The sequence below is a fragment of the Rickettsia endosymbiont of Hedychridium roseum genome, from assembly GCF_964028255.1.
Classification (GTDB): domain Bacteria; phylum Pseudomonadota; class Alphaproteobacteria; order Rickettsiales; family Rickettsiaceae; genus Rickettsia; species Rickettsia asembonensis.
In genome coordinates this window covers 1,383,039-1,440,709 of the sequence record NZ_OZ034753.1, presented here as the reverse complement: position 1 = coordinate 1,440,709, position 57,671 = coordinate 1,383,039, and the positions used below count along the sequence as shown (strand labels likewise).

Here is a 57,671-nt window from a genome sequence, read left to right as displayed (position 1 = left end):
TTTAAACAGAGTTATCAACAAAATTTTCATTAAAATTTTCTTAAAAATATAGGTATTTTTAATTATAATTCACATAAGTTTATAATGAATTTATACAAGTGGATAATTAAGTGTAAAATTCGTTTATAGCTTAGAAAAGACTATTTTTTCAAAGGAAAATGAGATTTATTCACAATTTTATCCACAAACTATTTATTTAAAAGAAAATACACTAGATTTACTTGATTTAATAAGGATTTGAGGAAATTTTTAATAGATTTTAATAGGAAAAATAATAAGTTATTAAAAAATTTATCCACAATTACATGTGTAAAGTATGACAAAGCTAATTATTCACTTGGTTTCAGACTCTTCCGTGCAAACTGCAAAATATGCAGCAAATTCTTCTCTTGCACAATTTACTTCCGTAAAACCAAAATTATATCATTGGCCAATGATTAGAAATTTGGAATTGCTAAATGAAGTATTAAGTAAAATAGAATCTAAACACGGGATAGTATTATACACGATTGCTGATCAAGAACTCCGAAAAGCTTTAACGAAATTTTGCTATGAATTAAAAATTCCATGTATTTCTGTAATAGGTAAGATTATTAAAGAAATGTCTGTTTTTTCAGGTATTGAAATAGAAAAAGAACAAAATTACAATTATAAATTCGATAAAACTTATTTTGATACGCTCAATGCTATAGATTACGCCATAAGACATGATGACGGACAAATGCTTAATGAGTTGTCGGAGGCCGATATAATATTAATAGGTCCTTCTAGAACTTCTAAGACACCGACTTCCGTATTTTTAGCGTATAACGGTCTAAAAGCTGCCAATATTTCTTATGTTTATAATTGTCCCTTTCCTGATTTTATAGAAAAAGACATAGATCAATTAGTAGTAGGACTCGTTATTAATCCAAATAGATTAATAGAGATAAGAGAAGCTAGGTTAAATTTATTGCAAATTAACGAAAATAAAAGCTATACAGATTTTAATATAGTACAAAAAGAATGCTTAGAGGTTAGAAAAATTTGTGATCAAAGAAATTGGCCGGTAATTGACGTGTCGACTAGATCAATAGAGGAAACAGCAGCTTTAATAATGCGGATATATTATAATAGAAAAAATAAATATAATAAATAAAAAGATTTTCATTATTTACAAGTAGAGGTGAGTAATTTATAATTTTATTTATACTTTTTCGTCATTGCGAGGAAAAATTGAAAATTTTGACGAAGCAAAATGTACTCTAGGTCATACCGTGGCTTGACCACGGTATCCAAAAAATAATTTATAGTATTAATTATTTTAAGATTTTTATTGGATCCCGCGATCAAGTCGCGGGATGACAACAGAAAAGCAGCATCACGCAACACATAGAGGATAAATATGGCAGATAAAGTAACGGATAGCTCTTTTAAAAAGGAAGTATTAGAATCGGATTTACCGGTACTGGTTGATTTTTGGGCAGAATGGTGTGGACCATGCAAAATGTTAACACCGATAATAGATGAAATCAGTAAAGAATTAAAAGGCAAAGTAAAAGTACTTAAAATGAATATTGATGAAAATCCTAACATTCCTTCAGAATACGGTATTCGTAGTATTCCAACGATAATGTTATTTAAAAACGGTGAACAAAAAGATACTAAAATAGGTTTACAGCAAAAAAACTCTCTTTTAGATTGGATTAATAAATCTATTTAATAGTTATGTCACTTAGCCATTCAAAAGTATTTATAGAAATAACAAATGGTTATGTAGAAGGTATAGATACTCATAAAAGAGCTCAAGGTTTAAAGCATTTTTTCTTGAAAAAAGGGGTTTCTTTTTCTCCAAATATACCTATATTAAACGATATTAACTTTTCTTGCCAAGAAGGAGAAAAAATAGCTTTTATAGGAAGTAACGGTTCCGGAAAAAGCTCTCTTTTGAAGCTAATCGCCGGAATATATCCGTTAAAATCCGGTACGGTTAAAGTTCATGGTGATATTGCTGCAATTATAGATATGGGAGTCGGTTTTGAGCCGGAACAAACCGGTCGTGAAAATATAAAAATGTTGATGCTATATAATAATATGTTAGATAAATATAGCAGGAAAATTGAAAAGGAGATTATAGATTTTTCGGAACTAGGTAATAAAATCGACTTACCGATAAAAAATTATAGTTCAGGAATGTTATCACGACTTGCTTTTTCTGTATCAATATTTCAAAATCCCCAAATTCTATTACTTGATGAAGTTTTTGCGGCAGGAGATAGCCGTTTTATAGAAAAATCTCTTAATTTAATGAAAAGTAAATTTAAAAATACCCCTATTTCGATAATAGTAAGTCATCAAGAAGAAATTATAAAAGATAATTGCGACAGATGTATTTTATTAAAAGACGGCAATATTATAGGTGATGGAACACCATCAGAAATGTTTAAAATTTATAATAGACTTCTTGGATAACCTACTTCTAAAGGTAATTTGTACGTCAATCCGGTACTCGAATCCTCACGTACGCTTTTGTACGTTGCGGTTCTGTGTTCCGTGTTTCCTTCAAATTCCTCTTTATAAGATAGGTTATCCAAGAAGTCTAATGGAGAAACTCATAAATGATAAAGTATTTTTTTTCTAAAAAATACTGGCGGGCAATAGCATTACTAGTTAAAGCTTCTATAATTAGGCAAAATAAGGATTCTTTTTTAGGTTCTTTATGGGGCTTAATTCAGCCTTTTATTCACATAATGGTAATTTCATATTTTTTCGGTTTTTTATTAAGACAACCGAGAGAATTTATGGTAATGAACTTAGTCGGCGGTATTCCTTTATGGAGTTTTATAGTAAGCAGCCTAACGATTTGTTCAAGTTCTTTAGTTACACGTGATCAAATAATAAAAAAAGTTAGAATTTCTAAGACTTTTTTTCCTGTTGCGGATAGTTTAGGGCAATTATATACTTTAATTTGCTCGTTTTCGGCAATGTATTTTGCTTTTATTTTATTATTTCCAGAAAAATTTTTTTGGCAAATAATATTTATGCCGATATTAATTTTGCCCTTAATAATATGTGTGATTAGCGGTTCTATCGCAGTAGCATTTTTAACTCCGTATATTCGAGATATACCACAAATGTTGAGTGTTATTCTTGGAGTTATTTATTGGAGTATACCGATAGTTTATCCTTATTCACTAATTCCGGAATCTAAAAAAATATATTTTGAATTTAATCCGTTCTTTTTAGTTATAAGACCCGTACAAGCATTGGTGATTGACGGAACACTACCGGATATGATGCTGATAGTTAAGTCTATTATAGTTGCATTTATTACTGTTTGTATCAGTTATTTAATTTATAGACAATTTTCTAAAAGAGTTATTTATTACTTATGAAACTTGGTTTTAATCTAGATTTTAATGAATTAGATTTAACCGGACTTAAAAAATTAGATCAAATATTTTTAGATTATCTCTTTAAAGCCGATAAATCTCTGCATAAAGATTTAATGTTATTTAGATCGACTCCTCTCTCCATTATTCCACAAGATTATTCCGAATTTTTATTAAAAATCTCTCCTCATTTAGACGATTTTTTAGCAGAGTTATTTTGTATTTCAAAAGAAGTAACGATATCAAGGTTAAAACATAAAGATTTTGATATTATTTATGAATGTAAAAGAAAGTTTGTTCAGCGTGTTGCCGTAAAAAAATACCCACCGGAAAAAATAAAAGATATTGATTTTGAAGATGTGTATTTAAAGCTAACTGATTTAATAGGTACGAATTTTACCTCTAAAGAATTTGCCAAACAAATAATTATATGGCAACAGGACGAAGAGAATTTTGCCACAGAATTAGATGTAGCCGCTAAGTATGCAGCATGCAGGATTTATTCGTGTGAGGGTGTCATTCCGCGGCTTGACCGCGGAATCCAGAAAGAATTTAAAAAAGACTGGATCCCGTGGTCAAGCCACGGGATGACAGTGGCAGATAACATCCTATTCAACCTCCCTCAAAAACTAGATAAAGAAAATCTAATAGATAATAAAAAAATATCTAAATATCAAAAGAATCAGCGATTAGATTTTGACTATACAGATTCTTTTTTAAATTTAGATGAAGCTTTAAACGATTCTCATTATTGTATTTATTGCCATAAGCAGGATAAGGATAGCTGTTCCAAAGGGATAAGTGTCATCCCGCGACTTGATCGCGGGATCCAAGAAAAAATTAAAAAAGACTGGATCCCGCGATCAAGTCGCGGGATGACAACCGGCTGCCCTTTAAAGCAAAAAATTTCTGAGATGAACTATGTTAAGGCACAAGGCTTTAACTTAAGTGCTCTTGCTATTATTGTTATTGATAATCCGATGGTTGCAGCAACAGGTCATAGGATTTGTAATGATTGCTCTAAAGCTTGTATTTACCAAAAGCAAGATCCGGTAAATATCCCGTTAATAGAATCAAATATTTTAGAAGAAATGCTTAAATTACCTTACGGTTTAGAGATATATCTACTTCTTACCCGCTGGAATCCGCTTAATATTTATGCTCCGCTTCCGAAAGAAGCTACTAATTATAATATTTTAGTTACCGGTCTTGGTCCTGCAGGTTTTAGTCTTAGCTATTATTTATTACGGTCAGGTCACAATGTCACGGCTATTGACGGCTTAAAAATTACCCCTTTACCTTTTAACGTTCATAAACCTATAAAATTTTGGCATGAATATAAAAATTTGTTATCGGAAAGAATACCGAGAGGATTTGGAGGGGTAGCGGAATATGGGATTACCGTTCGGTGGGATAAAAACAATCTTGATATATTGCGGCTGATACTCGAGAGAAATAACAATTTCAAATATTATGACGGAGTAGCTTTAGATTTTAATATAACGCAAGAACAAGCTTTCGATTTGGGTTTTGACCATATAGCTTTTTGCATTGGAGCAGGTCAGCCGAAAATTTTAGATATAGAAAATTTTGAAGCTAAGGGCGTAAAAACAGCTTCCGATTTCTTAATGACTTTGCAAAGCGGAGGAGCATTTTTGAAAAATTCTAATACTAATATGGTAATTAGAATGCCGATTGCGGTAATAGGCGGCGGCCTTACTTCCTTAGATGCAGCAACGGAAAGTGTATATTACTATAAAAAGCAAGTAGAGGAATTTGCCGAAAATTATATAGAAAAAGATTTAACGGATGAAGATAAAGAAATAGCTGAAGAATTTATTGCTCATGCAAGATTATTTAAAGAAGCTAAGAGTAATGAAGAATTAAGAAAGGTTTTTAATAAGCTTGGAGGAGCTACTGTTTATTATCGTGGAAGATTGCAAGATTCGCCGGCATATAAATTAAATCACGAAGAGCTAATATATACATTAGCACTCGGTGTTGATTTTAAAGAAAATATGCAACCTTTAAGGATTAATACAGATAAATACGGTCATGTGGAATCTGTGGAATTCAGTGTCATCCCGTGGTCAAGCCACGGGATCCAGAAAAAATATCAGAATAATGTTATAGATCCCGTGGTCAAGCCACGGGATGACACTATGGTAATCAAAGCCAAAACCGTGATTATGGCAATCGGTATAGAAAATAACACTCAATTTGATGAGAATAAATATAGTTATTTCGGTGATTGTAATCCTAAATATTCGGGAAGTGTAGTGAAAGCTCTTGCTAGTAGCAAAGAAGGGTACGAGGCTATTAATAAAAGACTTATAAATAATGCCCATAGCTTTAAAAATAGTTATAAAGATTTTTGTACACAGCTTGATTATTTGCTAACTTCTAGGGTTAATAAAATAAATATTTTAGATGATAAAACTTTTGAGTTGATAATTCATTCGCCGCTTGCTGCTAAAAATTTTAAGTTCGGACAGTTCTTTCGCTTACAAAATTATTCTGAAGATGCTTCTAAGTTAATAGAGCCGGTAGCCTTAAGCCCTACAGATATTGATGTAGAAAAAGATTTAATTAGCTTCATAGTTTTTGAAGTCGGTAAATCAACTAGCTTATGTAAAACATTATCTGAAAATGAGAAAGTAGTTTTAATGGGACCGACAGGCTCGCCGCTAGAAATACCTCAAAATAAAAAAATAGTTATTGTTGATTCCGAAGTAGGTAATATAGGCTTATTAAAAGTTCTAAAAGAAAATAATAATGAAGTTATATTTTTTACTTATCCTAATATAAAAAACCATAAATTAACTTCTGTAGATATAGTAATAATTAATGCTTCTCCTGACATAATAGAAGAATTACAAAGCCTAAAAAATGAAATATTCGGTGAAAATACGGAGCTAATAGTTAGCGTTAATTCATCGATGCAATGTATGATGAAAGGGATTTGCGGACAATGTATTCAAAAAGTTAAAAGAGAGCAGAAATATATTTTTGCATGTATTTGTCAAAATCAAAAAGCAGAAATAGTTGATTTTAAGAGCTTAAAAACTCGTTTACGTCAAAATTCTTTGCAAGAAAAAATGCTCCGTCATTGCGAGCGACTATAGGCGTTGTTGTATGGCTCTTATGTCGTTCCTAGCTAAAAGCAGCCAGCATAAAGCGAGATAAATCGAGCTTTTAATTTCAAAAATTACTGTATTTATAATTTTTTTCTGGATTCCTGCTTTCGCAGGAATGACATTGGTACGTTCGTACACTACTTATAAATTTACTTCTCAAAACGACAAAATGCTCTACTACTATCTTGATTAAGAAAATCGATAATTTGCATTACTATAGAATTATTTTTATATTTCTCGGCAACTTGTTTAATACGTTCAGTAAAATTACCTTCACCTGAGAAGATTTCTTCGATAGCCTTTAAGGCACTTAAAGAGTCTGCTTTATCAAACCCTTTTCTATTCATTCCGATTAGGTTTAAGCCTTCAAGCACCGCACGTTTACTACTTACAAGCCCGAACGGTATTACGTCTGCCCCGACCGGTGATAGCCCGCCAATCATCGAATATTCACCGATTCTAGCATATTGATGTACGGCAGATAGCCCGCCGATTATTGCGTAATCACCTACCTCAATATGACCTGCTAGGCTTACGTAATTAGCAAATACTACATTATTGCCGATTTTACAATCATGACCGATATGAACGCCGACCATAAATAAATTATTATTTCCTACTCTTGTCACCATTCCGCCGCCTTGGCTTCCTGCTTGTACCGTAACATATTCTCTAATAGTATTATTAGAGCCGATTATCGTGTTTGATCGCTCATTAGCATATTTTAAGATTTGCGGAGGTTGACCGATTGATGCAAAAGGGTAGATTACAGTGTTTTCACCGATTTCAGTAATCCCTTCAATTACTACATGAGATTTTAGCTCGACATTGTCATGAAGCACAACTTCAGGACCTATAATACAATACGGTCCAATTTTTACGTTTTTACCGAGCTTTGCCCCTTCTGCGATTAAACTAGTCGGATGTATATTAGAATTTGACACTATATCCCTTACGATTTATCTTTAATCATTGCGGTAAATTTACTTTCTGCAGCCATTTCACCTTCAACCGTAACCGTACTTGAAAATTTCCATACGTTAGCTCTTTGCTGCTCAATAACAGCGTGGATATGCATAGTATCACCGGGCTGAACGATTCTCCGAAATTTTGCATTTTCGATAGCCATTAAAAACACTTCTTTATTCTTAGTAGAGCCTAACGATTTAGCAACTAATATAGCAGCAAGTTGTGCCATAGCCTCAACCATTAGAACGCCCGGCATAACAGGTCTTGCCGGAAAATGTCCTGTAAATTGCGGTTCGTTAACGGTAACGTTTTTAATACCTTTTATTGATTTGTTAAGATCAATTTCAAGTACCCTATCTACTAATAAAAATGGATAGCGATGAGGTATTAAATCCATGATTTCGGTAATATCTATGATCATTTATTTAGGTCTCTTTATTTAGTATTTTATTTATTACATAGAGTCTGATGTCATTCCCGCGAAAGCGGGAATCCAGTACTTTAAAGCTTGTAAAAAGCTCTATTTATCTAGCTTTGTGATGGATTCCCGCTTTCGCAGGATGACATTGTGGTTCATACAATAAAACCATTTTCAATAGCAAACTACTTTTTTAATTTGCTATTAGAGGTCTTTACTAATTGTTTCATAATAATAGATTGTCTATGCCAATCCATGATAGGAACTGCAGGGCTACCGCCGACAATTTTACCTGCCTCTATATTTTGTGCTACACCGCCTTGTGCCGCTACCTGTGTCCCGTCGCCTATATTTAGGTGTCCGGCGATTCCTACTTGTCCTCCAAGAGCACAATATTTCCCTATTGTGCTACTTCCTGCTATACCTGCTTGTGCTACGATAATAGAGCCTTTGCCTATTTTTACACCATGCCCTATTTGTACTAAATTATCTATGCGGCATAAATCTTCTATAATAGTATCTTGAAGCGAACCTCTATCAATAGTAGTGTTGCTACCGATTTCAACATTATTGCCGATTTTAACTATACCTATATGGAATATTTTATGATGTACGCCTTTTTCGGTAGAAAACCCAAACCCGTCCTGTCCGATTTTTGCACCTGCAAGTATTACTACCTCATCACCTATAATTGTATAATTTATTGAAACATGTTGTTCTATTCTAGCGTTTCTGCCGATATTTACGCCTCTACCTATAAAACTTCCGGCTTCTATAATACTATTATCACCTATAATAACATCGTCTTCAATAACTACATTGTGACCGATATAACAATTTTTTCCGATAGTCGCCGAATCTGCAATAATAGCGGATTTCATTATTTTAGCAGGGTATGATTTAATAGGAGTATAGAAAAAATCTATTAATTTGCCGTAAGCAAAATATGAATTCTCGGCATGTATTAAAACAGTATTTGAATTTGCTTCTCCTGTAAAATTTTTCGGTACTATACAAGCGGCAGCTTTGGTAGTTTTTAAAAATTCGGAGTATTTAGGATTGCTTAAAAAGCTAATATCATTTGGTGATGCTTCCTGCAGAATTTTAATATCATGAATAGCTATATCTTCATGAATCTTAGGAGGTTCTATAATATCGTGTAAAAAATCTATAATTGCCGTTAGTTTTCGTGGTCCTAAATTTTTATAAAAATTACTACTTACCATATGAAACTTTAAGCAAATTAATCATTAGCGACAGTATATAAGTGATAGTTTTATTATGCAACAAAATTTATAAGACTAATTATCCCCGTAATGACCCCACATACGCAAAATTTTTATTTCTTTGGTTTCTTCATATACTTGATAAAATAATCTATGTTGTATGTTAATTCTTCTTGAATAAGCCCCATTATAAGCACCTACTAATTTTTTATAAGGAGGCGGATTTTGAAAGGGGTTATTTTGAATAATATGTAATAGATTTTGAATTTTATCGTTATAAATGGATTTACTTACTAATTTATAATCTTTGCGTGCAGCTTCAGTAAGGTATAAACTGTACATATTTACTTTAATTTTAAGATACTACATTTTTTAATAGGAGTATTTAGTCCCTTAATAATTGAGTCACTTAATTCTTTATTAGAAGCAATAAATATTGTTTCTTGTATATCTTCCCAATCATCAGCCGAAATTAAAACTGCAGCATTTCGCTTACCCTTTATTAACGTAGGTTCATGACTTATAGCTAATTCATCAATTAACTTATATAAACTTTTTCTAGCTTCACTGGCAATTAAATATGTCATAAATTTATTTAATTAAGTATTAATAAGAATAGTACCACATGAAGTACCAATAGTCAACACTCGATGTCATTCTTGCGGAAGTGAGAAAGCGTTGTTGTGTGTATTGATAAAACCCACTGTATCACCCAGTGGCTTGACCACGGGGTCCAGAAAAAAAATTAAAATACTAAAATTTTAGTATTTATAAGCTGGATCCCGCGATCAAGTCGCGGGATGACACTGGAAAAACTGATCCACGCAGCCAATACCCCGCACGAATGACGTAAAATGAGTCATGCGGCAATACCAATTTTTAAAATCAATAATCATATTGACTTGTTTAGAGTTTTGCTTAGATCATCTTGGAACAGCTAAGGTTGTTCTGGAGTGTAGAAACCTCCATCAACAGGCGGTAAAACCACCGTTAAATTGGTTTATTCCTCGATATTTTACGGTCGGGGAGGTAGTAGTCATGTTCAGGGCTTAGAGTATAACTTTAAGCCTAAAAACTACTCAGCTGTTCTTGTTGACGGTGTTTCTAACTCCCTGATCACCAATCGGGCTTTGAATTGGCTTCTTGGTGATCAAACTTGAATCATTTAAGTTTAATCAGGAGGACAAGCCGTTATGAACACTAAAACAGCAGAAGAAAAAATAGATATTATTGAACCGTATCTAGATTTTATCATTAAAGATAAAGATTTATTACATGAAATTTATCCGAATGGAATGGGTATGGTAAATATAGAACTTATTTTAGCTAAGAAACCCTATAACACATATGCTTACTATAAGTTAATCCGTACTTTATTCAAATTGCCATGCCGAAAAATTGTACTTATAATTGATAAACAACTTCTAAAAGCATCGCTTAGTTTATTTCGTTCAATTATTCTCGGCACTTTATCATATCTCAACTTAGTTAAAATTTTTATCTATGATGAGAGTGATTTTGTATTGAATATACGAGCTTTAAAAAGTAACGAAAATTACTTTTTGTTATATAAAATTAATTACTTTAAAAAACTTATTAATTGGGAGTAATTGAAAACACGTTCGATGTCATTCCCGCAAAAGCGGGAATCCAAAAAATAACTTCCATAATTTATATAGAAGCTACATATTTATTCCAAAGGCACACCCTCTACACCTCCTAATATTTTAGAAGTGTCATCTTGGGTCTTTTGATTATCAACTAAGCAATTAACATAGTTATCTAAATCAATTAGTTTTTTACTAATGATATTATTATTTGCAATATTTCCTATTTGTTTATCGAGTTTTAGTAAAGCAGCTTTATCATCTCCTAGCTTTTGTATCTTCTCAAATAAAACATCCAATGTTTTTTTGTTAGTATTAAAAACACTTTCTAGGTCTTTTAGAGAGTTTTCAATATCTTGTTTTGCTATGGTTATTGTTTTTAAAAACTCCTCTTGTTTTTCTTGCAATAAATCAAATACTTCTTTAAAGTTTTCTGTATCTATGCTTGCAGCTGCGACGCTTGCAGCCGTATCTCCAGCATTGTTAATGTGATTAATAAGCTCAAGAGGCATTCTAGAAATAAGCATTTTACAAACTGTTTTCATACCTTTTTTAGCTGCTGTAATTAACAATGTATTTTCGGAATACTTATCAATAACATAAATATTATCGTTAGACGTTCCAGGAATAAGCATTTGAGCAACCTCATCCATATCGTTTCTTATAGCCTTTTTTAGTGCAGAATCCTTGTGTTTATTATCAATAATAAATAATATTAATTGCGTCATTAGACATTCTTGGAATAAGCATTTCGCAAGCTTTTCCAAAACCTTTAGAGGCAAGTAAGGTTAAATATGTTTCACCTTTTTGCTCACCGGATAAAATATATTCTTCAATAATATTGATAGCTTCATTAGACATTTTTGAAATGAGTACCCCACTAACTTCTTCTAAACCTTGTTCAATAGCAGAATGTAGAAGAGTATTATGAGAAGCATTAGCCTTGTTGAATAACTCAGTATTTTGTATCTTTTCAATTAATTTTTTGGCTTCTATTGTATTTTTTTCTTTTATTGCTTTTGTTAATTTATCATATAATACTTCATCAGATTCTATTTCAAAAAATTCTTTTATACCTGCAAACATAATTTATCCTTATTAAACTTTATTATCTTATTAACTTAAAGTTAATTAACATTATAAAAATAAGTTTAGAAATGCAATAGATATTTAATCGAAGATATAAAAAAGTGGGATTTAAATAAGAAGTGGTGGCCACGGTTGGAATTGAACCAACGACACAAGGATTTTCAGTCCTTTGCTCTACCGACTGAGCTACGTGGCCTTAATAATTAAATGTCATTCCCGCGTAGGCGGGAATGACATTTTACTCAAGTAAAGAAATATAACTTAAGCTTATAATAGATTAATCGGCTTTTGTCTATTCTTAATTAGTAATATTAGACAAAAATATAGAATTATGATATTATGAGCGTTTATTTTTATAACGGTTTTTTATGATCAAAATCGGCGATATAGAACTTTCTTCAAATGTAATTCTTGCTCCAATGTCTGATATTACGGACTTAGAATTTAGAAAATTGGTAAAAAGATTCGGTGCAGGGCTTGTAGTTTCTGAGATGATAGCAAGTCGGGCAATGGTTGTGAAATCTAGGCAGTCAATGCAAAAATGTGCTATCATGCATGACGATCCGACAAGTGCATGCGTACAGCTAGCCGGCTGTGAGCCGAATGTAATAGCTGAAGCTGCTAAAATGAACGAGGATATGGGGGCAAAGATTATCGATCTTAATTTTGGTTGTCCGGCGAAAAAAGTAGTAGGCGGTTATGCAGGTTCGGCTCTAATGAGGGATGAACAGCTGGCAGCTAAGATTTTTGAAGCGACGGTTAAAGCGGTGAAGATTCCGATAACGGTTAAAATGCGTATGGGCTGGGATGATAATACGAAAAACGCTCCGACTTTGGCTAAAATTGCCGAAAATTCAGGGATTCAAATGGTCACCGTTCACGGTAGAACGAGATGTCAGTTTTATTCCGGTAATGCCGATTGGGATTTTATACGATCAGTTAAAGAAGCCGTAAAAGTTCCGATTATTGCTAACGGTGACATCACTAATTTTGCTAAAGCAAAAGAAGCCCTGCAAAAATCCGGTGCAGACGGTATTATGGTCGGTAGAGGAGCATACGGCAAACCTTGGCTTATTTCACAAATTGCACATTACCTTAAAACAGGTGAAGAAAAACCTGCTCCCTCTATAGCAGAGCAGCTAGATATCGTAACCGAGCATTATAACGCAATACTTGATTATTACGGCGAATCCGTGGGCGTACCTATTGCTCGTAAGCATATTGGTTGGTATAGTAGCGGCTTACCAAGTTCAGCAGAGTTTAGAGGTGCTGTTAATTTGATGAACGACCCCGCAGAGGTAAAAGAGAAAATTGTAGAATTTTATACGAGCGTTATGGATCATAGTACCGGATAATTTTCGCTTTATGTCATTCCCGCGGAAGCGGGAATCCAGCATAAAGCGAGATAAATCGAGCTTTTAATTTCAAAAATTTGCTGTATTTATACTTTTTTTCTGGATTCCCGCCTCCGCGGGAATGACATCGAGTAGGTTTTACAGGTCCACGCAATAATCCCTCGCGGGATGACAGCGAGGACTTTTTAAAAAATGTCCAGTACTATAGTTATGGAGACGAATAAATGAAAAGAATTTTAAGTTTTATTTTTATAATATTGTTTTTTAATTTAAGTTATGCAGACGAAAAAGCAGCAATTATAACTGATTATAAACCGGTATTTTTGCCTGTAATTGCTGAGAATAAAAAAATAAAAATCGCTATTCGTTCTTATTTAAATAATGAAAAATCATATTTCGTTTTAGTAGAACCGAATTCTTTTAAAACTGAGTTAGTCCTACAAGAATCGGTAATTTTACCTACGAATAAAACAGAAAAAGAAAATCTTCTAAAAAAATTAAATAAAACTCCGTATATTAAAGCTTTAAATAAATATAACTCTATATACTCCTACGAAATGAAGAGTGGTTATACGAAGATCAACTTGGAAAAGAGCAAGGAGTCTGTAAGCCGAGGAGCGGAGCGTATAATAATACGTGAGCATCCGAGGACTTACAAAGACGACGTAGCCAATTTTTCAAGTTCATCGAGTATACAGCAAAATTACGGTGCTACGAGTAGCATGTATAAAGTAAAAGGGCAGTTCTTGACAATTGATATGTGTCCTTCTTCCAAAAGCTTTGAAGAAGATTTTTTTAAAAAGCTCGTAGAATTATCGAGCAAACTAAATAAACCTATTCCGATTGCTATATGTGTTTCAGGCTTATGGATTAATAAGCATACAGAAGAGTTCTTATGGTTATTAAAGCAACAAGAAAACGGTTATTTACAAATAACATGGGTTAATCATTCATTTAGCCATCCTTACTTTAAAGATAAACCTCTTGAAGATAATTTCCTTCTTTCCAATAAACAGGACTTTGAAAATGAAGTATTAGAAGCAGGAAAAATATTAGTAAGTTATAATATTGCTCCGTCACCTTTCTTTCGTTTTCCTGGATTAGTTTCTGATCAAACATTAATAGAAAAGCTAAAAGATTTAGGATTTATTCCGCTTGGTAGTAATGCTTGGCTTGCTAAAGGCGAAAAAGTTCAAGACGGCTCTTTTATATTAGTACACGGTAATAGTAACGAAAAAGCCGGAATAGATTTAATTATGCCGATGTTACCGGAATTAAAGTTACTTCCTATTGAAAAAGCGTTTTTATTATATGACAATTGATTGGTTAAATATTAATAATTGGAGAGTTAATGAATCAAGTAGTAAAATCGCCGGTAATTATAAATAAATACGGTAAACCAACAGTGGTGCTTATATCACATGAAGAATATGAGAAATTTAATCAGCTTGAAGATATGTATTGGGCAATGCAAGCAAAAAACACAAGTAAAAGCGGTTTTTTATCAGAGAAAGAGAGTAAAGATTTTTTAAATAATATATTAAAGGAATAGATATGACTATAACTTAACTTTTCTAGTAGGGCTTTTATCTCTTTGAATATCAAGTTTTGTACCGAATAGTGGAGAATCTTGTAGAAAATCAATAAGGGAAGATTCTGACGAGTTTGCTATAATACTACACAAACGTTTATTTTCGTCTAATACTTCTAGATTTATCTCGATTAAAGGCGGGGTAAGTAAATGCTTAATAATTTCAGACCATTCTATTAAAACCAAATTACCGTTTAATGCTTCTTCAAATCCAAGTTCATAAATTTCTTCAGGTGATTTAAGACGATATAAGTCATAGTGATAGATAGTGAAGTTAGATGCTTTATATGTTTGCAGTAAGTTAAAAGTCGGGCTTATAATACTTGTATTTTCACCACAAAAATGTTTAATAATTTCACGACAAAAAAATGTTTTACCGGATCCTAGGTCACCGTTAAGTAAAACTATATCATTTGGTTTTAAGCTTTGTGCTAAAAGCTTTGCAAGTTTTTTTGTCTCTTCTTCGTTATTTAGCGTATGCATTTTTTAACTTGATTAATCATTTGTAAATATTGGTTCTGAAAAGTGTTTGAATCGACGTTTTTCACATTCCAGTTTTCGCTATTTAATATTATTATTTTAGCGTTTAATTTATCGTATAATCGTGAATTTTGTTCGTTACTTAACACAAGACATTTATTATTAGACTCTTTAATTAAATCTTCTAGCTTGCGTATATATCGTAGACTTTTTTGACTTTCGCTATATAATTTTGCAGTTTTAATATTAGTATTAACAAAAAAATACTCGCTACTATCACTTAATAAAATTACGTCTTTTATCGTTACAAATTCATTATTTTTAATTTCTTGTAGCTTGTTTAATTCTTTAAGTGCTGCTGAAAGGTTATTATTAATATCTTCTTGTAGCTCAGGAAATTTTTCGCTAAATATTCGTGCAAATTCTTGTAGTAAAATTCTTACATTATCAAGATCAAGCCAAATATGCCAATTATCTTTTATAGTGGTTAAAGATTTTATATCACTGATTTTAATAATGTTTTTGCTATGATTATCAATTAATTTCTCGGCAAAGCCGTCGAATTGTTCATTAATATAAATAGCTATATCGGCATTTTTGACTTTAGCAAGATCGCTTGGTTTTATATTATAATGATGAGGACAGTCGCTATTAATAGCTAGGCTCTCGATATCCGCTTTATCCTTAACAAGTATCGAAACAATACTAGCAATTGGCATAATACTTACAACTATCTTAGGCTTAGCGTAGCTAGTAAGGCTGAAGAATGTAAGGAATAGTAAAGTTAGAATCTTTCCGGTGTCATACCGTGGCTTGACCACGGTATCCATTTTTTTGGATCCCGCGATCAAGTCGCGGGATGACATTAGAAGTATATTATAAATCTTAAGCTTCATAACTTTTCCAACAACTCCAATTTACTAGGCTTGAAATCCTGCTCTATCCAAAAATTTTTTAGATATTCTAATTTTTCCCCTATCTCTTTTTTTTCTATATTCATATTTAATAAGTCATTACCGTTTACTTGGAATTTCGGGCGTAATAATGTATCATATTTATAAATAAATTCTTTTACTTGTGAATGGTCTAGTTTACCGATTATACAGGCTGCTAATAAATATTCCTTGTAGTTCTTTTTTTCAAACCAAATTTTTTTTATGTTAGCTTCAGAATCATTCAGAAAGTTCGTTATAGATAATATTTGCATTGCTTCCTGTCTTGAGAATTTCCAATCGAGAAGAAGCTTTGAATTTATATTTTTTAAATTATGTAGTAATAAAGCATAATTAGTTGCTAATTCTAATTCTTTAGATTGCTCAAAAAATTTTATTTTATAATTTTGGATAGAGAATATTAGTTCTAATATTCCTATTTCAAACATAGCTTCTAAAATTTGTGCCGCTCTTTTTGAAACGATAATTTTATCCATTTCACTTTTAATTCGCTCTCGTGATAAAGTTTTTAAGCCGTCTTTTAAAGCTTTACATGCTTTGAAGCTGCCATCATCAAGTTGATTCGCATAATAGCTAGAAAACCGAAAAAAGCGTAGGATTCGTAAGTAATCTTCTTTAATTCTATCTAGAGCTTCCCCTATAAATACAACCTTTTCCTGCTGCAAATCCTTAAATCCTTCAAAATAATCATATATCTCGTTCTTAAAGGGACAATAGCTTAAAGCATTAATAGTAAAATCTCGTCTTGCGGCATCTTCGGCAAAATCGTTTGTGAATATTACTTTGGCATGTCTGCCGTTACATTCGATATCTTTTCTGAGAGTTGTAATCTCAAATTTTTCCTCGTTTAAAATAGCCGTAATCGTACCGAATTTTAAGCCGGTCGGGATGGTTTTTATATTATAGTCAAATGATTTGAATTCACTGAACGAGTCGCTCGTCGCTCCCCTATTATCTATAGGCTTCGCTCCTCGCTCCTTGTAATTAAATCCAACTGATTTGACTATAGCTTTCGATAAAATATTTATTACTTCATCCGGTGTTAAATTAGTAGCTATATCGATATCGTAGCTATCTTTCTCTAGTAACGCATCTCGTACGCAGCCGCCGATAAGTCTTGATTGACCTTTTTCATTTAAAAGGCTCAAGATTTTTTTATATCCTTTTGAAGGAATTTTTAAAGTTTTATGTATAACTTGCATTATTTGATTATACCTATAGTATATAGTAGTTTTTAAAAAGACCTTGATGTCATCCAGTTAAAAGCTGGACCTTGTTGCGTGGATCGGTAAAACCCACTGTGTCACCCCGTGGCTTGACCACGGGGTCCTTAAAAACAATAAAAAATACTAATAATTTTAGTATTTTTAACTGGATCCCGCGATCAAGTCGCGGGATGACATAAGTGAAATCGATCCACGCAACAATGCTACGCGGGGATGACATCGAGTAGATTTTACCGTACATTCCTTTTTATTGCAAAAGATAAGTATAACAGGGCTTTTTTTTAAAAAATCGTGATTAATCGTTATTAAGCTCCCGTGGCATTTAGCTTTGTAATTGAGATTGATATGAATTTCGGCTTTTTCACAATGATTATTGTTATTAATGACAATTTTCTGTCCGTGATTAGTTATGAAAATATTATCTTTTAAAGGTAACACCATACTATCTTTTTGTCCGAACCAATTAGCCCAATAAGTTCTATTAAATGTAGGCATTTTATCGGCATAAATTATAAGCTTGTCGTCTTTGTCTTTAATGCCTACTGCCATATTGCCATATGATTTGTGTCAAATATTAATTCCGGCTTTGGAGAGTAGAACATAAATATAAAAGATATTATCATAATTACAAGACCAAGCAAACGCCACGAAGTTTTCCATATACAAATCCAAAAAAACCGAATAAAAAAAGTAATATGCTGAAATTGGTAATATAACCGAAATACCATACAGCTCCCGTTAAGCTATTAAAATAGGCGGCTGATTTTATTATTATGTCAATAAAAAATCCCATGATCATTAATATATAGCTATCAAACCCAATCATAGTAAAAGGCAGAGATAGCAAAGCAAGCGGCATAAGAAAAAATGATGTTATCGGAACAACAATGAGGTTAGCCGGCACTGAATAAGTGGAAAATATGAAGAATTGATTAATTACTACCGGAGCGGTTATAATACTTGCTAAGAAGCTTGAATAAATATTTGAAGCCATATAAAATTTTACTGCTCCAAAAATGCCTTTATTTTCCCCAATTAACCACGAATTTTTTAAGTAAAACTCGAAACCTGCAACAAGCGATAATACGGCGATAAAGGATAATTGGAAACTTGGATGAAAAATATATTCGGGATTTAACGATAATATTATAAAAGCCGCAATTGCAAGTGAACGAAGAGGAAAGCAAGAGCGTCTGATAATAATACCGTAAATAAAGATTGCAGCAGTAATAAAGGCTCTAGTTGCTGCTATTTGCATACCGCTTAGCTCTAAATAACCAAAGCTTCCTATTAGCGAACAATAAGCAGAGATTAATTTTATATTGAAATTATATGCCAAATAATTTGAGAGATTTAATAAAAATCTTGTAGTAAGGAAAATAATCATCACAACTAAAGATAAATGCAAACCTGAAACGCAGAGCACGTGTGATATACCGCTTTGCCTTATATCCTGCATTATTTGCCTGTTTAAACCTTTCGTCTCACCGAGTAATATCGCAGCTGCAAAATTTCCTTTATCATTTCCTAGCTTTTCTATTAAATTATTATAAATATAAGAACGTACTCTATAAATAAAGCTATCAAAATTTGTCTCGTTACGTTCTATAATTTGTGGCTGCGACATGGCATAGCCGTTTGCCCCTATATCCGATAGATAAGCGTAAAAACCAAAATCATATCCCCCGGGGAGTATAGCATTTTGCGGCTTATAGAGTTTAGCAAGCAAAGTAATTCTGTCATTTACCCTAATTTCTTGTATATATTTCTTCGGTATACTAATTTTAACTTTTTGTAAATTACGATTAATTTTTTCAATCTTAATGTTGTTTAATACTATTTGTCCTCCTATAATAGTCGGTTTTATCGATTCTATATTGCCGCTAATTTTTGTTATTATTGGTTTATGAAGTGTTTCGCCGTGTAAATTTGTCACACGATATTTAGAGATAAATACGCCAAAAATAAAAGCAATAATCATCCAGTAAGTAAACTGTAAAAATATATTAGAATTTCTAGTAAAGGTTAATATTAGGCAAGCACAAAAAATGAAAAAAATTGTTGTAAATGAAAGCTCAAAATCAAGCGAAAAATAAACAATAATACCGTAAATAAAACTAACAAAATACCAAATATTTAAATTATTATACTCTGCTTCCAAAGTTATTTTAAAATATTGTAGCAATTTTCAATTGAAAGCTAAAAATGTATTATACGTTATATCTATTATATTTTCAATAATTAGAATAAAATTCTCTCGTAATTATAAGTTAAGATAAATTAACTTATATATTGCTTTTTATTAACTTATTTATTATAATGCCCAACGTTTATGTATATAAAATTTTAATTTAATTATGTATATAAATTTTTAATTTAAATTGAGATATTTGTAATGAATAAGTTAACAGAACAAAATTTACTAAAAAAATCAAGGTTTTTAAAATATTCTCTGCTTGCCTCTATTTCAGTAGGAGCAATAATCGCAATACCTTTTGAGGGTATGGCGAGCAGCGATAAAAAAGCATTATTTCGTGACGCACTCGAAAAGAAATTATCGCTCAGATTGTCACAATCAAACGGAAATAGAGATACGACAAATACACCGCAGCAGATAGGAACAGTGATGGTACCGGAACCAGAAAGAAACACATATACTTCATCTGAAATAAGAGAAATGGAAATATCTAAGCAATCTAAAGCATTTAAGCCATCTAATCCATTAAAAGATATTCCTATAGAGGATCATTATAAAAAGGTAGCACGTAGTAAGTCTGATGTCGGAAAAGCGAGAAAAGTACGACCACCTACTAGAAGAAAAACATTTGTAGGTGCTGAAAAAGTAGAGCAAAATCAAAATAATTATACTCCTGAACCGACAGAGCAAACGCCTCAAAAACCAGAAATTATAATAACAGCGTCTTCGCCTACTGTTAGCCCAGCTTCAAATGGCTTTGTCACTGCACCTAATACACCAAATACTACTCTGACATCACCGGAACATTATACTACGGCACCTGGTACTACATCAACACTGGCGACTTCGTATCAGCCTACTCCAGATTCTAAACCAAATGATAATTTGGGAGCTAAGACACCACCAAACACAAACTCAAAGGCAGTACGAATATTATCGTTTAGTAGCGAGCCACAACAGACAGTACAACCTAGCACACAGGCTAAACCTCCGGTTCCTCCAAAATCTCTATTGTTGAGCAGTGCTGAAGTTGCAGCGAAGATGGTAAGTAATATATTACGAGTTAATGAGACGTTAGGAATCAAGTTAGCTGAAGTAGAATCGACAATTAAAAATACCCAAGGCAAAAAAAATAAAAAACCATTACAACAGCTACAAAAACAGATAGTTTCATCACAGAAAAAAACAAAAGTACTAAAGTTAGAAGCTGCAAAGATAGGAATAAAAATAAAAGAATTAGATGAAGAAAATAGGAGTCTGGCCAGTTGTAACAAAAAGACAGGAGGAGTAAAAAATAAGCATGAATTGGATAAAGATAGTGCAAAATTAAAAGAAAATAATAAAAAAATAGATGAACTTCAACAAAAGTTAACAAATAAAAATGAGGAAGCAAATAGTTTATCTAGAGAAATAGATGTTTCAGTAGGTGGGATAGTTTTAACAAAACCCCAAAGAAAAGCTCCGGTTACGGAGATGCCGCTGGTTGGGTTATTCTTAAATCAGCAGCAACAACTAGAGGTGCTTACTCAACGGCAGAAAGTCAATGCTGCTAGACAAGCTGTAGTCGATAAAAGGAGAGCGGAAACAAATGAAGTAAAAAGAAATAGTGCAGAATACAAAGATCTAATAAGTGAAAGAGAGGAAGTTCAATTAGAACAAAATCAACGACATATTGCTGTAGAAAAAGCAAGAGATATAGTAGGAATCAGGGAAGATATTGCAAAAAAAATGCAGCAAATATCAAATGCTAATACAACATCGAACAGGTTGCAAGAATTAGAATTAAAAGTAGGAGCTATAGAGGATAAAAAGCAAAGACAAGAAGCACAAAAACAATTATCGAAAATAAAGAAGCAAGAAAAAGCTATAAAAGCGGCGGCAGATGAAGCTCAAAAAATATTGAATGATGCAAAAAAGGAAGCAAGTAGAACAAAGCTAAAAAAACTGCAAGAGCAAATGGACAATCATGTTGCAATGGTAACAAATGATAAGATTGAAGAAAATATAAAAAAACTAGAGGGACTAGCTCTTACTCCGTCAACAACTTCTTCTGCTGCTACTATTTCTAAGCAGTCGCTAACAGCAAAGTCAACCATGCAATTAAGTCATGAGCTTCAGAGAACTTTGCCGGAGGATGAAGATGGGTACTTAGAGCCAATAAAAGTTCAGCAGCAACCTTATACAGTAATGTTGTCGAATCAAGAAGTGGCAGACCCTAAAAGTATGGATTCAGGCTTGGGAAGCTTACCAAGCGGTATTTCAGGTAAAGAAACAGATGAAGATACCGAATTTAATCTAGGTTGGGGAAATGTGCCGCATATGCAAACTGCTAATGTGAATAGTTCGCTAGAAAGTAATCCGATGTTAGCTATACTGCAGCAGCAAATACAAGAAAATCGTTCAAAAGCATATGGACAGCTTCCAAGCCATACAAAAGATATTTACGAGGCTAAGGTTTCACAATACATTAATTATTTGAATAGCATACAGTCAAATCAAGCTCAAATAGATGGTGTAATAGATAGTTTAGCGACAGAAATGAGAAAGTTAAGTGTGGATCAATTTAATCAAAAATTAGATGAGATTGCACATCTTGTCGGTATAAAGGCATATGAAGGTTTGGTCTCGAAAGTATATGAAATTCAGCAAGCTAACTTATTACAAACAACGACTACAGATGAAAGCTCGAGATCTAACAAAAATTGGAAAAATCCTGCACTATATTCTTTAAGTTCAGAGCTTGACAAAAAAGGATTAGAATATTTAGATTTAGCTGGCGACGCATTTGCTCAGAAATCAAAGCAACCTGATACGTTAACTATAGAAACTCTTGGTTTAATAACGCAAACACAAAATCCAACGGTCGCTAAAAGTGACTCATTGAAGAAAAGTAATGTAAGTGGAAGTATTCCGGAGATGCAACAACCGCAATCAGAAAAAATGCGTACTGAAACTTTAGATGTGCAGAATGATCTAGGGCTAGATTTACATTCACAAGAAGAACAGCTTAAAAGTATGGATTCAGGCTTTAAGAGTTTGGAAGGTCAAAATTTGTCATCAGCCTATGATTTCGAGCAACTATCAGCGAGTTGGGATGCAGCGTATAACCAAAGAATGAATACAAAGGCTGAAAATGTACCTCAAGAAACTTTAACTGAAGAAAGTACTTATTCAGTTTCTAGTAAGAAAAAACAAGGTAATATAATAAAGAGAGCTGTATCAAAAGTAGGGTCAATTTTACAAACAAATGATGCAGAGAACAGAAAAAGGAAAAGAGATGGAGAAACCTCAAAGCAAAGAACAGTAGATAAAGAGGGAGGATTTGGTCAAGGTTCGGGAAATGGGCATCATAAGGAGGCTATTTTAAGTGTAGATAGTAAATTAGTAGAAAAGGCAGCTCAACTTATAAGTGACTTAGATGTAAAAAGAAGTGAAATACTGCAAACAACTAGTCCTTCACAACAAAAATCACTTAATTTAGCTTTACGGGGAATAGAAAATGATTACCAAGAAGCAATTGAAGTCTATCAAGGATTACAACAGGCATTAATACGCAAACCGGAAGATATAAAAGCACATAATGCAAAAGCAGAAAAAAAATTGTACGCTATTAAAAGCAGAGCGGATAAACACTTTAATAATATAGAAACAGATGCAGATGTTGGATTTAATCCAAATTGGGGGAATGGTCATTCTATGCCAATTGCTAATATGAATAGCTTACCGAAAAATTTAGCTGTAGCCCCACCTATAAATGTAGGGTCACTATATAACTCTCCGCAAGCTCAACAGTTTCGAGAAGATCATAAAACTATTATAATAAATGCTATAAACCTAAGCTCTTCAGGAGTACCTAAGGAATCAATAGATTCGACAATAATCAAATCTTTACCTTATTTAGATAATGATCAATATCAAGAAGTAGTATTAAGAGTTGATAGAGTTCATGATATAAATACACGGAGTTATTTATTAAGCAAACTTAAACAACTAGGAGAATTAGAAGTAAGAGAACTTACAGATGGATATGCTTCACTATATAATACTGCTCCCCCTGAAGTACTAAGAGAAGCTGAAGCTTTACTTAATAGATCACAAGGTAGGCTAAATTTAGTTGATAGTACTATTAAAGGTACACAGCCATTATCTAATTTATCTACTATATATGAGCCGGTTAGTTATGAGAATTTAGCATCAGAAACAATATATAATAGAGAGCAACCTAAACCATCTATAAGTTGTAGGAATACTGGTAAACGAAAATTAGTTAGAACACCATTATTCAGTGCTGAGCTTGATAAGAAATTAGATTATTTAGATTTAGAAGATAAACTACTAAAAGTAGAGGAAGATAGAAGAGTTAAGGAAAAGCAAGCTATTGCCATATTGAATCAATATCAAGATCCAGAAAACCTAGAATTTAAGCGGTTAGCTATAGAAGCTCTAGACTTATCTTCAAAAGAATCACAATTAAAAGAAAAAAGGAAAGCCATAGAAGCAGCATTTCCTCTAAATGAAGGGTATTCAAGCACAGATGTATCATCATCAAGTTATTCAGTTGGCGACATAAGCGATTTACTTAGCGATACAGAATTAAATCTATCCCGTTCACCTTCAATTAACGGCTTAGAGGATTTAAGCGGTTCTAATGTTATGAAATTAGGGAAATTAAAATCTGAACATGAAAAAATAGCCAATGATTATAAGCCTAAGGTAACTGAAAGTAAGCCGGTATTTTCACGTTCATCTTCAGCTAGTAGCTTAAACATATTTGGTAGTAATGAAGATTTATCATGGGATAATACAGGAGATATAGGAGTAGGTCATAGATATGGAGCTGAGGATAGCTGTCCAACTTCGGGCCAGTTAAGCTCAAAGATAGCCAATAGTAGTGATAAAAATTCAAGTGAAACTAAATTAGCTCTTCTACGGACATATCAAATGGCAGTAATAGTTAAAAGGCAAGAACTGGAACAATTGCCAAGTACAGGCTCAGAAGCTGCTCAAATCGTTCAGCAGATTGAAGTGCTGAGAGAAGAAGAAGAACTTGTAAATAAGGTTTTGAGTAGAGCTGAAAAAGACCTGTTAGCATGTGATCAAGCTTTTTCTTTTGAAGAAATAAATAAGGAGATTAAGAAATACGATGCAGAAATCCCTGTATCCTTGGATCCACAATATAATTCAGACGAAGATATTGCGATTTTAGTCAGTAGTTTAGATGAGGAGGTTGAAAAATTCAATCGTAAAATGGATAAAATGTCAGCGTCGGATGGTAAATCAGAATCTACCTTACCTGCAGGCAATGAAGAACAAGAAGACACAGAAGTAACAGAATCCGGTATTCAAAAAGCAGGAGATAAAGGGTTACTTGCACTACCTGTATCAAGTAATGAGTGTGCATTAGCATTAAGTGATGGTAGAGAAAAGGAATGTTTAGCATTAGGCGATGGTAGCGAAGATGAAGAAAGTTATGATTCAGGATTTGAAGAGGAAGAAGAAATAATAGAGCAATTATCCGATTCCGATGGGGATAACCTTAAAATAACGGAAGTTGATACAGCTATTCCTCTTGAACAGAAAGCAAAAAAAGAAATGCAAACGCAAATTTCAGAAAATGCTCCTACTTTAAATCAAGCGAAAGTTGCTAATACTATTGTAAATAATATGATTCGTAACAGATTAGATGCATCTATGAATATGTCTAATAATATGGTAGCGGTAGGAGCTGGTGATGAAGAAGAATCTCGTATAAAAAGAGGTTTGTGGATGCGTGGTATGTACGGCACTAATAATCATGGACGCGTAGAAAATATGACCGGTTATAGAGGTACTAACAAAGGTGCTATTATTGGGTTTGACGTTGAAATCGACAATAATATTCTAGGTATAGCTTACAGTAATGTTTATTCAGTATTTAAATTTAAAAATAGTAAAAATAATGACAAAGAACTTATTGATAGTCATGTGGTTTCTATTTACGGACAAAAAGAATTACCGAGGAATTTTGCACTACAAGCTTTAGTATCTGCTTCTAAAAACTTTATTAAAGATAAGACAACTTATTCATATGGTGATACTAAAATTAGAAGTAATGTAAAACATCGCAATCATAGTTATAATGCGGAAGCATTACTGAATTATAATTATCTTTTGCAAAACAAGCTTGTTATTACTCATATCGGCTTAAGATACGGGAAGTCACGAGACGGGGTGTATAATGAAACCGGTATTAACGTACAAGAAATAGCTCTTACAATGAAAGAGAATAATATATTGTCCGGAATTGTCGGTACTAAAGTCAAAGTACCTTTAAAAGATGCTCTAAAATTTAATAATTTAGGTCTAACATTCCAAGGAGCGGTAGAACATAATTTAAAAGAGAAAACCCAAAAAATAAATAGAGTTGTTAAAATATTTGATAATACATTCAAACAGGATTATCTAATACCGAAGCAACCGAAAACATCCTATAATTTAGGAACGGGTATTATAGGTAGTATCAAGAATACTACTATTTCTTTGGATTATAATTATTATCTTAATAAACATTATAGAAGCCATCAAGGTAGTGTTAAGCTTAAGGTAAACCTATAATTTTATACTTGCAATATTGGCAAAGTTGTTGTATAAAACTTCTAACTTACTGTCATGCCGTGGTCATAGCCACGGTATGACTAATATATCTATTTGCCTACTTTAAAGTGAAGGCCCCTTCGTCTAGCGGTTAGGACACCACCCTTTCACGGTGGGAACACGGGTTCGAGTCCCGTAGGGGTCACCATTCTATATTTTCCTATAAACTCATTATCTCAAATAATCTAATTTTAAATTCAGAATAAAAATAATAATTGAAAATAATAACTTTTAATTTATAATATTTCAAAAAGTTTGGTTGAAAAAGCAAAGTTCAGTTCAATTAGAGCTAAGTATATTTATGAAAGCAGATGTGTTTTCTTCAAAAAATCCGGTTAATACAAGTGATTATCAAACAATTATAGCGTGTCTAGAACAGAACGTCCCTTCATTTGTTCATCTAGATTTTAGCAAGCTATCTTTAACGTTTCCGCAGTTAGAGGAAATAGCCGCTAAAATCCAAAATAATAATTTTATCGGTAATGTAAGCTGGGGCAAGATGCCTAATGCTTCTAGTGATATTGTACAAAAAATCGAAAGTAAAATTATCTTAAATAATCAAAACTATAAGCACCACCCTACCGACTTTCTACATGGTTTATTTAGTTTACATGCTGCTTATATAGATTCTACGGAAAATGATATTGTAAAATTTGCTGTAGAAAAGGAAAATAATGAAAAGGTAAAAATCCGAAATGAACAATTAAAAGACTGGAAACTATTTAAAATATTTAACAAGCCTAAAATAGGCAGATATTACGCAAGTAGCATATATAAATGAAAATACAAAACAAATAGTGCTTGCTTATCGAGCTACTACATTTGAAAAATTGGATTTACTCAAAACTAATTCACCTCTTAATGCTCATTTTAAAAGTATTTTAGGTGGGCAGATAGTAGCACAGCAAGCGGCAGCATATGAAGCTACAAAGGAAATTACCAAATATGCTAATGAGAATAATTATAATTTATCTTTTACCGGTTATTCTTTAGGTGCATGGCTTGCAGAACTTAGCTTATATTTTGCTCATAGAGATTTTCATTATTCAAAAGCAAAGGCAATCACGTTTGATAGCCCTGGTTTAAATACAAAAAATCTTCCCTCTCATATCCATAGTCATAAAACTACCTTTGACGCAAGAAATTTGGACATAACAACTTATTTATCAGCCCCGAATTTTGTAAATGTCTGTAATCCGCATATCAATAAAGCATATAGATTATTTCCTAAAATTACTCCAAAGCATACAGGCAAGATAATAAATATATTAAATAAAACACCGCTAATTAAAAACTATACTCCCTTGCTAGAAGGCATATTATCATTATCCGGTTGTTTACTTGAGCCAATGCTAGATGCTTTTGACCCAAAAACCGATAAACCTATAAGGTATGAGGAAGTACTAGATTGGCCTCGCATAGGATATCAGCCCAAAGGATAATACGCTAATAAATAAGGCACTTGATTTTATACCTTTAGCAAGCAATATAATATATAAAAATGCTACTGCAACGACATTTGGAAGCTTCTTAGAGGTAATCGATCAGCTTATAAGCGATAATATTGCAACCGGACAATTTTTAGAGGTTTATAAGCATTTAGAAAATAATGCCGCACAAGGATACCCATCAAAAGAGATTATAACCTCTGAGGGCAAATTTGAACTTTTTTACAAAGGACATTATCGTACAGAAAAAGTAAACTTATCTGTAGATATAGCAAATACAAATAATAAGGGCAGTAGTGATTGGTATCTAGCACAGTTGAGCAAATTGAGTATAGATAAAAAAGAAATACCGAATTTAATAAAACAACAGTTAAAAGCAATAAAAGAAATATATGAAATAAAACCTCAAAACAGCGAATATTATATATTCACAAACTCACCTAATATTAAAGTAAATGATTTAAGAGAGCAAATTTTAAGGTTAATTGAAGTAAGTAGGGAAGCAAAAAATGTATTGGAAAATAGCAATGCTTATACTTCTAATGAATCAATTAAAGTTACAGAAAATATAATTAGTAACTTACCGCCTTTATCAACTTATAATTTGATTGTCCGTAATGAAATATTACAAAAAATAGAAGAAACTTTAAACAAAAAACGATTTGTAACAGTTAGTGCTTATGCCGGAACAGGTAAAACTACTATAGCTATAGAATATGGTCGTAAACAAAGAGATAAAGCAAAGAAAATAGTACGTTTTATTAATGCAGATTCCTCAAGCAAAATTAACGGAGCATATAGACAACTTGCTGAGGAGCTTGGTATTAACGTAAGAGAAGAAAAAGAAGAAGAGATTATAATAAGATTAGTCTGTAATAAAATTGCTAATTTAAATTCAAATATGTTATTTATTTTTGATAATGTGGAAGAATATAAAGATATTACACCTTATCTTAATGGAATAAAAAACATATATAAAGATAAAACACAAGTAATAATTACTACTAAAAATAATAAATTAAGCGAAGATATAGAAAATATTATATTAGAACCTTTTAGCAAAAACGAAGCAATTTTATATTTAGTTGAATCTTTAAAAGATAGGTTGAATGAACAAGATATTAGTAATTTATTAGCAGAACTTAGCAGTGAAGATGGTTTTATATTACCGTATAGCTTATCTAAAGCAGTAGCATATTTAAAAGAAAATAAACTACTTAAAGTAAATGATTATATTAACTATTTGCAAGATAGTGAAGATGATCATCCAGGAACGGTTTTATTATTGCAATCATTAGAAAAATCGCCGGTAGCTTGGCAGATATTACAATATTCGGCATATTTAGATCCTGATTTTATTAGCATCGATATTTTCAAAGAATTATTTCTGATAGATGAAGAAAAGCTACAAGAACCTATAAAAAGGTTAGAAGAATTATCATTAATGAATTTAACATATCAAAATGGACAAACCGGCTTACAATTACATAGGTTAGTGCAGTCTACAGTAAAAAGATATGTAGATAAACATAAAGAACATGCAATAGACAAACAAAAAATTTATACAAGCCTAGCTGAAGCTGTAGACAGTTTATTTCCTTATTTAACAGATGTTCCAAACGAAGACTGGGAAAATGCTAAATTACTTTATCCACATATAATAAAAATATAAAACGATGATATTAAAATCTATAAGCTTATAAAAGCAAACTTATCTCAAAAAATAGGAAAATATAACGAATGTGTACTATGTAAGTTTATGGATTCATTAAAATATTACAAAAAAGCTTTAGAAATAGTGCAATCGTTATATCAAAACAATCATATCTATATTGCTAGCTACTTTAATAATGTCGGAGTAGTATATGATAAATTAGGTAATACTAAAAAAGCACTAAAATATTATGAAGAAGCATTAAATATGTTTGAAGGATTACACCAAGGTAATCATCCTAATATTGCTGAATCTCTTATTAAGGTTGGAACAGCTTATAAAAGCTTAGGAAATATTTCTAAAGGACTGAAATATAAAGAAGCATCTCTAAAGATGTATAAAGCAATATATCGAGGCAATCACTCTAGTACTGCAGACTCTCTTACTAATGTTGGGGTTACTTATGATAAATTAGGTAATACTACGAAAGCACTAGAATATTTTGAGTTAGCTTTAAAAATGTACCAAGCATTATATAAAAACGATCGTCCTTGTATTGCAGGATCTCTTAATAATGTTGGATTAGCTTATGATAAATTAGGTCATATCTCTAAGGGATTAAAATATAAAGAAGAAGCACTAAAGATATATCAAAGATTATATCGAGGTAATTATCCTTGTATTGCTAGTTCTTTTAGTTCAATTGCATTATCTTATAAAAAATCAGAAGATATAAACAAAGCCATAGAACTTTGTAAACAAGCTTATTTAATGTATGGACAAACTTTAGGCTTAGAACATCCTAATACTAAATTTATAAGAAGTTATCTTAAAACAGTTACCCAGAATTTATAAAAAATAACGAAACTAGGGAGTTTATATTACAAAGAGGTGATTTTGAGGAAGTTATATTAGAAATTAAACAAAAAATACAAAAAAGAGTCTTAAATAAAATATATATTAATGCTGCTAAATATAAATGGAGTAGCAAGTTCTCAATCTTAGGAAATTGAGGGGTAAAAGGCTTTTAGGCGATAGATATTTAGCAAAACAACTAAGAGCTTTAGCAAATGTTAAAAATATAGAAATAGCTAAAACGTTATGCTTTGAAGCAATTTGTTTAGGAGCGATTAACAGCCTTAGCAAAAACTTCGCTTGTGTAAAAGAATTCGCTAGAGCCTATCCTGAATTAACAAACAAGATAACAAACGAACATCCGAGTCAGTCATATAATTTGTGTAAGTTAAAAAAAAGCAGATAAAGAATTACTGTAAGAAATAACGACTTAACCAAAGGAAAATATGGCTAAAAAATTAGAACAAGAGACAGCAAAAACAAATATAAATAATGAACTAGTAGAAGAGCTATTATCGCAAGCTAATCCTTCTGAGCTATTTGGTAAAGATGGACTGTTTCAGCAACTAAAGAAGCGTCTAGTAGAAAGAATATTGGAAAGTGAACTAAATCATGAATTAGGATATTCTAGGCATAGCAAAGTAGCGAAGATAGATAGCAATCGTAGGAATGGTACAACAGAAAAAACAATAATAGACGAGAGCGGTCAAAAAATAGTAATTGATGTACCACGTGATAGAGATAGTGAGTTTGAACCGCAACTAATCCCTAAAGGAGTTAGAAGATTTTCCGGATTTGATGATACGGTTATTTCCCTCTACGCTCGAGGTATGACTATGAGCGAGATACAATCACATTTAGAAGAAATCTACCATACAGAAGTTTCCAAGGAACTTATCTCTACCATTACCGATGGAGTAATGGAAGATGTAATAAGATGGCAGAACAGAGCTTTAGATAGGATATATCCGATTGTTTATTTAGACTGTATAATGGTAAAAGCAAGAGATAATAATATGGTTATAAATAAAGCTGTTTACCTTGCTATTGCAGTTAATACAGAAGGTAAGAAAGAGTTGCTTGGTATTTGGATTAGCAAAAATGAAGGTGCAAAATTTTGGATGCAAGTTGTAACCGAGCTAAAAAATCGAGGTATAGAACAAATTTATGTAGCATGTATTGATGGGCTTAAAGGCTTTAGAGATGCTATAAACAGTATCTTTCCAAATACTATAGTACAACTTTGTATCGTGCATATGGTTCGTAATTCTGTAAAATATGTTTCTTATAAAGATCTTAAAGAAGTAACGGCTGACTTAAAACAAATCTATACAGCAAATAATGAGAGCATGGCAAATTTAGCATTAGAAGAGTTTGCTAAAAAATGGGATAGCAAATATCCGGTTATTTCTGATATATGGAAACGTAATTGAACTGGAATAGTGCCTTTTTTTGCCTTTCCAGAAGAAATTAGAAGGGTCATCTATACTACTAATACGATTGAATCGGTAAATCGTCAAATCCGTAAAATTATCAAAAATAAGGGAGTTTTTCCAGATGATAAATCTATTACAAAAATCGTCTTTCTGGCTCTAAAAAATGCTGCAAAAAAAATGGACCATGCCCATTAGAGAATGGTCCCTTGCTTTAAATCAATTTGAGATACTTTGCGGAGATTTTAAATATGAATTATTAGAAAATGAATTTTAGATACTTACACAAAATTTATGATTGACTCAATTTTATCAAAAAGTGAGCCATGGCCTCTCCCCAATTTTGGATAGGCATATTCCATTTTCGCGTAATATAGTCAATTGTCAAGTACAAAGTCTTAAATACAGAGTCGTCGTTAGGAAAACCCCTTTTGTTATTAGTAACCTTGCGTAATTGACTATTTAAACCTTCGATTGCATTGGTTGTATAAATGATACGCCTAATCACTTCTGGGTATTGTAAAAAAATTATCAAATTCTGCCAATTATTTTGCCATGATTTTGCAATATGTGGGTACTGTTTGCCCCATTTCATATCAAAATCAGATAAGGCAGTAAGTGCTTCATCCTCAGTGATAGAGCTGTATACTAGCTTCAAATCTGCTGCAAGTTCTTTACGATCTTTATAGCTTACATATGACAAACTATTTCTGATTTGATGTACAATGCACAGCTGATGCTCAGTTTGTGGATATACTGCAGATATCGCCTCACTCATGCCCGTTAGATTATCGCTACAAGCAATTAAGATATCTTTTAATCCCCTGTCTTTCATTTCAGTAAAATTATTTAACCAAATTTAGCTCCCTCATTCTCGCTAATACACAAGCCTAAAATATCTTTCCTTCCGGTTAAATCTACACCTAAAGCTACATATACTGCCTTATTGATAATTCTCTTATCTTGACGTACTTTAACTATAAGTGCATCAAAATATACTATAGCATATATGGCTTCCAGAGGCCTATTCTGCCAACTCCTGACCTCATCCATAACATTATCGGTAACCCGACTAATAAGGCTTTCACTGTTCTCTGCACCATATAGCTTATGAATCTGAATCTTAATGTCAGAGAGGCTCATCCCTTTAGCATATAAGGATAATATCTTCTGATCTAATCCATCTAATCCTAGTCTGACGCTTTGGCACTAGTACAGGAGAAAATTCAGCATTTCTATCACGTGGTACTTCAAGTTCCAATACTCCACCTTCAGTAATTAGGCTTTTTTTGCATACACCATTTCTACTATTGTCAGTCTCTATCCTGCCATATTTGTTATAGACAAGATGCTCATCCATCTCAGCTTTTAAGGCTCTTTCAAATATATTTTTAGTTAACTGCTTTAATATCCCGTCTTTGGCAAAAAAACTCGTTAAATCAGTATCTTTATCTATTAGCAAATCTACTGCTTGTTTTATCTTCTCTTGGTTACTGTTACTCATGTTATTCCTGATAAATTATATTATTGTTAATATAACCTATCCTAGAAATTTACACACTTAGTGAGACAGCACCGATAAAACTTGTTTTTTATCTGTTTATTTTATCAAAATATGTAACTTCTATATCAATATTGAAGTTATTTTTCTAGATTTCTGCTTTTGCAGAAATGACATTAAAAAAAATTGTTCGATACCATAGTTTTATACACCAAGCAATTGTTGTAGAATACGTAAAATACGATTTACTTCATAAGAAGTAGCCTGTGCTAATCTTGGATAGATAATTCTTGTTATGCTTATTGACCTGCAATGTTCTATTAGTGCATAACTTTTTACCTCTAAATTATCTCGTACATCTAGTTCAAAATGAAGATTACTAAATTCCGGTTGTGATTGGCTGCTAAGAGGACAAATAAAAATTATAGGAGGAATAGAATCTAATATTGTTTGTGAATTTAATATTATTACGGACGTATTTTTCCAACTTCATTTATTTTAGCAGGATCAAGCCTAGCCAAATAAATACCGCCCCGTGTTAATATTTCTTTTTGCTCCACCATTTTTCCTTTTCTTCTAGTAATTCTGAATTTAAGTTTTCAGTGATTTCTGTCATTTCTTCTAGATATTTTTTAGATTTGTTCATTGCATTAAAGCTTTTTATAATATCGTCTTGTTCAAATTGAGACTGAAGATTATTGAGTTCATGTATAATGGCTTGACGAATAAATGCTGTTCTAGATAATCCTAGCTTTTTAGCAATTTCATTACTAGCTTTAGCTATATTATCGGGTAGAGTAATAGATAAGCTTGTCATATCATTTTTTATATATAATTTTATATTAAATATAATACTAAATTCTTAAAAAAGCAATATATACTAGGTCAACTTCAAAAATTGGCTATGTCATTCTACAAGAGCTGCGGTACTCACGTATTAAGTATACGCTCCGCTCCTCGCCTTGTGAATTCCTTGCTCTTTTTGAAATTGACCTTCTTATACTACTTTTCATTTCACATCAGTATACTTACAATTCTCTAACTGGTTTTAATACTAGCTTCTTATTCCTGAAGATATTGATTCTAGAAAAGAAGCCGTTTTTTGGTTTTTTAAAATCACGTTTATAATTTTCACCGGTGACAGCATTATAGCTAGTAATTAAAGAAGGTATAACCTCGTTATAATATATTTTATAAAGGTCATGCATAGTTTCTTTGGTAGTTAAATATCCCCATTTTACGGCTTGTTGCGGTACTCTAGCGAGTGCCTCAATGCAGGCTACAGCTTCTTCAATTTCAGGGTTTTTATTTTTATACACTTCAGCGTTTGGCGATAAATTAGCTTGCATATCTTTAAACATAGCCTCAATCATTAATGCCATATATTTATCGGTTTTAAATTTTTTTACAAATATTAGGTTATTCCTACTGCTATAATTTAAAAGCCGAAATTTATATATAAAAATCATAAATTTTATAGCATAAACTTTTAAGCCGCTAACTTTATTTGCATTATAAAATTTAAGCTTTGTTTCATAATCTAATTGCTTTTTCATGCCTGCTTTAAGGAGCTTACCCAGCAAATTATGACAATGTATTATATCATTTTTTCTAGCAATTCGTACTTTATCGGTAGCTTTAGTACCGGAAAAATTAGCCGAATGGCGAGTTATTTGCCTGCCGTTATCATCTCTTTTTATATCGGCAAAATGCCCAAGCTCTTGGGCTGCGATAATCTGAAGCCTAGCAACGGCAGGCCAGCCATTACCGTACATAGGATAGTCTTTATTGTTTTCAGCAAAAGGATTACCGCCGCATGAAACAAAAATAGCTACGTCCTTGCCGTTAGTGCTTTGCATACCGCTATTACCGCCTACTCGTTGCCAGCTAACCATATCCATCATATCGCCGATATTATGCGAATAGGTAAGGAATACTTCCGTCTTATTAAGAAGAAGCCACCTTATTACGATCGGATGAGCCGACTGAACAAAAAGACGTGCCAACATTTCGGTTACTTCTTTCTTAACCGGTTGTAGCTTTTGTATTTGTTTTTTTAAGTTATCAAAGATTGATTTTATTTTCTGATCTGAAGCAGAGTTTCTATATAAATTTTGAAAAAGCTTGGTAGTTTCAGGAATTAAATGCGGGCTTGTTAGTTCTTCTTTACTAACCATTAAGCTTATATTAAGAGCAGGCTCGGTAAATCTTGCAAAATTGCAGCAATCATCGGTATCTATCCGTAATTTACCAGACTTAATTAATTGCATAGCCAAATGCTCATACTCTATTTCCATGTCCTGCTTATAAATAGCAGGAACATTGTCAAGAATGTGGTATATGCTAGTCATTTTAAAAATTTAGTGGTTATTTTCTACATTACCTGTTGGTAGTACCTCATCATTTTCGTCTATATTTAAAGGTATAAGCTCTAAGTTAAATGCAAGCTCAGGTTCATTAGGTACGTGCTTCGGTTTAGGTTCTTTTTCGAATGTAAGGTTTACAACAACATCTACCTTAGGGAATACTGTGTCAAAGCAATCTTTAAAAAATTTATCTGACGATTTTAACTTTATTGCATCTAATGCTTTTTGTCTACCATCTTCATTTTTAATACATGTGTTAATTGCCTCTCTCCTAAAAAATAAATTAGGATAATCATTGAAAATTTTTGTAATTAGCTCCGGCTGTTTCTCACTAAAATATTAGAGACATGCCTTATTACCATATCTAAATATTTTATATGCTAAAAATAAGACAAAACAACCTTGTTCTTCTTCAGTAAATTTATCAGCAAAATATTTTTGATTAAAAAAATCTTCAACCCCTCTTCTGATGCCGGTTGAAGAAAACCCTATTTTTTTCAAAAGTGGTTTTGAGAGATCAACTGAAACGCAAGATATCTTTACACTTCGCAGCTGTCCGATTTTTGCTTTCTCAGTTATTATTTCAGATTCAGGTACTTGCTTTTCTATTTGCCATAAATCATATTCTACATTACCGGGAGTAGTTTTCATTACATTATCCCATGATTTGTATAATCCCTCTTTTGTAGTAGTTAAAATCTGGTTTAAAAACGATTTAGAACTACTTAATATGGTCTCTGCAAACTAATCAAAGCAATAGCATCTTTATACGCTTGCTTCTCTATAGGCTTATCATTCATTTCTTTGGTATCTGTGGTATCATAACGAAAAAATTTACTTTGCATCGGCAGTTTAGTCTCAAAAAAATTACTAAAACTATTTTTTGTATCTGCATAATCAAGTTTTGTGATTTCTGCACTCCTTAAATGAGCAAAAAGTAACGCTAATTTCTGTAGATCTTGTGCTACAGGTATGGTCATATCAGATTGTTTATTAATCATTTTACAAAATTTAGTAAGTACATCTACTAGCTTTTTTTCTTCCTTAGAGTTAAACATATTATCACCGGCATCATGCAGAACTGCTATTAGAGCAGTGGCAATAGGATTTAAAAAGCCGGACGCTGCTATGTCGCCAAGATAACAAACCCATTTTATAAGAGAAGAGGCACTCACACGTTCCAAATGCCCTGCGTCAGGAACTACTAGACCACTACTTACGGCACTAGCAGCAATACATACATTGTGTAAAGCCATATTAAAACATTTATAATATTCTTCTAATTTAGGGTTAATGACTTTTAATTCTTTAATTTGGTCGTTTATATTTGCAGTATACCCAACATTTGCAGATTGTAATATTTTTTGTACGTCTGCAATAGTTAGTTTTATTTCTGTAACATCTTGACGAAGTTCAAGCATAGAGCTTTTTAATTCATTATATTCTTCTCTCGTTACATAATCGCTATTATTATTACTTACAATTAATTGACTCTTAGATAAATCATTTTCTCTCGGTAGCAGCTGTGAATTATTAGTTTTATTAGGTTCTGGGGGTATTTGACTGAGAATTCTCTGAAATTCTTCCTCATGCTCCGGGCAAGGTTTATATTTTTTAAGTACAGTACCAGCTTCGCTTAATTTGCCTGCTTTCCAAAAAGCTTTTCCTAATAAAAAATCAGTATCTTTAGGCTTAGATGATGTATATAGAGCTGCTTGTCGTAATGAAGCTACTGCTTTAAGGTAAAGGGGTTGTTGCTCAGTGATATTATTAGTATGCTCTCCCCAACATAAGTAAGTGAAGCCTTCATAATAATAATAATAATAGGCATGTAGAAAACCTTTATATTGTTTAATTAAAGTAAATATATTAAGTGTTTTTTCATATTCATTTTTACTTAAAAACTCTCTTCCTTCAGAGATTAATTGGTCTACTATCTCTTTCATATTCTAATCTATTATTAGTTATATTTGTTTAAATCATATTATGGCCGCCGTTGATAGAAATAGTCTCACCTGTTATAAAGCCGGCATTTTTATCAACTAAAAATGCCACGGCTCTAGCTATTTCTTCAGGCTGTCCTAGTCTTTTTTTGGGGATACTATTAACAATTTTAGCAAGTACGTCTTCGGGTACTGCTCCTACCATTTCGGTTGCAATATACCCTGGAGCTATACAGTTAACGGTAATATTTTTAGAAGCAGTTTCACGAGCAAGGGCCTTAGTAAAGCCGATAATTCCGGCTTTAGCGGCAGAGTAATTAGTTTGTCCAACCTGCCCTGCTGGAGCATTAATTGAACTGATATTTACTATACGACCGTAATCTTGGTTTCGCATCTGCTCCATTACGCTGCTAGACATATTAAAGCAAGAATTGAGATTAACGTTAATGACGTCATTCCAATCTTGATGACTCATTCTATGTAGCATTTTATCTTTGGTAATACCGGCATTGTTAACAAGAATACTTACCGGTTTTTTAAATTCCTCTTCAATTTCCTTTACTGCTTGCCTGCATTCTTCAAAATCTGCAACATTCCAGCGTTTAGTTTTGATACCGTATTTTTCTTCCATCTCTTTAGCAGCGTCGTAATTACTGAAAAAATTAGCAACTACCGTAAGACCCTTATTTTTTAATTCTAAAGCGGTAGCTTTACCTATTCCTCTAGTACCGCCTGTTACAATTGCAATTTCTGACATTATTTCTCCATACCTATATTTTGACTTTTATTAAATTTAACCGGTGGGGTTATATTTGGTTTAAGTTGTGACACCGATTTAGTTAACGGTTTAACAACTTTCTTATCACTGCGTATTACGATAGATTCTTTAGGATGATTTTTTTCATATTCTGCATCTATCTTTTTATCCATCTTTTTTTTGTCTTCAATTTTATTTGTTTTAGCCGTTACCTCCATTATACCAGCAAGTGTTTCTTTTCTACTTTTTGGAATACCCGCTTTATTTTCGCTTTTTGTTCCATAACAGCCGATAGTTGCACCGCCTGCATAAATACTACCTGCTTGTTGAGCAATATGACCGTTTTTAAGTAATTGTTTATCGATGTCTGTTATTTTTATACCGGTATATTTTGATAATGCTTGATATATTTTATTATGTTCATTAAGTCCTTCTCTATCTTTACCGCTAGCACACATTGTTAATATTTCTTCCTGAGGTAAATTTATTAAACTAGTGGTTTTATTTTCTTGTTTATTTTGTCTTATTTTTTCTGTTAAATTACTTAAGGCATCTGATATATTTAGATTAATATTTTCTTTATCAAAAGATATAAAAGGGAGTTTTGTCTCGAAGGATATTCTAAAAGGAATATCTGCTTGCTCAATATTTTCTCTTAATGTTACAGCTTTTTTTAATATTTCTTTTTCCTGATCCGTTAAATTTGCATTGTTAATTATTTCTACTGCATTTCCTTTAGGTTTATTTATCCTAAAAAAACGTTCAAATTTGCTTCTAGGTTTAATATGTGCTTTTAATTCATCAATTCCTTTTTCAGTCGGTAAATTTTCTGCTATTTTGTTTAAAGTATCACTCACTCCTGAAAAGTTATTTGTTACTCCTATAAGCCTAAATAAATTAAGAGGAGTATTAGTATTTTTCCCACCGACATTTTCCATAGATTTTTTTGTCTGATCAACAATTGTAGGATCATTACCAGCTCCTATAGGACCTGAGTTTAATGTATTGGTATGAAGAGTAACACCGTCTTCAGTCCATTCTTGGGCTTGGCGTGCATTTAAGTCGGTAATTTTTTGCCTAGAATCTATATCACCCGAAATCGAGGCTAATGTGCCTGCATGTTTAGATGTAAGCAATGTTTCAAAATTTTTACCGTCTTTGTCGGTTATTGCACCAATTTTCTCAAAGGCATTTTTCATGCCAACAATTTGTCGTAACTGGGTTGGGATAACATGCCTACCGTTTTGAATTGTATCAGCATACTGATCAACAAGCTTCCTCTCCCATTCAGGCATTACATTATACCAGTTTTTACCTTCTCTATTTTGATATTCTTGCTTTTGTTCTTCTGTCAAGCCTTTAAAAGCTACTTCCGCTTCGACTACAATATGCTCTTTTCCCTCATAATTGGTGACTTTTGACAAAGTTACTATATTAGCTCATCATTGAAATTTTGAAAATCTTTAGCAACATTTAATTTTTTATGAGCATTTTTAATACCGTTTGTTCCTAGCAATTCAGCAACATTGTCAATCTCAGTTTGCATATTTTTTGAGATATTTTCTTGTGATTTTTCCATATTCAAAGCATTAAAACTATTAATAAATTTTACTGCTTCTTTATTTAATTTCAGCACAAGCTCAGGTTTATTTTCGGTCTTTGCTATGTCTATCGCTCCTCTGATAGAGTTTAAATATTGCATTTCAAAAGCTTCAGTGCCTAAAACAATTTTTTCATTAGGATTGTTACGACCGTCACGTATTAATATTGAAGTTTCGCCATTTTTTCCTTCAATTTTAGTAAGCTTTATACCGGTTTTCTCATGACGTAAAATTTCTAAACCCTGTAATGCCTCGGTAAATCTGCCTTTTTCAACAGCTTCTTCAATTTTAGCTCTATTTGTTTCTAAAGGAACGCCTACTCCGGATGTAGTTAAAAATTCTTTTGTATGGTTTAATAAAAACGCCTTATCGTTATCAAATTGTTTTTTTAATGATGAAAGCATTATAAAATTCTATATGTAGTTGTTCATCTCTTGTTATTTTAATTAAAAATTATTATATAAAAATAGTCTAGTTAAAAATATTTAACTTTATTAATTAAAATATGTTATCTATATGAATATTGATAAATTTACTGCACATGCTAAATCAGTGATAGCTAGTAGCCAATCGATTGCTGCTAAAAACGATCATCAGCAAATATTACCTTTGCATTTATTATCTAGTCTTTTAAGTGAAGAAACAGGTATAATTCAAACCCTTATTAATAATACCGGAGGTAATATAAACTTATTAAAAGATCAAGTTCAGCTAGAACTAAATAAAATCCCAAAAGTTCAGGTTGAGGGAGGGGGACAAGTTTATTCTTCTGCTGAAGCTCTTAAAGTTTTAGAAAAAGCTAGTAGCATTGCTAAAGACAGTGGGGATAGCTTTGTAACCATAGAGCGTATATTTGAAGCATTAACTTATGATAATACTATAGCCGGTAAAATTTTAACGAATAATGGAATTAATAGTAAAAAATTAGCAGCAGCTATTTTACAGCTTCGTAAAGGCAAAAAAGCAGATACCGAATCGGCAGAAAATAGTTACGATGCTCTAAAGAGATACGGCAGAGACGTAACAGAGCTTGCCGAAAGCGGTAAGCTTGACCCGATAATCGGGCGTGATGAAGAAATAAGAAGAACCGTGCAGGTACTATCACGACGCGTGAAAAACAATCCTGTGTTGATCGGTGAACCAGGAGTCGGTAAAACTGCTATAATAGAGGGGCTTGCACAACGTATATTTAGTAAGGACGTACCTGAGTCACTTATGAACTGCCGTATTATTGAGCTTGATATGGGAGCATTAATAGCAGGTGCTAAATATCGAGGTGAATTTGAGGAGCGTCTTAAAGCAGTGCTTAGCGAAATTAAAGAATCAAGCGGTGAAATTATTTTATTTATCGATGAACTGCATCTATTAGTCGGTACGGGAAAAACCGACGGTGCTATGGATGCCTCGAATTTACTAAAGCCGATGCTTGCTCGTGGTGAGCTGCACTGCATCGGTGCTACTACTTTAGACGAATATCGTAAATATATCGAGAAAGATGCAGCACTTGCTCGCCGTTTCCAGCCTGTTTACGTGAGTGAGCCGACGGTTGAGGATACTATATCAATACTTAGAGGAATTAAAGAAAAATACGAGCTGCATCATGCAGTGCGAATTTCCGATAGTGCAATAGTTGCAGCAGCGACGTTATCAAACCGTTATATTACCGATCGTTATTTACCTGATAAAGCTATTGATTTGATTGATGAAGCTTGTAGCCGTATGAAAATAGAATTGTCAAGTAAGCCTGAAGAGCTTGACGAGCTAGATCGCCGTATTATTCAGATAAAAATTGAGCTTGCAGCACTTAAAAAAGAAAATGACGAGCATTCTAAAAAGAAAATTACCCATTTAACCGAGGAACTCGAAAAGTTAGAATCTAAATCATATGATATGAACGCTAAATGGCAGGCAGAAAAGTCTAAACTACAGCAAGCCCAAAAACTTAAAGAAGAGCTAGAACGAGCAAGAATCGATCTAGAGCGTGCCGAGCGTGACGCTAATCTCGCTAAAGCTAGTGAGCTAAAATATGGAATTATACCTGAGATTATGAAAAAGATTCAGGAAGCCGAAAGTATGGATAATAAAGTGCTATTAAAAGAAGTTGTATCGGAAAGTGATATAGCAAGTATTATCTCTCGTATTACTGGTATTCCAATTGATACGATGTTATCAAGTGAGCGTGAGCGTCTACTTGTAATGGAGCAGAAATTACGAGAATCGGTAATAGGGCAGGATGAGGCAATTAAAGGTGTTAGTGATGCGGTAAGAAGATCACGTGCAGGTATTCAGGATATTAACCGTCCGCTTGGTTCGTTCTTATTCTTAGGACCGACAGGAGTTGGTAAAACTGAGCTTACCAAAGCCTTAGCTGGTTTTCTTTTTGATGACCGTAATGCGATACTTCGTATAGATATGTCGGAATATATGGAGAAGCATGCTATTTCTCGTCTGATAGGAGCACCTCCCGGCTATATTGGATATGATCAAGGCGGGGTGTTAACGGAAGCAGTAAGACGCCGTCCTTATCAGGTAATATTATTTGATGAAGTTGAAAAAGCCCATCCCGACATATTTAATATTATGCTGCAAATACTTGATGAGGGAAGATTAACCGATAGTCAGGGTATCACAGTTGATTTTAAAAATACTATTATAGTTTTAACTTCTAATTTAGGTGCTGAGATACTCGTTAATCAGAAAGAGGACGAAGATACATATAAAGTAAAAGATGAGGTTATGGAATATGTAAAAGCAGTATTTAAGCCTGAGTTTTTAAATAGGTTAGACGAAATTATATTATTTCATCGCCTAAATCGTAATAATATTCATGATATAGTTAAGATACAGCTTGAAGCCTTGCAGAAAATTTTGCTACAACAAAATATTACTCTTGAATTTGATGAATCTGCTTTAAATTATTTAGCCGAAAAAGGCTATGACCCAAGCTTTGGAGCAAGACCCTTAAAACGCCTTATCCAGAGGGAAATACAAAATAACTTAGCCAAAATGATTTTAGCAGGCGAAATAAGTAGCGGCAATACCGTGAAAATAGCTAGAGAAAAGGAAGAGCTAAGGATAAAGATAATTGATTGATTTAAGTGTACGGCTCATATATCATTCCCGCCTATGCGGGAAGGCATTGTTGCGTGGATATAAAAAAGCACTCGATGTCATACCGTGGCTTGACCACGGTATCTATAAAAGTAACTTAAAATACTAAAATTTTAACTGGATCCCGTGATCAAGTCGCGGGATGACACTGGAAAAACTGCTCCACGCAACAAAGCCACGTGGTAATGATATAAAACTGAGCCATACAACAAGGCCTTTTTAGTCGCTCATAATGACGAATTAAGCAAAATTATAGCTTATTAATATGCTTCAATTTCAGTTAATGTTATACTTTCAGTACCTGATAATTTATAACAATCATTACTAGTAGAGTTAGGAATTTGTAAGTCAAATAATAGGGTTTTTTCTTCTTTATACAGATCAACTAAGTAAGAATTTGTAATATCTGTAACTATTGGCGATAAGTAAGTTGTTGTTTCAATAAGCTTATCAATAGCATTTTGTCCGTCTTTTAATATTTTATCGACTAGTTTTTTATCTTTATAAAAAGTATTTACGGTGCCTATTAAGGTTGTTGATATCTCATATATAATAACACCGTTTTTAATTATATTGGTTATATTAGAGTCTAATTTTGCTGTTTTAGAAAAAATTAAAGAAATAACAGTAGGATATTTATTAAATACATTAGGTAGTTCTAAAAAATTATTTACGGCTGAATAGGCAGAATTGGTTGCTTCTGAAAAACAATTAAATGCTTTGTATATGTTTTCATAATTGTTATTACTCATAAACTTACCTCTTTTTTTATATAGATAATTACCATGAAACATGATAATTACATATCATACTACTAAATTAAGAAGTGTCAATATTAAAATTTATTTACTGATATCCTCTAAACTCCATCTAGCTTTTGGACAGAAATTCAAAGGAGTAAATAGCTTATTATTGTAACGCTCAAGTCCTGCATATGCAATCATTGCAGCATTATCGGTACATAAACGGATAGGTGGATAAATAAGCTGATAACCATATGTTTTAGCACAATTACTTAATATTTCTTGTAAATATTTATTGGCAGCAACACCGCCGGCAATAACTATAGCATCATTTAAAAAGCTTGATCCAAGCGAATTTTGCGGGTAGAGCCTGTGCTCACGTACTTTTGTACGCTCCGCAGGCTCTTCCTTAAATTCATCTTGTCTAAAGCTTTTTAAATTTAGCTGTGTAGTATAATCTATATTCTCGTAATAATCATTTACAACTCGTTCATATGCTCTAATAGCATCCTGTACCTTACTACTTAGAATTTCTCCTATGGTGAACTGAAAACTTGCCGCTATATCATTAATTACATCATCATTTAGAAAGCTTGATACAAGCGAATTTTTCGACTTTCGCCTGTACTCATGTACTTTTGTACGCTGTGCAGACTCTTCCTTAAATTCATCTTGTCTAAAGCTTTCTAAATGATGACGGTCTTTATAATTAATTTCTTGTAAATTCATTATTAAAGTACGCACGGCAGTTTTAAGCCCTGAAAAGGACATATTGCAATTACCGCTGTTAATTATAGGTTTTGGAAATTTATATTTATAAGGATTGCCAAATTTTGCTCTTTTCTCAATTTCAGGTCCTCCAGGAAAGGCTAAGTTTAGCATTTTTGCTACTTTGTCAAAGGCTTCGCCTACGGCATCATCTATAGTAGACCCTAGGATTTTATATTTTCCAAGCCCTAGAACCGCTACAAATTGGCAATGTCCCCCCGAAGCTAACAAGAGTAAATAAGGATAAGGGATATTATCGGTTAATCTTGCGGTTAAAGCATGACCTTCTAAATGATTAATTGCAATAAATGGTTTTTTTAAAGCACTGCTTAGCGACCTTGCAAACATTGAGCTGACTATAACACCGCCGATTAAACCCGGACCGGAAGTTGCGGCAATTGCACTAATTTCCGTTAATTTAGTGTTGCTCTCTTTTAAAACATTTTTTAATGCTTTATCTAGATTCGATAAGTGAGAACGTGCGGCAATTTCAGGTACGACCCCTCTAAAAACTGCATGTTCTGTATTTTGTGAAATGATTATATTAGATAAGATTTCTCGATTTTCGGTGATTATAGAAACAGCTGTATCGTCACAGCTTGATTCTATACCTAAAATTTTTATCATTTAATATTGAAACCGGTATTGGCTAAAAAAGTAGTGTTGTTACGTGGATCGATAAAATCCAATGGTCACCCCGTGGCTTGACCACGGGGTCCATAAAAACAACAAAAAATACTAATATTTTAGTATTTTTAACTGGATCCCGTGGTCAAGCCACGGGATGAACAGAGGTGAAATTGATCCACGCAATAAGACTCGCTCGCAATGACGATATTTATCTTTATTTAATAATGCCTAATTAGATACCTTTAAGGTATTTAATTGATTATACAGCTTATAAATAGATTGTTCGGCATCAATAATTTTTTTATTAACTATTTTTAGTAATTTTTCCGAAGGTTTTTCTGTTATTTGCGTTGCAGAACTTACTTGCTCTGCTAAATTTTTAAGTGATTCTTGTATTTCTACAAAAGATTTTTTAAATTGTTCTTTAATAGTAATAGATGATTCTTCAAGCTCTTTAATTTTTAAGCATAGATTTTCTAATAAATGATCTATTTTAGTTTGCATTAAAGTCAATTTTTGCTTTTGTTTTTCACTAAGATAGCTTAAAGTTTCTTGCATTTTTGCCTGTATACGTACTTTTGTAGTACGTTCAAGTTCTGAAGCTAAACCTATTTTACTCATTAAAAATATTATCCATTTGTGAACGTCAAAATGATACCATTTTGCACCGTTACGATAATCTGAAGGAAAAGCATGATGGTAATTGTGCCAATTTTCACCTAGTAAAAATAGAGCCATCCACCAAATATCTCCAGCGGTACCTTTGTAATATTGTTTACTACCGGCAAAGTGGCATAAAGAATTAACACAGAAAGTTGCTTGCTGCTGCAGGAATCTACCGAGTCCCATAAATAAAAATCCTGCATATGCCGATTGTATAGTACCGCCGACTAAGTAACCGATAAATAAAGGCACGACAATATTCATAAAAGCTGCTATTTGCCAATAATATTTTAGCTGCCATTTTAATAAATTGTTTTTCCCGTGCTTAGCCCAAGTAATGCGATCAATAGACTTATAGCTACCGCTTCCGACTAGCATCCATCCTATATGAGACCACATAAAGCCTAAAAATTTATTGTCAAATTTTAAAGGAGTATGCGGATCTTGGTCTTGATCCGTATATCTATGGTGTTTATAATGATTCGATGCCCAAGATAAAGCCGGTCCTTGTAATGTTCCTGCAGACAGCATAATTAAGACAAACTCGGCATATTTATTTATTTTATAGGCATTATGAGACCACAATCTATGCAAACCAATCCCAACGGTAATATTATTAATATAATAACTAGCAATTATAAAAATAACTTCAGTTAGTCCTATCCCATAATCAAACGAATATTTAACTACAAGAGATATAATAAAAATAGGATAAAATATTAAAGCAAATAAAGCAGGCTTATTTAGTTTACTTAACATAAAATTTACAGTTTTTAGTTATAAAATATATAAATTGGCAACGAATAAAATCTATTATATTATAGTATACATAAATATAATTAATAGATATTAACATACTTAATGCATAAATACAAAGAAAATTTTGACAACAAAATTCTAGTCGCTATCTTTATTTAAACAATAACCGATAAAACGAACGGTTTTAATAATTAAATTGTCTTTCCCTAAGACCTCTCTAATTCTATTTATATGAACATCTATAAGACGTTCATTAAAGGTCTCTTCACTTTCCCATAAATAATTTTATTATTTCTTGACGCGAAAATACTTCATTTGGAAACTGAAAAAAAAGTCGCAAAATTTTAAACTCAGTAGGACCTAGGCGAATATTCAGTCCGTCTTTGTATACTTTTTCAGTATTTAAATCAATATTTATATTCTTAAATTTAATAATATTATCCTGTAAAACTGACTTAGAACGTCTCAATAAGCTCTTTAAAGTACCTACTATTTGCTCAGATAAAAAGGGCTTATAAAAAAATAGGCGTTTTAGAAAATTTATTAATTTTTCTAACGTTATTTATTGTTATTAAAGGATTTTCTTGTAATTCTGCACTAATAATCATGATAGCAAGCGGCTGACTAAAGAAATAAGTTAATGCTTTTTCTAGAGTTGAAGCCCTAATTATATTAAATCCTGCTCTCTCTATATCATTACTTAAAGAAATATTAACACTTTTTTTATTTTTTTCTTCTATAATTAAAACTTCAGGTAATAGCTTATCAAACACTGAATTAATCTCCATTAATATTTAGTAAATAATTAAAAACTTTTGTAATAATTTTCTGATTTATTAGGGTTTATAGCAAACTTTTTATAAAAAGAAACAAAGAAATAATAATTTTTTAAAGATAATACTTGAATTTAATAGTTTTAGTTGCTATAAATAGCTTTATTTTAAAGTTTGTTTGTTGGAGATTTTTATATATCATGAGCTTTTATGAATCAGTTTTTATTATACGCCAAGACGTATCATTAAACGATATAGATAAAATCGTTGATGATTTTGCTAAAATTATTAAAGGCAATAATGGCACTATCGTAAAAAAAGAATATTGGGGGTTAAGAACTTTAGCTTACAAAATCGGTAATAACAAAAAAGGACATTATTATTTTTTAGGTCTAGATATTACTGGTAATGTAAAAGAAGAGCTAGAAAGAAAAATGAAGCTTAACGAAAATATCATTAGATTTCTTACAATTAAAGCAGATTCAATTAGTAGTGAACCTTCACCGATATTAAAAAATCAGAGTACAGAGAATACTCCGGTAATTGATGTAACTTAATAATTAAATTTGTAAGAATTAAGGTTAAAGAATGTTAAAAAGTAATAATGCTAGTGAAACAGCTACTCGCAAGGTAGGAGATAAAACTGCTAAAAAAGTGTTTTTTAGAAGACGTAAAGGATGCCCTCTTTCTGTGCCTAATGCACCTGTTATTGATTATAAAAATCCTGAGCTTTTAATAAAATTTGTTTCTGAAGGCGGTAGAATGCTACCAAGCAGGATCACGAACGTTTGTGCAAAGAAACAAAGAAAGCTAAATAATGCTATTAAAATTGCAAGAATTTTAGCGTTATTACCTTTTGTATTTCAAGCTAAATAAAGGCATAATACATGGAAATTATATTAATAAAACCCGTAAGAAAATTAGGTAAAATTGGCGACATGCTCAAAGTAGCAGACGGATTTGGTCGTAATTATCTTTTACCGCAAAAATTAGCTATTAGAGCTACTGAGCCTAATAAAGAGCTAATAGTGAAACAAAAACACGAATTTGAAGCAAAAGATAAGCAAATAAGAGAAGAAGTAGAAAAAATTAATGCTCTTATTAAAGAACAAAAATTAGTTTTTATCCGTCAAACATCAGATGACGGTAAACTTTTCGGTTCGGTTACTAACAAAGAAATAGCCGATAAATTATCTAAAAATGTATCTTATAATATCTCTCATTCAAATATTATTCTTGATAAACAAATTAAATCTATCGGAATTTATACAGTTGAAATAAGACTCCATGCAGAGCTTAATGCTATAGTTACGGTTATTGTTGCAAGATCAGAATCAGAAGCACAAGATTATTTACGCGAACAAAAGACTGAAACTTCAGAAGATTTAGCTGAGTCAGCATAAATTTTTTCTATCGTCATTGCGAACGAACATCGTTCCTGCGGCAATCTAGTTAAAAATTCTGATTTACAGAATTTTTTTAACTATTTTTCTGGATTGCAACAATGCTTCGCTCCTTGCAATGACGGTTCGGTGTCCATACAACAACGTTCCACCTATGCGGGAATAACATAATTCGTACACTATCGAATTAACTACGATATCCTTAAAAATAACTTTCAACAATACTAATATTTTTCAACCATGCTATATGAAAAATTTGAGTATAATATCAATAATCTAATAGGTAATTTTGGTTTATCTAAAATAGCGGTTGCAGTCTCCGGTGGGAGTGATTCGGTAGCACTTCTTTATCTTGCTAACATTTGGGCAGAAAAAAATAATATAGAATTATCTGTTATATCGGTTGATCATAACTTACGGGAACAGTCGAAGCAAGAGACCCATTATATCCAAAATATCAGTAATAATCTAAATCGCAAGCATTATAGTTTATATTTTGATCATCAAAATAATTTTTCTAATTTACAAGAAAGAGCAAGAGAAGGACGCTATGATTTGATGACAAATCTATGTCTAAAACTCGATATATTAGTACTTTTAACTGCTCACCACGCAGATGATTATATAGAAAATTTTTGTTTAAGATTAGAACGTAATAGCGGTATATTTGGACTTAGTAGCAGTAATATTAATTGGTATAATAATATACAAATAATTAGACCGCTATATAATATTCCAAAAAGTGAATTAGTAGAGTATTTAGTCAGTCATAATATAAAGTGGTTTGAAGATGAGTCAAATTCATCTGATAAATATAGACGAAATGTTATTAGGCAAAAATTAGCTAAAGGCGAAGATTATATTAAAGCCGATATAATCTTACAACAGCTTGAAATTAATGATTTACTGGATAATAAATTTAAACCAGAGTTAATATCAGCAATAGCCGAAGCAGTCAAAATTTTTGAATATGGCTTTGCTTTTCTTGATTTAGTTAAATTTGATAAGTTTTCAAATGAGGTGAAAGTACAAATAATTAATTTTTTACTGATAATAATTAGTGGACAATCTAGAGCAGCTCGTTTTTATTCGGTAGAACCTATTTTGAAATTAATTACTCAAGACGTAAACTTTAAGAATACCCTTCATGGCTGTGTAATTAATCGTATACAAAACGAGTTACTTATATACAGGGAATTCGGCAAAAAATTACCTGAAAGTAAAATATTATTGGATAAATCCGTTATTTGGGATAATAGATTTTGCATCACAAGAAATCAAGAAACTCAAAATTGTTTTGTAACTCATCTATCGTTAGAAGATTATAAAATGATAAAGAAACAATTAGATCTAGAACCTTTGAAAAATCTATCCTGCAAAAACCACAATGCAATTTTATTTACCTTACCTATCATTAAAATACTTGAAAAAGTTATAGCAATACCACATATATCATATTATGATAACGACATGTGGAACTTTGAAGTATCTTTTGCTCCAAATTTTGTATCTCGTTTCACCCATTTTTGCTAACACCGGTATTTAGCTTTGTTGCATGGATACCAAATCGTCATTGCGAGCGGCCGTAGGCTATGCGGCAATCCATAAAAAATTAAAAAAATGCTATAAATTAGCGTTTTTTACTGGATTGCTTCATCAAAACTTGCAGTTTTTCTTCGTAATGATGAAAAAAAAACGATCCATGCAACAACGCCTCTAATACCGATAAAAATTTTTATTAGGTTTTATATCGATGAATAATCAAGGTAGAAGTATTTTAGCTTGGGCAGCACTTTTTGTTTTTGTAATATTACTTTTTAATGTTTTCCAATCTGACAGTTTACTTGGCGGAAGAAATAATATAACTTTCTCGGATTTTTTAACGCGAGTTGATGAAAAGACCGTTAATTCGGTAAAAATTCAAGGTAGAGTAATTGAAGGCACTTCAAATGACGGCTCTACTTTTAACACTTATGCTCCTGATTATCCTGATTTAGTAAATCGTCTTACTAGTAATGACGTTAATATTGAAGTGGTGCCTCTTGAAACAAGAATGAATACCTTTTTAGGCTTTTTAATTTCTTGGTTTCCTATGCTTTTATTGATAGGTGTTTGGGTTTTTTTCATGCGTCAAATGCATGGAGGCGGGAAAGCCATGGGGTTTGGAAAATCGAAAGCTAGGTTGCTATCAGATAAAGGACCAAAAATTACCTTTAAAGATGTAGCAGGTATCGATGAAGCAAAAGAAGAATTAACTGAAATAGTAGATTTCTTAAGAGATCCAAGCAAGTTCCAAAAGCTTGGGGGTAAAATACCGAAAGGCTGCTTACTTATAGGACCTCCTGGAACAGGAAAGACCCTTCTTGCTAAAGCAATTGCAGGTGAGGCTAATGTTCCGTTTTTTAGCATATCAGGCTCTGATTTTGTTGAAATGTTTGTGGGTGTCGGTGCAAGCCGTGTGCGTGATATGTTTGAACAGGGTAAACGTAATGCTCCTTGTATTATCTTTATCGATGAAATTGATGCGGTAGGTCGCCATAGAGGTATCGGTATGGGCGGCGGCAATGATGAACGTGAGCAAACCTTAAACCAAATGTTAGTCGAAATGGACGGATTTGAAGCAAATGAGGGAGTTGTGATCATTGCAGCTACAAACCGTCCTGATGTTCTTGATCGTGCATTGCTACGTCCCGGTAGGTTTGATCGTCAAATTGCCGTTGCAAACCCTGATATAAACGGTCGTGAGCAAATTCTAAAAGTACATTTAAAGAAAATTAAATATAATAGTACGGTACTAGCACGAATTATTGCTCGTGGTACCCCGGGCTTTTCCGGTGCTGAACTTGCTAACTTAGTTAATGAAGCTGCTCTTATTGCTGCAAGGCTTGGTAAGAAAGAAGTAGATATGCACGATATGGAAGAGGCAAAAGATAAGGTGCTGATGGGAGTTGCACGTCGTTCTATTGCAATGTCGGAAAAAGAAAAAAAATTGACTGCATATCATGAAGGTGGACATGCATTAGTAGGGCTTTATTGTCCTGCAGCATCGCCTATTCATAAGGCTACGATTATACCGCGCGGTAATGCTCTTGGGATGGTGCAAAGACTTCCTGAAACTGATGAATATTCTCAGAATCGTGAACAGATGGAATCATCTATAGCGGTTTATATGGCAGGAAGAGTAGCAGAGGAAATTATTTTCGGTAGAAATAAAGTTACCTCAGGAGCTTCATCGGATATAAAAGGTGCAACTAATATTGCAAGAGCGATGGTTACAAAAGCAGGTTTAAGTGATTTAATAGGACCGATATTCCATGGTTCAAGCGGTGATGATATGTATGGTAGACAACCGAGTAATGAAACCTCGGAAGCTACTGCAGAGTTAATCGATGCCGAAGTTAAAAGAATTATTACGCAAGGATATGAATTTGCAAAAGATATTTTAACAAAACATATAGATCAGCTTCATACTTTAGCTAATGCTTTAATTGAGTATGAGACATTATCCGGTCAGCAAATTAAAAATTTACTTAGCGGTAGAGCTTTAGATTCAGAAGAAGAAAATAAATTTCCTTTTAATGATTCATCTACTATAAAAATAGATAAAGAAAAATCACCTGAGAAAACAAAAACAGCTAAGGCTAAAAAAGAAAATTCCGCTTCCTAAGTTTAATAGTATAATTTATGTATAAATTTATAGATTTATTTTGCGGCATCGGTGGTTTTAGAAAAGCCTTGGAAACAAAGGATCTTGAATGTGTTTTTTCTTCTGATTTAGACAAAGACGTACAAGAAGCATATAAAAGAAATTTTGGTGATAAGCCGTATGGTGATATTACTGAAATACCGGAAAACAAAATCCCTAAACATGATATTTTATGTGCCGGTTTTCCTTGCCAATCTTTTAGTATTTCAGGTAAGAGGCTTGGTATAGATGATATTAACGGTAGACTCTTTTATGAAATAATAAGAATAGCACAATATCACAAACCCTATATATTATTACTTGAGAATGTCAAAAATATTCTGAATATTGATAATGGCAGTGTAATTGAAACTATAGACCAAAAATTAGATGAGATTGGCTATAAAGTATATAGAAATGTGTTAAATGCTTCATTATTTGGAGTACCGCAAGCAAGAGAAAGAGTTTATTTTGTTTGTTTACGAAAAGATTTTAGCAGTGAATATACACTCAAATACGTAAAGCCGAAAGAATCTTATGAAAGGATTTTTCTTGGTGATATTTTAGAAAAGGATGTTGATAAAAGTTTATATATTAATAGAGATGATATTGTTTTAGATAAAACACCGGTTGAAAAGCAATTAAAGCCAATTAGGATCGGTCAAGTTAATAAAGGCGGTCAAGGTGAAAGGATTTACAGCCCTTTCGGTCATTCAATAACTTTATCGGCTTTTGGTGGCGGTGTTGGTGCTAGAACCGGTCTTTATTATATAAATGATAAGATAAGAAGACTATCAATCAATGAATGTAAATATTTAATGGGTTTCCCTCAAGATCATTATGTTGCAGATGGATTAAAGGGTTATAGGCAATTAGGCAACTCAGTAATTCCACAAATAATAGCAAATATATATGACTCAATAATAGCAGTTTAATGGATAATGGAAACGCATATATAGGTAAAAATGTAGAAAATCTTTTTAAAAATAGTATCAGTGAACATATTGATATAATAGATAAGATTAGAGATGTTTTTAAAATAGAAGGCAATTTTTCACATGCTATTAGCACAGGAATATATGCAGAAAAATCTGATGTTAAAATGAATTTTAGCTGCGGTTATAACATAGATGTTAGTATTAAGGCATATAAGCAGGCAATAGCCTATAATCAATTTACAAGAGCGTCTATAAGTAATTTTTGCAAAACATTTAACTTAAATTGTTTAGATTATCTACAAAATTTGATAATTAACAAATCGAGAAATATTAAGTCAAATTTAATTCCATTTGAAGAACAAGAAAGGGTGTTATTGATTTTTCAGCCTATTGCAAAAGAAATGGTTAAATGGTCATTCTCAAATGAAACTGTAAGAGAGTTATTAGTTTTATATCAGAGAGAAGAAAAACTAATGCGTATATATGTAATGAAAGATGTTCTAAAAGCTCTAAATTATGATATTATTTTTACAAATAAGGGTAATATTATAATAGGTAATTATATTGTAATTCAACGAAAAGGGGGGAATGGCTCTTTAAGTAAAACAATCCCTAAAGATTCAATTAAACATCCCGGTAATAACATTCAACTAAAATTAAAAATCAAAGATTTTGTTAATGGTATGAAAGATTGTGAATTAGCTAATTATTTTGTATAGTCCTAAAAATAAATTTTAAGAGAGTACTTAAATGGCAGAGTTAAGATTACCGCCAAATTCATTAGTAAAAAAAGGAAAAGAGCATAAAGAACACGAGGAAATGCTTAAACCTAGAAAGGTAAAAATTTATAGGTATGACCCTGATCTTGATGAGAATCCTACTATCGATAGTTTTGAGATAGATTTAAGCAAAACCGGACCGATGGTTTTAGATGCTTTAATTAAAATCAAAAACGAAATCGATTCGACTCTAACGTTCAGGCGTTCTTGTCGAGAGGGAATTTGCGGTAGTTGTTCCATGAATATTGACGGTACAAATACTTTAGCATGTATAAAACCGATAGAAGAGATATCAGGCGATATCAAAATCTATCCGCTTCCTCATATGAAAGTAGTGAAAGACTTAGTACCTGATATGTCGCATTTTTATGCACAATACGAATCTATAGAACCTTGGCTCAAAACCGATAGCCCTACCCCTTCAAACTCTGAAAGGTTACAGTCGATTAAAGACCGAGAAAAGCTTGACGGTTTATATGAGTGTATATTATGTGCTTGCTGTTCTACTTCCTGTCCTAGCTATTGGTGGAACGGTGATAAATATTTGGGTCCTGCGATTTTATTGCAGGCTTATCGATGGATTGCCGATTCAAGGGATGATCATACCGGCGAACGTCTTGAAGATTTAGAAGATCCGTTCAAGCTTTATCGTTGCCATACGATTATGAACTGTACTAAGACCTGCCCGAAAGGCTTAAACCCTGCTAAGGCTATAGGTAAAATAAAAAGTTTAATTGCAGAACGTCATGGCGTATGATTCTTAATTAATTATTTTTAAAATGATAAAATAATGAAAAAAACAATTATTTTTTGTTGGTTATTTCTTAGTTCGATATCTTGTGCTTTTGCTGTTGATTGTAATAATGCCATGACACAAGGTGACATGAATTATTGTGCTGGCGAAGAATATAAGAAAGTTGATAAGAAACTAAATAAAATATATAAAGAAATATTAAAGCATATTTCAGACGAACAAGAAAAAGTTAATTTACTTAAAAAATCCCCAAATTTATGGATTAAGTACCGAGATGCTGATTGTGAATTTCGGAGTTCTGGGGTTTATGGCGGTTCCGTATATCCAATGATACTGCTTATGTGTCTTACAGAAAAAACCGAAGAGCGTATAAAAAAAAGAATTTGAAGCCATGCTGAAATGTGAAGAAGGCGACTTAAGTTGTCCCTTTATAATCAAAACTCAGAACTTAGGTTCTGTGAAAGAGCCAAAATAGATTAATTAATAATTTGTAATACTTTAAATAATGTTCCCATTTGTTTTGGGGATATTAGCCTCTCTACTTGTTTTTCTATTATCCCTGCTTGCTCCTTGCTAAGCTTATCTTGCAATGTTTGTTTGCGTAATAAGATTCCGTTTTCTATTAAAAAATCTCGTTGCGATATTGTATCTATTACATTTATTTCACTATTTTTATCTACTGTTTTTAATGTATAAAAATCCACATGTGCCGATAAATCAGCTTCTCCAAGATTTTCAAGGATTGGGCAATATTTATGGTTTTCAACCGCTTGTAATGTTGGATTATACTGATATCTAGTTCTGTTACCCGGAGCTAGATCATAGCCGTAATCTATTATTAAGCAGCTGCCGCTTAGTTTTTTTAGATGTTGTGCTATAAATTTTATAATTTCTATTGAGTTATAAGATTCTTCAAGCACTGCTCCGTCTTTTGCTTCAATATGAGTACGCAGCAAATATTCTTGTAATTGCTTATTAATGCTTATTTTATCGTATTTAATTCTGCCGTCTACCGGTTGCACTACAAATATTCTTTCATACCATAATTCCTTGACTTTAATATATTGCTTTATCGGCATAGCATCAAAGAATTCATTAGCTATTATTATAGTAGGTTTTTTTTGTATATCTTCTACAAATGATCGATGGCTAATCGGTAAATTAATATCTTGTAAATTAGCCTTTTGATGAGCAATAAAATTTTGATTAATTTCTATTAGTTCAATTGATAAAGCTTTGTAAAATTCTGGTACTAATTTTGCAGTGCGTAGTAAATCACGCATTAATAGACCTCGACCGGGACCAAGCTCAACCAAACTAAGACTTTTTGGGCAACCGATTCTTTGCCACTCCTTGATACACCATAAGCCGATAATTTCACCGAATAGCTGCGAAATTTCAGGAGCTGTAACAAAGTCCCCTTCGCTAGCCAATGATTTTACTTGCTTATAATAGGAAGTAGGATTTGATTGTAATACTTCCTGCATGAGAACATCGCAAGTAATATAGCCGTTTTGTTCAATTGATTGTCTTATTTTGGATTCGATTGACATATTAAATAACTTCCTAAAAGTAACATAGGTACAGATAAGATTTGTCCCATAGTTAAGCTATCTAAAATAAACCCGATTTGTATGTCTGGTTCTCTAAATATTTCAATAGCGATTCGGAAAAGAGCGTAAAATATTAAAAATATTCCTGAGTTTAAACCGTACTTTTTAAGAGTTTTGTGCTTAAATGTTGCATACGCTAAGATACAAAATAATACTAAACCTTCAAAAAAAGCTTCATATAATTGACTAGGATGTCTTGGCATCAAATCACTATTAGGAAAAATCATACCAAAAGAAGAATTTGTAATACGTCCGTATAGTTCGCCGTTAATAAAATTAGCGATTCTACCTAAAAATAATCCGATAGGTACTACAGGGGCTATTATATCTGTGAGACTTAAAAAATTAATTTTATATTTTCGACAAAACAAATAAGCAGCAATAATCACCCCTAAAGCTCCGCCATGGAAAGACATACCGCCTTCATAAGTTTTTAAGATATCTATTGGATTTGAAAAATATCTAGAAGGGTTATATAATAAAACAAATCCTAGTCTGCCTCCGACTATTATGCCTATAACGGCATAAGTAATGAAATCTTCTAGATTTTTTTTAGTAATTTGAGGTTTAAATTTTTCTATAATTTTGTTTGCATAGAACCAACCTAGCAAAATTCCTACTACATATGAAAGAGAATACCAAGAGACAGCAAGTGGACCTATAGAGAAAATAATTGTATTGATATTAGGAAATGTCATAATAAGTTATTTAATTCATTTAACATCTGAGTTACGGAAAATTACGTAAGTAATTGACGAAGCAATCCGGTTTTTTATTATTTTTATGGATTGCCACAGCCACTTCGTGGCTTCGCAATGACAGTATCTATATTTGGTTAGCAATACCAAGTTCTTTTGAGTTAAAATTATTGATAAAAATAAAATTCTTAGTAATAATAAAAAAGATTTATATTTATAATAATAATGATAGGTAAAATATGCAATATTTAATGGATCTATATCATACCTCAAGTACTGAGTTAGTATTATTGTTTGTTATGTTAGTATCTCTTATACCGGTGATAGTTCTAATTAAAAGATTAATTTTTATTCCTGTAAAAAATTATTTAACTAGACATCATTATGATGATTATGAAAGGATACTAAAAAAATATCCTATATTTCGTTATTTATTAAACACTTTATTAGCACTTTACTTTATAGGTTGGGGAAATGTTTTTCATCCTACTTCTTTTAAAGCACATGTATTACTGGGAATCAAAGATACTATAGTAATCTTATA

General features: G+C 32.3%; 55 protein-coding genes, 2 tRNA genes and 8 pseudogenes (1 of these 65 only partly in view). 32 read left to right on the top strand and 33 right to left on the bottom strand.

The window, feature by feature from the left end:
* Window positions 1-316: 316 nt before the first annotated feature.
* Entirely contained in the window at window positions 317-1,138 is an 822-nt protein-coding gene (locus tag AC5587_RS08325) for a pyruvate, water dikinase regulatory protein (RefSeq protein WP_499162436.1), read from the top strand.
* Window positions 1,139-1,182: 44 nt separating this feature from the next.
* Here the strand turns inward: AC5587_RS08325 and AC5587_RS08320 are convergent, their stop codons facing one another.
* Window positions 1,183-1,371, bottom strand: a complete 189-nt coding sequence (locus AC5587_RS08320) for a palindromic element RPE4 domain-containing protein (protein WP_499162435.1) — start codon at window positions 1,369-1,371, stop codon at window positions 1,183-1,185.
* 13 nt (window positions 1,372-1,384) lie between these two features.
* Here AC5587_RS08320 and trxA point away from each other — a divergent pair, with 13 nt between their 5' ends.
* Window positions 1,385-1,702 (top strand): thioredoxin, encoded by a 318-nt coding sequence (trxA, locus tag AC5587_RS08315; RefSeq protein ID WP_499162434.1) that lies wholly within the window; start codon window positions 1,385-1,387, stop codon window positions 1,700-1,702.
* Window positions 1,703-1,707: 5 nt separating this feature from the next.
* A complete protein-coding gene (locus AC5587_RS08310; protein ID WP_410527376.1) occupies window positions 1,708-2,451 on the top strand; it encodes an ABC transporter ATP-binding protein in 744 nt (247 codons plus the stop codon).
* On the opposite strand, the gene AC5587_RS08305 is transcribed toward AC5587_RS08310, so the two are convergent.
* Window positions 2,430-2,573, bottom strand: a complete 144-nt coding sequence (locus AC5587_RS08305) for a palindromic element RPE1 domain-containing protein (RefSeq protein WP_499162433.1) — start codon at window positions 2,571-2,573, stop codon at window positions 2,430-2,432. The two genes, AC5587_RS08310 and AC5587_RS08305, sit on opposite strands and share 22 nt — an antisense overlap.
* Window positions 2,574-2,597: 24 nt before the next feature.
* Between AC5587_RS08305 and AC5587_RS08300 the strand changes: the two genes are divergently transcribed.
* Window positions 2,598-3,374 carry an ABC transporter permease gene (locus tag AC5587_RS08300; protein WP_499162432.1) on the top strand — a complete coding sequence of 259 codons (777 nt, stop codon included), beginning with the start codon at window positions 2,598-2,600 and terminating at the stop codon, window positions 3,372-3,374.
* Window positions 3,371-6,496: an FAD-dependent oxidoreductase gene (locus AC5587_RS08295; protein ID WP_499162431.1), complete on the top strand. Its 3,126-nt coding sequence runs from the start codon at window positions 3,371-3,373 to the stop codon at window positions 6,494-6,496. The genes AC5587_RS08300 and AC5587_RS08295 overlap by 4 nt, the downstream gene beginning before the upstream one ends.
* A 161-nt stretch (window positions 6,497-6,657) precedes the next feature.
* On the opposite strand, the gene lpxA is transcribed toward AC5587_RS08295, so the two are convergent.
* The 5 genes from lpxA to AC5587_RS08270 all read right to left on the bottom strand — a co-directional run bounded on the left by lpxA (window position 6,658) and on the right by AC5587_RS08270 (window position 9,708).
* Window positions 6,658-7,452, bottom strand: coding sequence for an acyl-ACP--UDP-N-acetylglucosamine O-acyltransferase (gene lpxA / locus AC5587_RS08290; protein ID WP_410527371.1), 795 nt, complete (start codon window positions 7,450-7,452; stop codon window positions 6,658-6,660).
* 8 nt (window positions 7,453-7,460) lie between these two features.
* Complete coding sequence (gene fabZ / locus AC5587_RS08285) at window positions 7,461-7,898, bottom strand: 3-hydroxyacyl-ACP dehydratase FabZ (RefSeq protein ID WP_040256693.1); 438 nt, start codon at window positions 7,896-7,898, stop codon at window positions 7,461-7,463.
* Between the two features lie 182 nt (window positions 7,899-8,080).
* Window positions 8,081-9,121: a UDP-3-O-(3-hydroxymyristoyl)glucosamine N-acyltransferase gene (gene lpxD, locus AC5587_RS08280; protein ID WP_499162430.1), complete on the bottom strand. Its 1,041-nt coding sequence runs from the start codon at window positions 9,119-9,121 to the stop codon at window positions 8,081-8,083.
* A 75-nt stretch (window positions 9,122-9,196) separates the two neighbouring features.
* Complete coding sequence (locus tag AC5587_RS08275) at window positions 9,197-9,463, bottom strand: Txe/YoeB family addiction module toxin (protein ID WP_499162429.1); 267 nt, start codon at window positions 9,461-9,463, stop codon at window positions 9,197-9,199.
* A gap of 2 nt (window positions 9,464-9,465) precedes the next feature.
* Window positions 9,466-9,708: a type II toxin-antitoxin system Phd/YefM family antitoxin gene (locus AC5587_RS08270; RefSeq protein WP_410527367.1), complete on the bottom strand. Its 243-nt coding sequence runs from the start codon at window positions 9,706-9,708 to the stop codon at window positions 9,466-9,468.
* 606 nt (window positions 9,709-10,314) lie between these two features.
* On the opposite strand from AC5587_RS08270, the gene AC5587_RS08265 reads away from it, so the two are divergent.
* Window positions 10,315-10,731, top strand: coding sequence for a hypothetical protein (locus AC5587_RS08265; RefSeq protein ID WP_410526699.1), 417 nt, complete (start codon window positions 10,315-10,317; stop codon window positions 10,729-10,731).
* Window positions 10,732-10,811: 80 nt separating this feature from the next.
* On the opposite strand, the gene AC5587_RS08260 is transcribed toward AC5587_RS08265, so the two are convergent.
* The 3 genes from AC5587_RS08260 to AC5587_RS08250 form a co-directional block, all read right to left on the bottom strand.
* Window positions 10,812-11,456 carry an ankyrin repeat domain-containing protein gene (locus AC5587_RS08260; RefSeq protein WP_499162428.1) on the bottom strand — a complete coding sequence of 215 codons (645 nt, stop codon included), beginning with the start codon at window positions 11,454-11,456 and terminating at the stop codon, window positions 10,812-10,814.
* The gene (locus AC5587_RS08255; protein WP_499162427.1) at window positions 11,428-11,814 is read right to left on the bottom strand and encodes a hypothetical protein; all 387 of its coding nucleotides are present in this window, start codon (window positions 11,812-11,814) and stop codon (window positions 11,428-11,430) included. The genes AC5587_RS08260 and AC5587_RS08255 overlap by 29 nt, the downstream gene beginning before the upstream one ends.
* A 123-nt stretch (window positions 11,815-11,937) precedes the next feature.
* Window positions 11,938-12,013 (bottom strand) — tRNA-Phe (locus AC5587_RS08250).
* 172 nt (window positions 12,014-12,185) lie between these two features.
* Between AC5587_RS08250 and dusB the strand changes: the two genes are divergently transcribed.
* On the top strand, window positions 12,186-13,172 hold the full coding sequence (gene dusB / locus AC5587_RS08245; RefSeq protein WP_499162426.1) for a tRNA dihydrouridine synthase DusB: 987 nt from the start codon (window positions 12,186-12,188) through the stop codon (window positions 13,170-13,172).
* Between the two features lie 13 nt (window positions 13,173-13,185).
* On the opposite strand, the gene AC5587_RS08240 is transcribed toward dusB, so the two are convergent.
* A complete protein-coding gene (locus AC5587_RS08240) occupies window positions 13,186-13,326 on the bottom strand; it encodes a hypothetical protein (RefSeq protein WP_499162425.1) in 141 nt (46 codons plus the stop codon).
* A 70-nt stretch (window positions 13,327-13,396) separates the two neighbouring features.
* Here AC5587_RS08240 and AC5587_RS08235 point away from each other — a divergent pair, with 70 nt between their 5' ends.
* From AC5587_RS08235 to AC5587_RS08225, 3 genes and pseudogenes are all read left to right on the top strand, one after another.
* Window positions 13,397-14,494 carry a palindromic element RPE5 domain-containing protein gene (locus AC5587_RS08235; RefSeq protein WP_499162424.1) on the top strand — a complete coding sequence of 366 codons (1,098 nt, stop codon included), beginning with the start codon at window positions 13,397-13,399 and terminating at the stop codon, window positions 14,492-14,494.
* Between the two features lie 29 nt (window positions 14,495-14,523).
* Window positions 14,524-14,592, top strand: a pseudogene (locus tag AC5587_RS08230) (type II toxin-antitoxin system Phd/YefM family antitoxin); the annotation flags it as partial.
* A gap of 36 nt (window positions 14,593-14,628) precedes the next feature.
* A pseudogene (locus tag AC5587_RS08225) lies at window positions 14,629-14,715 on the top strand (type II toxin-antitoxin system Phd/YefM family antitoxin); the annotation flags it as partial.
* A 15-nt stretch (window positions 14,716-14,730) separates the two neighbouring features.
* Here the strand turns inward: AC5587_RS08225 and tsaE are convergent.
* The 3 genes from tsaE to AC5587_RS08210 all read right to left on the bottom strand — a co-directional run bounded on the left by tsaE (window position 14,731) and on the right by AC5587_RS08210 (window position 17,398).
* Entirely contained in the window at window positions 14,731-15,246 is a 516-nt protein-coding gene (gene tsaE, locus AC5587_RS08220; RefSeq protein WP_499162423.1) for a tRNA (adenosine(37)-N6)-threonylcarbamoyltransferase complex ATPase subunit type 1 TsaE, read from the bottom strand.
* Window positions 15,234-16,073, bottom strand: a complete 840-nt coding sequence (locus AC5587_RS08215) for a metal ABC transporter solute-binding protein, Zn/Mn family (RefSeq protein WP_499163029.1) — start codon at window positions 16,071-16,073, stop codon at window positions 15,234-15,236. Before AC5587_RS08215 ends, tsaE begins: the two co-directional genes overlap by 13 nt.
* Before the next feature lie 62 nt (window positions 16,074-16,135).
* Window positions 16,136-17,398, bottom strand: coding sequence for a palindromic element RPE2 domain-containing protein (locus tag AC5587_RS08210; RefSeq protein ID WP_499162421.1), 1,263 nt, complete (start codon window positions 17,396-17,398; stop codon window positions 16,136-16,138).
* 71 nt (window positions 17,399-17,469) lie between these two features.
* Here AC5587_RS08210 and AC5587_RS08205 point away from each other — a divergent pair, with 71 nt between their 5' ends.
* Entirely contained in the window at window positions 17,470-17,601 is a 132-nt protein-coding gene (locus tag AC5587_RS08205; protein WP_499162420.1) for a proline/betaine transporter, read from the top strand.
* 232 nt (window positions 17,602-17,833) lie between these two features.
* Here AC5587_RS08205 and AC5587_RS08200 read toward each other — a convergent pair.
* The 3 genes and pseudogenes from AC5587_RS08200 to AC5587_RS08190 all read right to left on the bottom strand — a co-directional run.
* Window positions 17,834-18,045 (bottom strand): annotated as a pseudogene (locus AC5587_RS08200) (ComEC/Rec2 family competence protein); the annotation flags it as partial.
* A 2-nt stretch (window positions 18,046-18,047) separates the two neighbouring features.
* A complete protein-coding gene (locus tag AC5587_RS08195; RefSeq protein ID WP_499163028.1) occupies window positions 18,048-18,872 on the bottom strand; it encodes a ComEC/Rec2 family competence protein in 825 nt (274 codons plus the stop codon).
* Between the two features lie 225 nt (window positions 18,873-19,097).
* Window positions 19,098-19,583, bottom strand: a pseudogene (locus AC5587_RS08190) (hypothetical protein); the annotation flags it as partial.
* A gap of 234 nt (window positions 19,584-19,817) precedes the next feature.
* Here AC5587_RS08190 and AC5587_RS08185 point away from each other — a divergent pair.
* The 9 genes and pseudogenes from AC5587_RS08185 to AC5587_RS08145 all read left to right on the top strand — a co-directional run bounded on the left by AC5587_RS08185 (window position 19,818) and on the right by AC5587_RS08145 (window position 31,919).
* Window positions 19,818-26,213 carry an autotransporter outer membrane beta-barrel domain-containing protein gene (locus AC5587_RS08185; protein ID WP_499162419.1) on the top strand — a complete coding sequence of 2,132 codons (6,396 nt, stop codon included), beginning with the start codon at window positions 19,818-19,820 and terminating at the stop codon, window positions 26,211-26,213.
* A 112-nt stretch (window positions 26,214-26,325) separates the two neighbouring features.
* Window positions 26,326-26,400 (top strand) — tRNA-Glu (locus tag AC5587_RS08180).
* A 153-nt stretch (window positions 26,401-26,553) separates the two neighbouring features.
* On the top strand, window positions 26,554-27,033 hold the full coding sequence (locus AC5587_RS08175; protein WP_499162418.1) for a hypothetical protein: 480 nt from the start codon (window positions 26,554-26,556) through the stop codon (window positions 27,031-27,033).
* A gap of 16 nt (window positions 27,034-27,049) precedes the next feature.
* A complete protein-coding gene (locus AC5587_RS08170) occupies window positions 27,050-27,694 on the top strand; it encodes a lipase family protein (RefSeq protein WP_499162417.1) in 645 nt (214 codons plus the stop codon).
* Window positions 27,695-28,025: 331 nt separating this feature from the next.
* Window positions 28,026-29,372 (top strand): AAA family ATPase, encoded by a 1,347-nt coding sequence (locus tag AC5587_RS08165; protein WP_499162416.1) that lies wholly within the window; start codon window positions 28,026-28,028, stop codon window positions 29,370-29,372.
* Window positions 29,373-29,387: 15 nt separating this feature from the next.
* A pseudogene (locus AC5587_RS08160) lies at window positions 29,388-29,570 on the top strand (tetratricopeptide repeat protein); the annotation flags it as partial.
* Between the two features lie 51 nt (window positions 29,571-29,621).
* Window positions 29,622-30,209: a tetratricopeptide repeat protein gene (locus AC5587_RS08155; protein ID WP_499163027.1), complete on the top strand. Its 588-nt coding sequence runs from the start codon at window positions 29,622-29,624 to the stop codon at window positions 30,207-30,209.
* Window positions 30,210-30,363: 154 nt separating this feature from the next.
* Complete coding sequence (locus AC5587_RS08150) at window positions 30,364-30,615, top strand: hypothetical protein (protein ID WP_499162415.1); 252 nt, start codon at window positions 30,364-30,366, stop codon at window positions 30,613-30,615.
* A gap of 40 nt (window positions 30,616-30,655) precedes the next feature.
* A pseudogene (locus AC5587_RS08145) lies at window positions 30,656-31,919 on the top strand (IS256 family transposase).
* A gap of 15 nt (window positions 31,920-31,934) precedes the next feature.
* Here the strand turns inward: AC5587_RS08145 and AC5587_RS08140 are convergent.
* The 9 genes and pseudogenes from AC5587_RS08140 to AC5587_RS08100 form a co-directional block, all read right to left on the bottom strand.
* Window positions 31,935-33,146 (bottom strand): annotated as a pseudogene (locus tag AC5587_RS08140) (IS256 family transposase).
* A 201-nt stretch (window positions 33,147-33,347) separates the two neighbouring features.
* Window positions 33,348-33,560: a type II toxin-antitoxin system PemK/MazF family toxin gene (locus AC5587_RS08135; RefSeq protein WP_499163026.1), complete on the bottom strand. Its 213-nt coding sequence runs from the start codon at window positions 33,558-33,560 to the stop codon at window positions 33,348-33,350.
* A 121-nt stretch (window positions 33,561-33,681) separates the two neighbouring features.
* Entirely contained in the window at window positions 33,682-33,960 is a 279-nt protein-coding gene (locus tag AC5587_RS08130) for a ribbon-helix-helix protein, CopG family (RefSeq protein WP_499162414.1), read from the bottom strand.
* 211 nt (window positions 33,961-34,171) lie between these two features.
* Window positions 34,172-35,494, bottom strand: a complete 1,323-nt coding sequence (locus AC5587_RS08125; RefSeq protein ID WP_410527069.1) for a DUF2748 family protein — start codon at window positions 35,492-35,494, stop codon at window positions 34,172-34,174.
* Window positions 35,495-35,503: 9 nt separating this feature from the next.
* Window positions 35,504-36,030, bottom strand: a pseudogene (locus tag AC5587_RS08120) (hypothetical protein).
* Between the two features lie 204 nt (window positions 36,031-36,234).
* A complete protein-coding gene (locus AC5587_RS08115; RefSeq protein WP_499162413.1) occupies window positions 36,235-37,455 on the bottom strand; it encodes a hypothetical protein in 1,221 nt (406 codons plus the stop codon).
* 28 nt (window positions 37,456-37,483) lie between these two features.
* Window positions 37,484-38,209, bottom strand: a complete 726-nt coding sequence (locus AC5587_RS08110) for an SDR family oxidoreductase (RefSeq protein WP_499162412.1) — start codon at window positions 38,207-38,209, stop codon at window positions 37,484-37,486.
* Window positions 38,209-39,633, bottom strand: a complete 1,425-nt coding sequence (locus tag AC5587_RS08105) for a hypothetical protein (protein ID WP_499162411.1) — start codon at window positions 39,631-39,633, stop codon at window positions 38,209-38,211. The genes AC5587_RS08110 and AC5587_RS08105 overlap by 1 nt, the downstream gene beginning before the upstream one ends.
* A gap of 5 nt (window positions 39,634-39,638) precedes the next feature.
* A complete protein-coding gene (locus tag AC5587_RS08100) occupies window positions 39,639-40,214 on the bottom strand; it encodes a hypothetical protein (protein WP_499162410.1) in 576 nt (191 codons plus the stop codon).
* 112 nt (window positions 40,215-40,326) lie between these two features.
* Here AC5587_RS08100 and clpB point away from each other — a divergent pair, with 112 nt between their 5' ends.
* Both clpB and AC5587_RS08090 read left to right on the top strand, forming a co-directional pair.
* A complete protein-coding gene (gene clpB / locus AC5587_RS08095) occupies window positions 40,327-42,903 on the top strand; it encodes an ATP-dependent chaperone ClpB (protein WP_499162409.1) in 2,577 nt (858 codons plus the stop codon).
* Window positions 42,896-43,030 (top strand): hypothetical protein, encoded by a 135-nt coding sequence (locus AC5587_RS08090; RefSeq protein WP_410527637.1) that lies wholly within the window; start codon window positions 42,896-42,898, stop codon window positions 43,028-43,030. Before clpB ends, AC5587_RS08090 begins: the two co-directional genes overlap by 8 nt.
* 151 nt (window positions 43,031-43,181) lie before the next feature.
* Here the strand turns inward: AC5587_RS08090 and AC5587_RS08085 are convergent, their stop codons facing one another.
* From AC5587_RS08085 to AC5587_RS08065, 5 genes are all read right to left on the bottom strand, one after another.
* Complete coding sequence (locus tag AC5587_RS08085; protein ID WP_499162408.1) at window positions 43,182-43,673, bottom strand: DUF5424 family protein; 492 nt, start codon at window positions 43,671-43,673, stop codon at window positions 43,182-43,184.
* A 90-nt stretch (window positions 43,674-43,763) separates the two neighbouring features.
* Window positions 43,764-45,059, bottom strand: coding sequence for a tRNA (adenosine(37)-N6)-threonylcarbamoyltransferase complex transferase subunit TsaD (tsaD, locus tag AC5587_RS08080; RefSeq protein WP_499162407.1), 1,296 nt, complete (start codon window positions 45,057-45,059; stop codon window positions 43,764-43,766).
* A gap of 231 nt (window positions 45,060-45,290) precedes the next feature.
* Window positions 45,291-46,484, bottom strand: a complete 1,194-nt coding sequence (locus AC5587_RS08075; RefSeq protein WP_410527634.1) for a fatty acid desaturase — start codon at window positions 46,482-46,484, stop codon at window positions 45,291-45,293.
* Window positions 46,485-46,622: 138 nt separating this feature from the next.
* Window positions 46,623-46,706 (bottom strand): hypothetical protein, encoded by an 84-nt coding sequence (locus AC5587_RS08070; protein WP_499163025.1) that lies wholly within the window; start codon window positions 46,704-46,706, stop codon window positions 46,623-46,625.
* Window positions 46,707-46,996: 290 nt separating this feature from the next.
* Window positions 46,997-47,272, bottom strand: coding sequence for a hypothetical protein (locus tag AC5587_RS08065; RefSeq protein ID WP_499162406.1), 276 nt, complete (start codon window positions 47,270-47,272; stop codon window positions 46,997-46,999).
* 185 nt (window positions 47,273-47,457) lie between these two features.
* On the opposite strand from AC5587_RS08065, the gene rpsF reads away from it, so the two are divergent.
* From rpsF to AC5587_RS08020, 9 genes are all read left to right on the top strand, one after another.
* A complete protein-coding gene (gene rpsF, locus AC5587_RS08060) occupies window positions 47,458-47,814 on the top strand; it encodes a 30S ribosomal protein S6 (protein WP_499162405.1) in 357 nt (118 codons plus the stop codon).
* A 31-nt stretch (window positions 47,815-47,845) separates the two neighbouring features.
* Complete coding sequence (rpsR, locus tag AC5587_RS08055) at window positions 47,846-48,133, top strand: 30S ribosomal protein S18 (RefSeq protein ID WP_010420625.1); 288 nt, start codon at window positions 47,846-47,848, stop codon at window positions 48,131-48,133.
* An 11-nt stretch (window positions 48,134-48,144) separates the two neighbouring features.
* Window positions 48,145-48,660 (top strand): 50S ribosomal protein L9, encoded by a 516-nt coding sequence (rplI, locus tag AC5587_RS08050; RefSeq protein WP_499162404.1) that lies wholly within the window; start codon window positions 48,145-48,147, stop codon window positions 48,658-48,660.
* A gap of 240 nt (window positions 48,661-48,900) precedes the next feature.
* Window positions 48,901-50,193, top strand: a complete 1,293-nt coding sequence (gene tilS / locus AC5587_RS08045; RefSeq protein WP_499162403.1) for a tRNA lysidine(34) synthetase TilS — start codon at window positions 48,901-48,903, stop codon at window positions 50,191-50,193.
* 220 nt (window positions 50,194-50,413) lie between these two features.
* The gene (ftsH, locus tag AC5587_RS08040) at window positions 50,414-52,327 is read left to right on the top strand and encodes an ATP-dependent zinc metalloprotease FtsH (RefSeq protein WP_499162402.1); all 1,914 of its coding nucleotides are present in this window, start codon (window positions 50,414-50,416) and stop codon (window positions 52,325-52,327) included.
* A gap of 17 nt (window positions 52,328-52,344) precedes the next feature.
* Complete coding sequence (locus tag AC5587_RS08035; protein WP_499162401.1) at window positions 52,345-53,280, top strand: DNA cytosine methyltransferase; 936 nt, start codon at window positions 52,345-52,347, stop codon at window positions 53,278-53,280.
* On the top strand, window positions 53,280-54,002 hold the full coding sequence (locus tag AC5587_RS08030; protein WP_499162400.1) for a hypothetical protein: 723 nt from the start codon (window positions 53,280-53,282) through the stop codon (window positions 54,000-54,002). The genes AC5587_RS08035 and AC5587_RS08030 overlap by 1 nt, the downstream gene beginning before the upstream one ends.
* A 31-nt stretch (window positions 54,003-54,033) precedes the next feature.
* Window positions 54,034-54,819 carry a succinate dehydrogenase iron-sulfur subunit gene (locus AC5587_RS08025; RefSeq protein ID WP_499162399.1) on the top strand — a complete coding sequence of 262 codons (786 nt, stop codon included), beginning with the start codon at window positions 54,034-54,036 and terminating at the stop codon, window positions 54,817-54,819.
* Window positions 54,820-54,852: 33 nt separating this feature from the next.
* A complete protein-coding gene (locus tag AC5587_RS08020) occupies window positions 54,853-55,203 on the top strand; it encodes a lysozyme inhibitor LprI family protein (protein WP_499162398.1) in 351 nt (116 codons plus the stop codon).
* Window positions 55,204-55,292: 89 nt separating this feature from the next.
* On the opposite strand, the gene AC5587_RS08015 is transcribed toward AC5587_RS08020, so the two are convergent.
* On the bottom strand, window positions 55,293-56,369 hold the full coding sequence (locus AC5587_RS08015) for a class I SAM-dependent methyltransferase (protein WP_499162397.1): 1,077 nt from the start codon (window positions 56,367-56,369) through the stop codon (window positions 55,293-55,295).
* On the bottom strand, window positions 56,348-57,127 hold the full coding sequence (gene lgt, locus AC5587_RS08010) for a prolipoprotein diacylglyceryl transferase (protein ID WP_499162396.1): 780 nt from the start codon (window positions 57,125-57,127) through the stop codon (window positions 56,348-56,350). Before lgt ends, AC5587_RS08015 begins: the two co-directional genes overlap by 22 nt.
* A gap of 239 nt (window positions 57,128-57,366) precedes the next feature.
* Between lgt and AC5587_RS08005 the strand changes: the two genes are divergently transcribed.
* Window positions 57,367-57,671 carry the start of a mechanosensitive ion channel family protein gene (locus tag AC5587_RS08005; RefSeq protein ID WP_499162395.1) on the top strand. 862 nt of this gene lie beyond the right edge of the window, so only the first 305 of its 1,167 coding nucleotides appear in the window; it begins with the start codon at window positions 57,367-57,369; its stop codon lies beyond the right edge, outside the window.

Bases quoted from the DNA above. Each gene is read 5' to 3' on its own strand.
- AC5587_RS08325 (WP_499162436.1), top strand. From the start codon at position 317: ATGACAAAGCTAATTATTCACTTGGTTTCAGACTCTTCCGTGCAAACT.
- trxA (WP_499162434.1), top strand. From the start codon at position 1,385: ATGGCAGATAAAGTAACGGATAGCTCTTTTAAAAAGGAAGTATTAGAA.
- AC5587_RS08310 (WP_410527376.1), top strand. From the start codon at position 1,708: ATGTCACTTAGCCATTCAAAAGTATTTATAGAAATAACAAATGGTTAT.
- AC5587_RS08300 (WP_499162432.1), top strand. From the start codon at position 2,598: ATGATAAAGTATTTTTTTTCTAAAAAATACTGGCGGGCAATAGCATTA.
- AC5587_RS08295 (WP_499162431.1), top strand. From the start codon at position 3,371: ATGAAACTTGGTTTTAATCTAGATTTTAATGAATTAGATTTAACCGGA.
- fabZ (WP_040256693.1), bottom strand. From the start codon at position 7,898: ATGATCATAGATATTACCGAAATCATGGATTTAATACCTCATCGCTAT.
- lpxD (WP_499162430.1), bottom strand. From the start codon at position 9,121: ATGGTAAGTAGTAATTTTTATAAAAATTTAGGACCACGAAAACTAACG.
- AC5587_RS08275 (WP_499162429.1), bottom strand. From the start codon at position 9,463: ATGTACAGTTTATACCTTACTGAAGCTGCACGCAAAGATTATAAATTA.
- AC5587_RS08270 (WP_410527367.1), bottom strand. From the start codon at position 9,708: ATGACATATTTAATTGCCAGTGAAGCTAGAAAAAGTTTATATAAGTTA.
- AC5587_RS08265 (WP_410526699.1), top strand. From the start codon at position 10,315: ATGAACACTAAAACAGCAGAAGAAAAAATAGATATTATTGAACCGTAT.
- AC5587_RS08260 (WP_499162428.1), bottom strand. From the start codon at position 11,456: ATGACGCAATTAATATTATTTATTATTGATAATAAACACAAGGATTCT.
- AC5587_RS08255 (WP_499162427.1), bottom strand. From the start codon at position 11,814: ATGTTTGCAGGTATAAAAGAATTTTTTGAAATAGAATCTGATGAAGTA.
- dusB (WP_499162426.1), top strand. From the start codon at position 12,186: ATGATCAAAATCGGCGATATAGAACTTTCTTCAAATGTAATTCTTGCT.
- AC5587_RS08235 (WP_499162424.1), top strand. From the start codon at position 13,397: ATGAAAAGAATTTTAAGTTTTATTTTTATAATATTGTTTTTTAATTTA.
- tsaE (WP_499162423.1), bottom strand. From the start codon at position 15,246: ATGCATACGCTAAATAACGAAGAAGAGACAAAAAAACTTGCAAAGCTT.
- AC5587_RS08215 (WP_499163029.1), bottom strand. From the start codon at position 16,073: ATGGATACCGTGGTCAAGCCACGGTATGACACCGGAAAGATTCTAACT.
- AC5587_RS08210 (WP_499162421.1), bottom strand. From the start codon at position 17,398: ATGCAAGTTATACATAAAACTTTAAAAATTCCTTCAAAAGGATATAAA.
- AC5587_RS08185 (WP_499162419.1), top strand. From the start codon at position 19,818: ATGAATAAGTTAACAGAACAAAATTTACTAAAAAAATCAAGGTTTTTA.
- AC5587_RS08175 (WP_499162418.1), top strand. From the start codon at position 26,554: ATGAAAGCAGATGTGTTTTCTTCAAAAAATCCGGTTAATACAAGTGAT.
- AC5587_RS08155 (WP_499163027.1), top strand. From the start codon at position 29,622: ATGTTTGAAGGATTACACCAAGGTAATCATCCTAATATTGCTGAATCT.
- AC5587_RS08130 (WP_499162414.1), bottom strand. From the start codon at position 33,960: ATGACAAGCTTATCTATTACTCTACCCGATAATATAGCTAAAGCTAGT.
- AC5587_RS08125 (WP_410527069.1), bottom strand. From the start codon at position 35,494: ATGACTAGCATATACCACATTCTTGACAATGTTCCTGCTATTTATAAG.
- AC5587_RS08115 (WP_499162413.1), bottom strand. From the start codon at position 37,455: ATGAAAGAGATAGTAGACCAATTAATCTCTGAAGGAAGAGAGTTTTTA.
- AC5587_RS08110 (WP_499162412.1), bottom strand. From the start codon at position 38,209: ATGTCAGAAATTGCAATTGTAACAGGCGGTACTAGAGGAATAGGTAAA.
- AC5587_RS08100 (WP_499162410.1), bottom strand. From the start codon at position 40,214: ATGCTTTCATCATTAAAAAAACAATTTGATAACGATAAGGCGTTTTTA.
- clpB (WP_499162409.1), top strand. From the start codon at position 40,327: ATGAATATTGATAAATTTACTGCACATGCTAAATCAGTGATAGCTAGT.
- AC5587_RS08085 (WP_499162408.1), bottom strand. From the start codon at position 43,673: ATGAGTAATAACAATTATGAAAACATATACAAAGCATTTAATTGTTTT.
- tsaD (WP_499162407.1), bottom strand. From the start codon at position 45,059: ATGATAAAAATTTTAGGTATAGAATCAAGCTGTGACGATACAGCTGTT.
- AC5587_RS08075 (WP_410527634.1), bottom strand. From the start codon at position 46,484: ATGTTAAGTAAACTAAATAAGCCTGCTTTATTTGCTTTAATATTTTAT.
- AC5587_RS08065 (WP_499162406.1), bottom strand. From the start codon at position 47,272: ATGGAGATTAATTCAGTGTTTGATAAGCTATTACCTGAAGTTTTAATT.
- rpsF (WP_499162405.1), top strand. From the start codon at position 47,458: ATGAGCTTTTATGAATCAGTTTTTATTATACGCCAAGACGTATCATTA.
- rpsR (WP_010420625.1), top strand. From the start codon at position 47,846: ATGTTAAAAAGTAATAATGCTAGTGAAACAGCTACTCGCAAGGTAGGA.
- rplI (WP_499162404.1), top strand. From the start codon at position 48,145: ATGGAAATTATATTAATAAAACCCGTAAGAAAATTAGGTAAAATTGGC.
- tilS (WP_499162403.1), top strand. From the start codon at position 48,901: ATGCTATATGAAAAATTTGAGTATAATATCAATAATCTAATAGGTAAT.
- ftsH (WP_499162402.1), top strand. From the start codon at position 50,414: ATGAATAATCAAGGTAGAAGTATTTTAGCTTGGGCAGCACTTTTTGTT.
- AC5587_RS08035 (WP_499162401.1), top strand. From the start codon at position 52,345: ATGTATAAATTTATAGATTTATTTTGCGGCATCGGTGGTTTTAGAAAA.
- AC5587_RS08030 (WP_499162400.1), top strand. From the start codon at position 53,280: ATGGATAATGGAAACGCATATATAGGTAAAAATGTAGAAAATCTTTTT.
- AC5587_RS08025 (WP_499162399.1), top strand. From the start codon at position 54,034: ATGGCAGAGTTAAGATTACCGCCAAATTCATTAGTAAAAAAAGGAAAA.
- AC5587_RS08020 (WP_499162398.1), top strand. From the start codon at position 54,853: ATGAAAAAAACAATTATTTTTTGTTGGTTATTTCTTAGTTCGATATCT.
- AC5587_RS08015 (WP_499162397.1), bottom strand. From the start codon at position 56,369: ATGTCAATCGAATCCAAAATAAGACAATCAATTGAACAAAACGGCTAT.
- lgt (WP_499162396.1), bottom strand. From the start codon at position 57,127: ATGACATTTCCTAATATCAATACAATTATTTTCTCTATAGGTCCACTT.